This is a genomic window from Streptococcus sp. F0441 (assembly GCF_000314775.2).
Classification (GTDB): Bacteria; Bacillota; Bacilli; order Lactobacillales; family Streptococcaceae; genus Streptococcus.
On the sequence record NZ_KB373321.1, the window covers coordinates 428328 to 485998 of the forward strand.

Consider the following 57671-nt stretch of genomic DNA (forward strand, 5'->3'; position numbering starts at 1 on the left):
TGGTATGGAGTCGGTTACGCAGGAAGCATGAAAGAAGGCTTTACGATCACCAACCAAGAAAAGACTCCAACAAAACCTTCTACACCAAATAATCCAGAATCGAATAAACCAGAGGTACCAAATACAAGTAATAACAAGACATTACCTAATACAGGAGATGGAAGCAACGTATCCCAATATGTATGGATAATGTTAACCTCAGGAGTATTACTGATGCTAATAGGATATAGACGTAAAAATCAAGGATAGTAGAAATAAGGAATAACTTCACTACTGTAAAGGATAGTGCTTAGAAGTCATGGGCAACTGTAGTGGGGAACATATAACTAAGTACGAGAGAGAATCAGATTGGTTCTCTCTTTTTGATATTCAAAGCAATGAGAATTCTAGTTTTAAAGTTGTCAAAGTTCTTCAAGTTTTGTGTCAGGTTATGGATGAAACTTAACGTTAAGGCTCTTATTATCGGCAGGCTTCTTCAGGCAATTTGAATATTAAGATTTACCTACTTTAGAAATGATAGAGCTTGCTAATTTCAGAAAATTTCCCCACTTTTTCATAAAGTGTGGTAGAATAGAAGAACTAAAATGACAAGGGGATTTATATGGAACAAACATTCTTTATCATTAAGCCAGATGGTGTGAAGAGAGGTCTAGTTGGCGAGGTTTTGAAAAGAATTGAGCGACGTGGTTTCAAACTCGAAAAATTAGAGTTACGTTCAACAGTTTCAGAAGATTTGATTGACCAACACTATCGCGACTTAGTTGGAAAAAGTTTTTATCCTCCTATCCGCCAATTTATGACCTCAGGTCCAATAATTGTGGGAATCATTTCAGGTCCCAAGGTAATTGAAAGCTGGCGTGACATGATGGGAGCTACTCGTCCAGAAGAGGCTCTTTCGGGGACAATCCGGGGAGATTTTGCTAAGGCGGCAGGAGAAAATCAAGCCATTCAAAACGTCGTACATGGATCAGATTCAGAAGAGTCAGCTAAACGAGAAATCGCCCTATGGTTTAAGGATTAGATTAGAAGAGAACAGTTCTGTGAATGACGGAACTGTTTTTTGTACCGTTCAGCGTCCTAATGTGACATTTCGGAAGTCATTTATCATTTTCTAATCCTGTCAGAGTATAATTTCTTATACGGAGGAAGAAAAGGAAATGATGAAATCAATTCGTGTTTTATTATTATTAGCTGTCGCTCAAATTTTATTTGGAAGTTGTTTATTGTGGGAGGAATCATTTTTATCCTTAAGAGAAGGAAATGTCTATTTTTTAATTCTCATAGTGGGAGTTTCTGGCTTTTGTGCTGGGATTAATTATTTCCATACCTTGGGTCAGAAAAGTCATAGTATTTTGCATTCTGCAGAGAAAGTAAAGCTTATCCATAATCTTCTTTTAATCATCAATCTTTTAGCCAGCTGTTTCATTTTATCAGAAAGTATCCAAGTTGGTACTGAGCTTCAGCAGGATCTAGTTGACCTCTTTTTGCCTTCATTCTTTTTCTTGCTGGGAGTAGATCTATGGATTTTCTTACCTTTTGATAAATATATTCGGGATATGGACAACCATCTCAACAAGAAGAGAACGGTTGTGATTTCCGTTTTAGGCACGATTATTTTCTTGAGAAATCCCGTAACGATCTCCTCCATTCTCCTTTATATCGGTCTCGGTTTTTTATGTGCGCGTTTCCTCTTTCCAAAATCCGTGCAAAGGGAAATTTCATTTTACGGACATGTGATTCGCGATGTTTTATTTGTTATTTGTATTTTTGCCTTTTTCTGAGAAAGGCAAGGAGAACTATAAATTTAGCATAGTAAGTCTATAAAGAAAATTCACACAAAAGAAAACTTTTTGGTATAATAGTAACATGTACACAAAAAATGAAGAAGAGCTTCGAGCTCTCGGAGAAAGATTAGGTCATTTGCTTCAAAAAGACGATGTTCTGATCTTGACGGGAGAGTTGGGTGCGGGTAAAACAACCTTTACAAAAGGCCTTGCCAAGGGTTTGGATATCCGTCAGATGATTAAAAGTCCAACTTATACTATCGTGAGAGAGTATGAAGGGCGTCTGCCACTTTACCACTTGGATGTCTACCGTATCGAAGGAGACGCTGATTCTATTGACTTGGATGAGTTTCTCTTTGGTGGCGGTGTGACTGTTATTGAGTGGGGGCATCTTTTGGGTGAGGATTTACCAGATTCCTATTTGGAATTGGAAATTTTGAAAGAAGCAGAGGGTCGTTGTCTTCATTTTACGGCTCATGGCCCTCGGGCTGAACAACTCATCAAGGAGCTTCATGATGGAGTATGAGTTGTGCATTCGTGAGGCAGAGACTTCAGATGCTACAGCTTTGATTGCATTTTTAGATTGTGTCGGTCAAGAGACAGACCTCACTAGCCTAGATGAAAATGGTATCATGATGACAGCGTCTGAAATGGCTCTTTTTATCGAAAAACAAGCTGCATCGGAGAATCAAATTACTCTTCTCGCCTTACTGAATGATGAGATTGCAGGTATCTTAAATATCACAGCGGATCAACATTTAAGAGTTCGGCATATTGGAGATGTTTTTCTAGCAGTTCGCAAGAAATTTTGGAACCAAGGCTTGGCGACAATACTCCTAGAAGAAGGTATCGAGTGGGCTAAAGCCAGTGGTGTCTTGCGCCGTTTGCAACTTAGTGTACAAAAACGAAATGAGGCTGCTATCCACCTCTATTCAAAAATGGGATTTATCATAGAAGGCTTGCAAGAAAGAGGAGCCTATTTAGCAGAAGGGATATTTTTAGATGTTTGTCTGATGGGCAAATTGATAGATGAATAACAAGATGATTAAAAAATTAATTGGAATGGTTCTAGGTTTCCTAGCAGTAACAGTTTTAGGTGTAGCGGTTTATGGCTATACCATCTACCAACAGGGAACAGAAACCCTAAGTAAAAAGACTTACAAAAAAATCGGGGAAGAAACCAACGTTATCGAAGCGACGGAGCCACTGACTATCCTCTTGATGGGGGTAGATACGGGAAATTCGGAACGTACAGATCCGTGGGCAGGGAATAGTGATTCTATGATACTCCTGACGGTTAATCCCAAAACAAAGAAAACCACTATGATGAGTTTGGAACGGGATATTTTGACTAAGATCGAGAATGAAAATGGCCAAGTTCAGGAAGCCAAACTCAATGCGGCCTATGCTAATGGTGGTGCGGAACTTGCAATTTCTACTATTCAAAAGATGATGAATATCCACATTGACCGCTATGTAATGGTCAACATGCAAGGCCTTCAACAATTGGTGGATGCAGTTGGTGGGATCACCGTCAACAATACACTTGGTTTTCCAATTTCTATCACTGACCAAGAAGAGTTTAATAAGATTTCCATTGGTGTTGGGGAACAAAACTTGAATGGTGAGGAAGCCTTGGTGTATTCGCGGATGCGTTACCAAGACCCTGAAGGAGACTACGGCCGTCAAAAGCGTCAACGTGAAGTCATTCAAAAAATCGTTGAGAAGGTTTTGAGCCTAAACAGTGTGAGTCATTATCAAGGTATCCTCAAAGCTTTGAGTGATAACATGCAGACCAATGTGGACTTATCAGCTAAGAGCATTCCACAATTGCTCGGCTATCAAGATTCTTTCAAAAATATTGAGACGCATCAATTGCGTGGGGAAGATGCTGAGCTACAAGGGATTTCTTATCAGATTGTCACTTCAGAACATATGCTCGAAATGCAAAATCTCTTGCGTAGTTCACTGGGTAAAGAGCCAGTGACAGAATTGGAAACCAATGCGGTACTGTACGAAACAGCCTTTGGTCGGACAGCGCCTTCAACCAGTACTAGTGTTTCAAACGAAGAGGTAGAATAAAACAAAGAATCAAATCGTGGGAAATTTCCTGCGATTTTTTCAAAAAAATTCGAATAGATAAATAGGAGGAAAAATGAAAGCAGAAATTATTGCTGTCGGAACAGAAATTTTAACAGGGCAGATCGTCAATACCAATGCTCAGTTTTTATCAGAGAAGTTAGCCGAAATCGGGGTAGATGTTTATTTTCAAACAGCTGTCGGAGACAATGAAGCTCGTCTTTTGTCCCTGCTTGAGATTGCGAGTCAACGTAGCAATCTTGTGATTTTGACAGGGGGGTTGGGACCAACCGAGGATGATTTGACCAAACAAACTCTGGCAAAATTTTTAGGAAAAGCTCTAGTGTTTGACCCTCAAGCACAAGAGAAATTGGATATTTTCTTTGCTCATAGACCTGACTATGCTCGGACACCGAATAATGAGCGCCAAGCCCAAATTGTAGAAGGGGCGACCCCACTGCCAAATGAGACAGGTTTAGCAGTAGGAGGAGTGTCGGAAGTGAATGGCGTGACCTACGTAGTCCTTCCAGGACCGCCAAGTGAGTTGAAACCCATGGTCTTAAATCAACTTTTACCCAAGCTGATGACTGGCACCAAACTGTATTCCCGAGTGCTTCGTTTCTTTGGGATTGGGGAGAGTCAGTTGGTGACCATTTTGGCGGATTTGATTGACCATCAAACGGATCCGACTTTGGCGCCTTATGCCAAGACGGGAGAAGTGACCTTGCGCTTGTCCACAAAAGCAGTCAGTCAAGAAAAGGCTGATCGAGTGCTGGATATCCTAGAAAATCAAATCTTGGATCGTCAGACTTTCGATGGACATTCACTGGGAGACATCTGTTATGGATATGGGGAAGAAACCAGTCTCGCAAGTGTCGTTGTAGAAGAGCTAAAGAAGAGACAGAAAAGCATTACTGCGGCAGAAAGCTTGACGGCAGGTCTCTTTCAAGCGACATTAGCAGACTTTTCAGGTGTGTCAGCTATCTTTAATGGAGGATTTGTCACCTACAGCCTAGAGGAAAAGTCCAAGATGTTGGATATTTCCGAGCGAGAACTGAAAAAACATGGTGTCGTTTCAGAGTTTACAGCTCGAAAAATGGCAGAGCAGGCACGTCTCAAGACTCAGTCTGACTATGGAGTTAGTTTGACGGGTGTGGCAGGACCAGATAGCCTAGAGGGGCATCCAGCTGGCACAGTTTTTATCGGCTTGGCGCATGCAAAAGGGACCGAGGTGATCAAGGCTAATATTGCCGGACGGAGCCGTGCAGATGTTCGTCACATCGCGGTTATGCATGCCTTTAACCTAGTTCGCAAGACTTTATTAAGTGACTAAATTTTGGTATAATGAAAGACAGGTCTAAGGACCAGTAGAATATAGGAGAACAAAATGGCGAAAAAACCAACAAAAAAATTAGATGAAATTGGGAAAAAATTTGGAGCTGATCGTGAAAAAGCATTGAACGATGCCCTTAAATTGATTGAGAAAGACTTTGGTAAAGGCTCAATCATGCGTTTGGGCGAGCGTGCGGAGCAAAAAGTGCAAGTCATGAGTTCAGGGTCCTTGGCTCTGGACATTGCTCTTGGTTCAGGTGGTTATCCTAAGGGACGCATCATCGAAATTTATGGACCAGAGTCTTCTGGTAAGACAACGGTTGCCCTTCACGCTGTCGCGCAAGCACAGAAAGAAGGTGGTATTGCAGCCTTTATCGATGCGGAACATGCTCTTGACCCAGCCTATGCTGCAGCCCTTGGTGTGAACATTGATGAGTTACTCTTGTCACAGCCAGACTCAGGTGAGCAAGGCCTTGAAATTGCAGGGAAATTGATTGACTCAGGTGCAGTCGACCTCGTCGTTATCGACTCGGTTGCAGCCCTTGTACCTCGTGCGGAAATTGATGGGGATATTGGAGATAGTCACGTTGGTTTGCAAGCTCGTATGATGAGCCAGGCCATGCGTAAACTTGGTGCTTCTATCAATAAAACTAAAACAATTGCCATCTTTATCAACCAGTTGCGTGAAAAAGTTGGGGTCATGTTTGGAAATCCTGAAACAACACCTGGTGGACGTGCTCTGAAATTCTACGCTTCAGTCCGTTTGGATGTTCGTGGAAGCACACAAATCAAAGGAACTGGTGACCAAAAAGATACCAATGTCGGTAAGGAAACCAAAATCAAGGTCGTGAAAAACAAGGTAGCTCCACCATTTAAGGAAGCTTTTGTTGAAATCATGTACGGAGAAGGGATTTCTAAGACCGGTGAGCTCTTGAAGATTGCAAGTGATCTCGATATTATCCAAAAAGCAGGAGCATGGTACTCTTACAAGGGTGAAAAAATCGGGCAAGGATCAGAGAATGCTAAGAAATACTTGGCAGATCACCCAGAGATTTTTGATGAGATTGACCATCAGGTTCGTGTTCAATACGGTTTGATTGAAGATGAAGAGGGAACCGCTCCTACTTCTGTCGCTGAAGATCTGGCACCTAACCAAGAAGTGACGCTTGACCTAGGCGATGGACTTGAAATCGAAATTGAAGAATAAAGATAAAACTAGGTAAAGTTTTCAAAATCATAAAAACGCATAATATCAGGTCTTCATAACCTTGATATTATGCGTTTTATCGTGAGAAAGTTCATTAGACTTCTCTTCCTTGAAACAACTAATGATCACTAAAGCGTCTGTATTTGATGTGAAAGTCAAAATAATGTTCATCTTGTAATTTTTGGAAGATGTCGCGATAGGCTTCCTCGTCGAAATGGTCACCGCGGTAGAGAATTTCAAAACTCAAGCCATCATACTCTAGAAAAGCGTTAGCTGTTTTAAAGCCATTTTGTTGATAGAAGCTCATACGAGCTTTTCTTTGTTCCAAGTTATCGCATTCTTCATCCAATCGCTCCACTTCAAGCAACATGGTCCGCTGGTAAAAATCAGTTAGTTTGTCTATAATTTCCTTCCCATACCCGTGACTTCTTAAGTGAGGCATGATGGCAAAAAAGCTAATATAGAAGGCCTTTTGGTTGGAGATGGCAAAAGCAAAGCCAACAAATTCTTCTTCGTTATAAAAAGCAAAAAAGTGGGCGTCATCTCGGTCCTGATAGCGCAAAAACTCAGAAAGAGGGACTCGTTCCTCCTCGGGGAAAGCTTCGTTATTTAGCTTTTCAACTTTATCAAGATCTGGAAACACATCGGTTATTAATTGACTGGTCAAACTCATAAATGACCTCCTTTTCTTGATTATAGCAAATTGTCTCTCTGTAAGCAATTGATTTCAGGATTCGTTAAAGAATCTTGTCGGTCCTCTGGAAAGCTGATATAATATCTTTATGAATAAAAAACGAACAGTGGACCTGATTCATGGCTCCATTCTTCCCTCACTTTTGAGCTTCGCCCTTCCAATTCTGTTGTCCAATATCTTCCAACAACTATATAATACAGCTGACGTCTTGATTGTAGGGCGGTTCCTTGGACAAGAATCCCTAGCAGCAGTAGGAGCAACGACGGCCATCTTTGATTTGATTATCGGCTTTGCCCTCGGAGTTGGAAATGGGATGGGAGTTGTCATCGCTCGTCTTTACGGTGCTCGTAATTTTGCTAAGATTAAAGAAGCTGTTGCAGCAACTTGGATTCTGGGTGCCATCCTGAGTGCTCTTGTCATGCTGATAGGCTTCTTCGGTCTTTATCCACTCTTGCAATATTTAGAAACACCTGTAGAAATCCTTTCTCAATCCTATGAGTACATCTCCATGATTGTTACCTGTGTAGGGGTTAGTTTTGCTTACAATCTTTTTGCAGGCTTACTGCGCTCGATTGGCGATAGCCTTGCGGCTCTTGCTTTTCTTATCTTCTCAGCTATCGTTAATGTGATCTTGGATTTGTATTTTATTACGCAACTGCATCTGGGTGTTCAGTCTGCTGGTCTTGCAACCATTATATCACAGGGTTTGTCAGCAATCTTCTGTTATTTTTATATTCGTAAGAGTGTTCCAGAGCTTCTTCCGGGTCTCAAACATTTCAAATGGAATAAGGCTCTCTATGTGGATCTCTTGGAGCAGGGACTAGCCATGGGTCTGATGGGGTCAATCGTTTCTATCGGAAGTGTCATTTTGCAATCCTCTGTCAATAGTTTTGGTGCAGTCATTATCAGTGCTCAAACGGCAGCACGGCGAATCATGGCCTTTGCCTTATTACCAATGACAGCCATTTCAGCATCGATGACGACTTTTATCTCTCAAAACTTTGGAGCGAAACGTCCCGAACGTATTGTCCAAGGCCTTCGTTTAGGGAGCTATTTGAGTATGTCTTGGGCAACCCTTGCCTGTATTTTCCTATTTTTTGCCAGTCCTAGCCTAGTTTCTTTCCTAGCAAGTTCGACAGACAGCTATTTGGTAGAAAACGGGACCTTGTACTTACGTATCAGTTCTGTATTTTATCCATTTTTAAGTCTTTTATTGATTTATAGAAATAGCTTGCAGGGACTAGGCCAAAAACTTTTGCCCCTTATATCTAGCTTTATCGAGTTGTTTGGGAAAATTATTTTCGTAGCTTGGATTATTCCTTGGACAGGCTATACAGGTGTTATTCTCTGTGAACCGCTACTCTGGGTTGTGATGACTCTCCAACTTTACTTCTCCCTTTCCCGACACCCTTGGATAAAAGAAGGCAAGAAAATCGTGGCAGTCGGAGGGCAATCCTAGCTTGCTTTGCAAAAGAAAATCCATTTCCTCTAGTGAAAATCAGCTAGACTTGTGTTATAATAAGAAAGATTAAAATGTGAAAAAAGGAGATTCCTAATGGGACGTAAATGGGCCAATATCGTAGCCAAGAAAACGGCTAAAGATGGAGCTAACTCTAAAGTATATGCAAAATTTGGTGTAGAAATCTATGTAGCAGCTAAAAAAGGGGAACCAGATCCAGAATCAAACACTGCTTTGAAATTCGTTATCGATCGTGCTAAACAAGCGCAGGTGCCAAAACACGTTATTGATAAGGCTATCGATAAGGCAAAAGGGAACACAGACGAAACCTTTACAGAAGGACGTTACGAAGGATTTGGACCAAATGGTTCTATGCTGATTGTGGATACCTTGACTTCAAACGTCAACCGTACAGCTGCGAACGTTCGTGCTGCTTTTGGTAAAAATGGCGGTAACATGGGAGCTTCAGGTTCTGTTTCTTACCTCTTTGACAACAAGGGTGTTATCGTATTTGCTGGTGATGATGCGGATGCTATCTTTGAGCTTTTGCTTGAAGCAGACATTGATGTGGATGATGTAGAAGCAGAAGAAGGAACAATCACTGTTTACACAGCTCCAACTGACCTTCACAAGGCTATCGTTGTCCTTCGTGAGTCAGGTGTCGAAGAATTCCAAGTTACTGAACTGGAAATGATTCCTCAGTCAGAAGTTGAGTTGTCAGGTGAAGATTTGGAAACCTTTGAAAAACTTTACAGCGTTCTTGAGGATGATGAGGACGTCCAAAAGATCTACACAAATGTCGATGGATTCTAATAAAAAAGCGAACAGACTTGCTAGCTGTTCGCTTTTTATATTTGAGATTAGATTCTGGTTCCAGAATCTCTTTGCTGCTGTCTTTCTCCTAGGCCTACAGCTATTTTATGAACTAGTAAGAGTTGACCATTATCCTGTTTTACAAAGGTTAGAGTAACGGTCTTGATTCTATCATCAATGCCAATATAGGTAATTTTCTTTGTGTCGTAGCCCTCAATAGTGGAATCAAACTCGGAGTCTGGCAGTCCATGCTTTTTGATAATATCCTTGTAATTGGTACCACCTTTTCCTTTGTTATCAAGGTCACCTTCAATTAAAGCGTCGAACTGTTCTTGTGTCCAAGTAAAGGTATCGTCTTCTTCCTCATCTTCGGGGAGTGAATCAATGGTATCATCTGTCAAGTCGCGTTCCATTGAGGAGCTAGCTTCTCTATAGGAACGGTTAAACTCTCTGATAAAATCTTTGTAGACATTAGCGTACAGTATCTGGGTCGTAAAGAAAAGTACAACAGAAGCAACTGCGAGAGATGTCCCGATAATGGCCATTGTTTTCCGTTTTTTGAGATTGGCAATAAGTCCGATAATACCTAAGATCAACGCGACAATAGCGATGAAAAACGATAGATAGTTAATAAACGGGATCCAGGACCCTAAAAGTGCGATGGCTCCAAAAATGGTTGCTAAAATCCCTAAAACTTTTTGTTCTTCTGGTTTCATTTGAACGTTTTCTCCCTTCATCAAGTGAATGGATTCCTATCCACGGTAGCTAGTGCTTATTATAGAGAAAATATTCTCCAATGTCAATTCAGACTAAAATAGTTCTCTAGGAAACTTTTTTCTTGACATCTCTTCTGAAAGTGATAAAATAGTTCTCATGGAAACTTAATTAGTTCTCCTGAGAACTATATTCAATCGTGAGAAAGGAGCAATCATGGACAAGCCGATGTTGATTTTTAAACGCTTTGGGCACCAGGTTCACCTGATGGTACAGAAAGAAGCTAAGAGATGTGGCATTGAATTTATGGGTGGACCGCAAGGGCAGGTTCTGCGTTTTTTAGATCATTGTGAACAAAAAGAGGAACTGGTCTTGATTAAGGATATCGAGCAGGAACTCAATATTACCAAATCTGTTGCGAGTAATTTAGTCAAGCGTATGGTGCAAAATGGTTTGGTCGAGTTAGAGGCGAGCCCGAGCGATAAGCGGGCAAAATTTGTTCGCTTGACGGATAAATCGCGTTCGCAGATGCAAAAAGTTAAGGCTTTTTTTGATCGGATTGATCAGAGCCTGCTAGAGGGTGTTTCAAAGTCAGACTTGGCAATCTTTGAAAAGGTACTCGGGCAATTGCAAGAAAATGTTGAGAAGATAGGAGGAGAGAATGAAGAAACTCGCTAAACGTATTACAGGAAAAGAGTGGGGAATGATCGTCCTTACGATTCTTTTCACTTGTTTCTCGGTCTATCTCGAGTTAGAGGTACCGACCTACATTTCACAAATTACAGAGTTACTCGGAACGTCTGGAACGCAGTTGGGTGAACTCTGGTTACCAGCTGCGAAGATGATTGGCTTGTCTTTATTGGCTTTCTTTTCATCTGTTATGGTTGGTTTCTTTGCCGCTCGCGTTGCAGCATCCTATACAACCCATCTACGCACTGATGTATTTCATCAGGTTTTGGATTTTTCGCAGACAGAGATCAAACGTTTTTCAATCCCAAGTCTTTTGACTCGGACGACCAATGATATCACTCAGATTCAGATGCTCTTTACTATGGGCTTACAGGTAGTGACTCGTGGGCCTATCATGGCCATCTGGGCCATTGGAAAAATCCTTGGGAAGTCGGAATACTGGCTCTGGGCAGTAGTGGTGGCAGTCATTGTCAATGTCTTGATGACCACTATTCTCATGACTCTGGCCTTTCCAAAACAATCTGTCATCCAAAAATTGACAGATAAACTTAATAGCATCACTCGTGAAAGCTTGACTGGGATTCGAGTTGTTCGTGCATACAATGCGGAAGATTACCAAGACAAGAAATTCGAAGAAGCTAATGATGAGTTGACTCGACTTAATCTCTTTGTCAACCGTTTGATGGCCATTATGAATCCCATTATGATGGGGATTTCGAGTGGATTGAGTTTAGCCATTTACTGGATTGGTGCCTATATCATCAACGACGCAAGTTTGGCAGAACGTTTGCCACTCTTTAGTGATATGGTGGTCTTCATGTCCTATGCTATGCAGGTCGTGATGGGCTTCCTTCTCATGGGAGCACTCTTTATCGTTCTTCCTCGTACCTTGGTTTCGGCAGGACGTATCAATCAAGTATTGGATCTGCATCCTTCTATTGAGAATCCTAGTCATGCACAGACGGCGGATCCTTCAATTCAGGGGCAGGTGGAATTCCGTGATGTGACTTTCCGCTACTCTAAAAATTCTGAAGCAGTCGTGGAACAGGTCACTTTCAAAGCAGAAGCGGGTCAAACCGTAGCCTTCATTGGATCGACTGGATCAGGTAAGTCCACGCTTGTCAACCTCTTGCCTCGTTTTTACGACGTTTCAGATGGAGAAATCCTAGTGGACGAAGTTAATGTTCAAGACTATGACTTGGAAGATTTGCGCAACAAGGTTGGTTATATTCCTCAAAAAGCTGTGCTCTTTTCTGGAGATGTCAAGGAGAACTTAGACTTTGGCAAAAGCAAAGAAACTCCTCTAAGCGAAGCTGCTATGTGGCAAGCCCTTGAATTGGCCCAGTCTAAAAGCTTCATAGAGGATAAGGAAGCAGGACTTGCATCAGAAGTAGCCCAAGGTGGAACCAACTTCTCAGGAGGTCAAAGACAGCGTTTGGCCATTGCGCGTGCCTTGGCTCGTAAACCAGAGATTCTCATTTTTGATGACTCCTTCTCAGCCTTGGACTACAAGACGGATCGTATCTTACGCCAAGAGCTAGCTGAGAAAACACAATCCATGACCAAGCTCATCGTAGCGCAGCGGATTTCTACCATTATGGATGCTGACCTGATCTTAGTCTTGGATCAAGGAAAAGTCGTGGGACAAGGCACCCATAAGGAACTTCTAGCTACCAACGAAGTCTACCAAGAAATTGCCTACTCACAACTATCGAAGGAGGAATTGGAACATGGAAAATAAGAAAATGTCTTTTTGGAAATATTATAAACCTTTTCTAGCAGGTCTCCAACTTCCCCTACTAGTAGCGGTTGTAGCAGCTGTATGTTCAAGCATCATCACTGTTTATGGACCAACCAAGATTAAGGAAATTACCAACTTGATTTCAGATGGTTTGATGACAGGAATTGATTTAGAGGCTGTTTCAAGTATTGCTAGCTTTTTAGTGATTCTCTATGTACTTGGTGCTATCCTTAACTATACACAGGCCTATATCTTTTCAACAAGTATCCAACATTTTTCAAAACGCTTGCGGACAGCAATCGCTGAAAAAATCAATCGTTTGCCACTTGGCTATTTTGACCGCCATTCACAAGGAGACACCCTTTCGCGCGTGACCAATGATGTGGATACGGCGGCGCAATCTCTCAACCAAAGTTTAGGGACTGTTCTTTCAGCCAGCTTCTTGTTGATTGCTGTTTTGGTGACCATGTTTAGTATGAACTGGATTTTAGCTCTGGTAACGGTTGTTTCTACGTTTGTTGGTTTTGCGGCAGTTTCCGTAATTATGGCCAAGTCACAGGGTTATTTTAAAGCCCAACAAAATAATCTAGCAGCCGTCAATGGTTACGTAGAAGAAATGTACTCTGGCCATAATGTAGTGACCAGCTACAACGCAGTAGACACCTCTAAAGCGAAATTTGCAGGTTTGAATCAGAACTTGCACGACAGCATCTGGAAATCTCAGTTTATCTCTGGTATCATGATGCCAGCCATGTTCTTTGTTGGGAATTTTAGCTATGTTTTGGTCATCATCGTTGGGGCCGCGCTTGCTCTAAAAGGGCATATCACTATCGGGGTTATTGTAGCCTTTATGGTCTATGTTCGTACCTTCTCACAACCCTTATCACAAATTGCTCAAGGGATTACCAGCTTGCAACAAGCCAGTGCAGCCATGGGACGTGTCTTTGAATTTCTAGGTGAAGCTGAGATGCAGGATGAATCCCATAAGGAAAGACAATTGACTGGCATGAGGGGAGAAGTGGTCTTTGATCGCGTATCCTTTGGCTATACACCAGAACGCACCATCATCCATGACTTTTCTGCGACAGCTCATGCAGGCCAGAAGGTCGCTATCGTTGGGCCTACTGGAGCTGGTAAGACAACCATTGTCAATCTTTTGATGAAGTTCTATGAGATTGATAAGGGAAGTATCCGTATCGATGGTGTCGATACCAAGGATATGAAGCGCTCAGAAGTACACGATGCCTTTTCAATGGTCTTGCAAGATACTTGGCTCTTTGAAGGAACGATTCGAGAAAATCTCATCTACAATCAAACGGGCATCAGTGATGAACGAATGATGGAAGCAAGCAAGGCTGTGGGAATCCACCACTTTATCATGACCTTGCCAGACGGCTACGATACGGTTTTGGATGACACTGTGACCTTGTCTGTTGGGCAAAAACAACTCTTGACCATTGCTCGTGCACTTCTTAAGGATGCACCACTCTTGATTTTGGATGAAGCGACATCCTCAGTCGACACACGTACAGAGGAGTTGATTCAAAAAGCAATGGACCGTTTGATGGAAGGACGCACATCCTTTGTCATTGCCCACCGCTTGTCTACTATCCGAAATGCCGACTTGATTCTTGTCATGAAAGATGGCAATATCATCGAGCAAGGCAATCACGAGGAGTTGATGGCGCAAGGTGGCTTCTACGCTGACTTGTACAATAGTCAATTTACAGAAGACGAAGCAGAAGAATAAATCAAAAGAAGGCTTGACGGCCTTCTTTTTCTGCACTATACTAGAAGACAAACGTCTCACCTGTAGACGAAAACAAGGTAATGAATGAGAAGTATAAATGAAAAATTATCAAGAATGGTATCAAAATATCAGCTCCAGACTCACCAGCCATCCCACTCTTTTATTTCTGTTACGCAGTTTCAATCGTTTGATGACAGCCGCCATGCCCTTGGTCTATCTGATCTTGCTAGTCACCACTTACCTGCAACTAGGATTGGGTCAGCAAGTTGGGGTTTATGTGCTTATTCCTGCATCAGGTTTTGTGATTTTGTCTCTTTTTCGTAAGAAAATCAACCACCCGCGGCCTTATGAAACTTGGGATATCTGTCCCCTGCTTGAAAAAGATAGCTCGGGACAGTCGATGCCCAGTCGCCATGTTTTTTCAGCAACTATCATCTCCATGGCCTGTCTGCATATTAGTCTACCTGTTGGCTTAGCATGCTTGCTCTTCTCAGCTTTGCTGGGCTTGGTGAGGGTTTTAGGGGGCGTTCATTATCCCAAGGATGTCATCGCTGGCTATGCTTGTGGTATGGTGTGGGGATTCCTTTTCTTCCTATTCTGACATGTAAGTTAAGCTAGTTCTACAACCACTTACTGCTTCAAATTGACCACTTGCTTTTTTGCCCTTGTATTCCTAACTTAGCTTTGATATAGTAGAGTCAGAAAGGAGATGTGATGAAGTTACGAATTGAGATTGATGGCAATTTAGAGGAGACTGAAATTGTCATCAAGACTCCTGCTTTGACAGATGAAATTGCAGATTTGCAACGGCTCTTGCAAGAGTCAAAGGCTCCGAGGTTGACTTTTTACAAGGGGACAGGTGAATATTATCTAGACCTATCAGAAATTCTCTTCTTTGAAACAGAAGGGAGCAAGATCTACGCTCATACCCAGAAGGAAGCCTATGAAGTACGTCTCAAACTTTATGAGTTGGAGTCCATCTTGCCTCGCTATTTTAGTCGAGTGTCCAAGTCAACTATTGCAAACATCCGTCAGATTTACTCAGTGGACAAGTCCTTTTCAGGAACGGGCACCATTTCCTTTTATCAGACGCACAAGGAGGTTCATGTCTCACGACATTACCAATCCCTCCTAAAAGAAAATCTAAGAAACATGAGGTAAAAAACATGAAAAAGAAAGCATTTGGTATTGTTTTATTGGTTCTAGCAGCTTGGATCTTGCTGCAAGGGAATTTTGGAATTCCTTCTTTGGATGGTAAAATATGGCCTTTGATTGGTATCGCCTTTTTTGCTTACCAATCAGTTGAAGCTTTGCTTCGTCGTCATCTAACATCAGCAGTTTTTACCGCTCTAGTAGCCTTAATGATTGCGAATCATTTTTATAACATTTTTCCTATTCCAAACCAGTCTTTGTTTTGGGCTAGCATCTTAGCAGTGCTAGGTGTTGGTTATCTGACGCATTCAAGTAAGTTCTGGAATGAAAAAAAATGGTGGTACAATGGGAAAAAAACAGTCGTCACGGATAAGGAAGTCGCTTTTGGGAGCGGGACCTTCTATAAGCAAGATCAAGATCTCGTAGATGACCAAGTGGAAGTCGCTTTTGGGGATGCTAAAATCTACTATGATAATGCAGAGATGCTAGGTGATTTTGCAACTTTAAATATTGAAGTGGCCTTCGGGAATGCAACCGTCTATGTTCCACAACACTGGCGTGTCGATTTGAAAGTAGAAACCTCCTTTGGTGCAGCTAAGGCAGATGCTCCTGTAGCCCCAACAAACAAAACCTTGATTATCCGTGGGGAAGTCGCTTTTGGTAAACTTGGAGTTGTTTACGTTAAATAAAAAAAGTCTCCTCTAAGTGTCTAGAGTTTTGGGAAAGTGAACAATTAAATATCATATAACCTGAGAGGGCGAGAAAATCGCTCTCTTTTTTCGTTGTAAAAATTAAAGAAAGGAGAAAAATGTCAGATAATCCAGAATTGATGGGATATATTTAGGGAAATAAATTATATACCTTGATTCGATAATTTATTTCATTGTCCCTTTAAAACAGATTTTCTCATTATCCATTATGATATAGCTGTGAATTAACACTAGCTTGTGACAAGAAAGGATTACTTATGAAACAACACCAAACAAAGGTCTCAAGGTTGACTAGAGACGTAATGATTTTAGATTTGATGAATACAATGGGATGGACTAAAAGCCGTGCTATTGCAGCTATTGAAGAGTTAGAACAAACTCATCTTGTCTATTTTCCTGAAGCTGGTGGCTTGAGATTACAAGTTGTAGGAGGCTACTAATGGCGGATATCACGATTGATCAACTAGCCACTCTAACTTTTTATCAAATTCCAGAAATCTTTTTCACCCGTATTCAACACAATGAGAACGGCTATGTCAAATTGACTAGTTCTTACACGGGTCTTTCATCTGATGCTAAGTTAGCTTATGGCGCTCTTTATAATCGTTGTAAATTAAGTATCAGTTCATTCCAGAAGGGAAATAGAGATTACGTTGATGAAAATGGAGCGGTCTTTCTAATTTTTACAGTTTCTGACCTGATGCTGCTATTGGACAAGGGAAAGATGAAAGTTACTAAGATCAAGAAAGAACTGCAAGAACATGGTCTCTTACGAGAAGTTAGGCAAGGACTCAATAAGCCAAATAGACTTTATCTTCAGCTAGTGGATGCTAATTTAGAAATGGTGGAGCACTATTCATCTAATGGTGAGTTACTGAAGAGGGTTAATGCTTTTGGTAAAGTTCTCTATGAAAAAGTACCCCAAAGCCTTGATAATAGCGAAAGTATCAAAAACGGACGTCCGCAAAATGGACTTCAAAACGTCCACGAATCGGACGGAATAAATACAGAGAGGAGTCAGACAGAATCCTCATACGATACTAATCGATACGAGAACGAGTCATCTTTATCTGATTTATCAATTGCTGAAGCATTTAAAATGGGGCAACATGGTTTTCTTTCTCCTCAACTAGTTCAGAAACTCAGCTTGTTTGGGAAAGATGCAAAAATTCTTGAAAATAAAATCTATCAAGCAAAACGCCAAGTTGAAAAGAATTATAACAACCTCTTAGCTAATCAGGAAATTTACGGAGAGGTTTGGCTGCAAGATCTTGAACGTGAGCTTGATAAATTGATTTTCAAAATCAAAACCGGAGAGGCTGAAGGAAAACCAATCCAGAATGTCCCAGCCTACTTCTACAAAATGATGATTCGCTTCTGGAAAATGGCTCTACTTATCGAAAAAGAACAGGGTTTTATGGAGCTATCAGGACAAAGTGAGCACGCTAGAAAATTTCCTGATGAGTGTCCTAGTCTGATTGCATACTATTATCCAGATAAACTATCGGAGACGAAACTGAATAGCTATTTATCAGAATTGTCTAAGGGAGTTGAAACATGTTAAAAGATGAATTTAGACCAATTGATGGTAAAGTGCTAACGATAGGTCGCAGCCCGAAGGAGAAACTCTACACGATTCCTAAAGCTGTTTTTGATTTACCGAAAAAAGAAAGAGCTGAGAAACTCAGCCAAATTTTCTCATCATGGCAACAGAAAGAGGATTGATTTTATGGGATTTTTTAATAACCAAGAGAGAATTAACAGAGGGCAAGCTATGAAAGCTACACCTTCCCAACCAGTTCAAGAGATTGAAATGATTGTAGAGTATTTTGATAAGACGGTAGAAAGTATTTTCATCACTTTCAACTTAGAGGAACTAGAAAAATTGGTATCAAGTTCATTTGGAACAGGAGCGAGTATGAATTTTACATCAGCGACTCCACCGTTTTCTATCAATCCTAGATGGGTGAAGAAGATAACTTATCGGACAAAATAAGGAACAATATCAGGAGGATAGTAATGTTTAAACTAGTTGCAATGGCTGTATTATTGATCTTAGCTTATGGAATAGGGCTTGTCATGCTGGAGCTGAAGAATGCTCCTTTGATGGATGATGAAATACTATCAAGTCCAAATAATGAAGGAGACAAGTAGATGTGAGGAAACAAACACAAAATCGTATCAGAGACTTACGAAAAAAAGCTAGGTTGTCACAACAAGCCTTGGCTGATCAGATAGGGGTGTTTCGCAACACCATATCGAACTGGGAGACAGGATATAGTCAGATAAGTTTGGAGAATGCCAAAAATGTGGCAGAATATTTCGGGGTAACCATTGACTACCTGTTAGGATCAGAATCGGACAAAACGTAGTCCAGTTAAATCCATTTTGACCGAGAAGTCATTAAACTACAGACCTTTGAAAACTGAATACAAGGCTTGCCCTGATACAGCGTGGCTATGGATAAAAAAGAAATGGGGGCGAGCAGCAAACTAGAAAAGGATATCTAGTCCAGCCACTGAACGAAAAAGCATGATAAAGATCATAAGCTGAAGGAGTAAGGGTTCCTAGACTATAAACCCAGCGCATGAAATACCGATGTAAAAATACGTTTTTACACAGCACGGCGTTATTTCGCCTTTCAACTTCAAGGAGAAATCTATGATAGATGAAACAACTGTCCGCTTAAGGGACTTAAAAAACTTAGGAAAACAAGGAGGTGCGACAGCTCGCTTAGAGGACGGAACAGACCTTATCCTGAAGCCAGACTATGCAGTCAAACAGGCTAGAGGATACGTAGACGGTGTTCTAAAGGATGTTGAATTTCATTTGCCTTATAAAAAGGTTTATGATCAAATTCGCACTATCAAAAAAGGAAGCCACATAGTGGCTAGGAAAGTCAGAAGTCCATCGGGAGTGGAACTTCGCTTGACAGGAAAAGGCTACCAGCCTAAGAATACTAAAAATTAGAAAAGGAAAAATCAAAATGAACAAGAAACAAGTATTAGCTACACTAGCACTTTCAACTATCGCACTTGCACAAGCTGGTTATGTATCAGCAGACGAGCCTGCACCAATTGATTCTTCTGCCCCAGCAACAGAAGTCGTTACGCCAACAACGCCTAGCGCTTCAACGGAAACAGAGGCTCCAGCAGTTCAGCCAACGGAGCCTTCAGTTACTCCAGTAGATCCAACAGCGCCAAGTGCTCCGCAGGACAAGGATAACGCTGAAAGTCTTGACGGTGTTCCAGCAGACAAACCAGCAACACCAGGTCAGTCAGCACCTTCAGATAAGGCGCAAGACAAGGATAATGCAGGTAGCCTCGATGGTGTTCCAACACCATCAGACAAACCACAAGACAAAGACAACGCAGGAAGTCTTGACGGAGTGCCAGCTGATAAACCAGCGCCTTCAGACAAGGCGCAAGATAAGGATAACGCAGGTAGTTTAGATGGTGTTCCAGATGAACAGCCAAAAACTACTGATCAAGCAAATCAGCAAGGAAAGTCACAAATTGGAACCACTTCAAGCTCAACAGGACAAGTCGTTCATGATGTGACAAAAGCACCTGTTCAAACCAGTACAGGTGATTCCATTGTCAGCACTCAAAACGGGAATCTTGTCCTTGAAGATGGCTCTGTAGTTGCTCCTGAAGCGCTTGGAGGTGTTACGAATGAAGACAAGACCATCAGTGTTTCAACTGCAGATGGTAAAATGGTGACTTTGCCAAACACAGGAACAGAACAAAGTTTCCTAGCTGCAATCGGTGGAATGTTATTGACCGCAGTTGGCTACTTCTACAAGAAAAAATTATTTTAAGGTGAAATGGAAAGGGAAAACATTAAATGGCAGAAAAAACACAAGGACACGGATATTTCCGTAAGAAAAAATGGGCTAAAGGCTTAGTATCAGGAATTGCAGTTGCAGGTATTGTAGCCTTCTCTGCAGGTTCTGTATTGGCGGATGAAGCAGTACAGCCTGAAAGCAAAAACGACAACAACGTATACGCTAAACAAGCTGGTAAAACAACAGGAAGCCAGTCTGTAGCGATTGATAATGGAGCAGTCACAAAGGCTGCTGACAAAGCTAAAACAGCTGGAGTAGTTGTATCTGAAACACCAAGCGTTGATAAGGGGACAGATACCACTGCTCCAAGACTTGAACAGTCTAAGTCTGAGATTAAACAAGATCAGGATAAACAAGTTCAGGAACTTGAAGCCACAACTACAAAACAAGTTCAAAACAACGAAGCTTTCAAGGAAGCGCAGGAAGCTATTCACGCTAATAATCAATTTGTAGCTGATAACAAAGCCAAACATGAAGGGGCAACGACTGTCACAGTGACGAATGACGGTTCGACTGCCACAGATGGAACTGCCGACAAAAACAAGAAAGCTACTCAAACAGCTAAACAAGTCTTGTCAGATAACCAACAAGCAGTAACAAAATACCTGGGTGAAAAAGCTAAGTATGATGCTACTGTTGAACAAGCTACTGCTCTAAACAAAGCGGTAGAAAGCGCATCTGTACAGCTGAAGAAAGAAAAGGTTGACGTTAAAGTCGTTACACGTACGGTCTCTTCAGTCGCAGAAGTAGAAGCATTGAAGAAACAAAATGACCAGGCTATTGCGACTGCAAAAGGCAAAGTGGAGCTTAACAAAGCCCTGATGGCTGCCTACACAGAGAAGAAGAATGCTAGTGATCAAGTCAATCAAGATGCTGATCGTAAGTCAGCAGATTTGAAAAAATCTGGTGTACTTTTAACTTCTAAAACACAGGAAGTTTCTTCAGTAGATGAAGCCAACAAAATTGCCAAACAAAACCAAACGGCCTTTGATAAAGCTAAGCAGAACCAGGCTGAATGGCAGAAGAAGTATAATGAGCTTCGTGCTAAAACAAGTACGGAAGGCTACACTAAAGAAGTAGTCTTGCAAGCCCTCAGCATTGCGACAGCAAATCCTGAAGCAACAGTGGATTCCTCTGCTCCAGGAGCGCAGGTAACCACTAAAGATTACATCGCTTCCTCAAATGGAACGTCAGGCTATACTCGTGTTCTTGACTCGACTAAAGTCTTGAAATACAAGGATGTTGGCACTGGATGGAAAACAGAAGTTGACTACACTAATCTGAAAGGTTTGACTGTTTCAACTGCAGATGGTAAAAAGCATGATATTTCTCGTATCCATCGAAAATTCGAGCTTCTTAATCAAGGGAAGACAGGATTGAATGATGTCTATGTCTTGAATGATCCAACAGAAGGATTCGTAGTAGCTCGTAACGATGGAGCTGGTGGAGCAGCAGACTACATGAATTTCTTGGTTACGGATACCTACTACTACAATGTGGATGGGAAAGAAGTAGCCTTCCAAGCAAGTGAAAAGACACCTGCAACGTTGACGTATTCCTCACTAAACCATAATCTTATTGGTTGGGAAGGTGCGAAAGCCATTAACGGAACTCATGTTGAAATTAACGGCTCAACTGTAACCTATAACAAGGATTATGGATATGTTTACGCTGAAGAGTACAACCGCCAAGAAGATGTGGGGCATGTTTGGGATACATCTGACTCACCTTACCAATACAAGGGGGCCGCACTTGGTGTTTTCAAGGAAGGGACAGCCTTCACAACCGAATTTATTCAATGGGATGGACCAGATAATCCAAGTGGCCAAACCTATTGGTTCGCTTTGAATACAAAGGTTGTAACGCCAGTCGTTGAAGTTCCAGCTACTGCAACTATCACAAAAACAACCGTGAAACCTGTCAAAACGGAACCTGTATCAACTGAATTGGTCAAAGCGAAGAATCCAGTTAAGCCAACCTTGGCGCTTAAAACCCTTTCTGAAACCAAAAATCAGAAATTGTCTGCAAGCTATCACGGCTACAAGTTGCAGTATAAGCCAGTTGTCAGCAAATCTGTAGCAGATACAGACAAGACTAACACAGATGGCCAAACAGTAGCTAAAAACGCTACTCAGACCTATACATTGACCCATGACAATATCTATGCGAACCTTAAAAAAGGGGACAAGATTACCATCATTGATCCACTCGAAGCTGGAGCAGTTCCTGATGTAGCTGTTACAAAGGCAGCTGCAGAGAAAGCAGGATGGGGCGTTGCTTACGATGCAGGAAAGAATACTTACACCTTTACTGCAACCTACGAAGGGAAACGCTTAGAAGCTCCTGTGATTACCTGGAAGCCTATCTATGACAAGGGCTTCTATGATAACACTTATAAAGTGTTAGTGAATAACTACGAGGTTTACTCTAATCCAGTCACAAACTACACACCACCAGCCCCAAAACCAGTTAAAGCTGTTTTGGACCGCTCTGGTAAGGATATCAATGGTGCGACAACATTTGACCGCAACGTGACCTTCCGCTTGATGACAGATTACAGCCCTTACGCTAAAACCATTGCTTCAGAGAAAGCACTTGGCAAGAAGTTTGCTATCCTGGATGATGTTCAAGACAATGCCTTCACAGTTGACCACAGCAAGATCAAGATGACTGCTGCAGGACAAGATGTCAAAAAACTCTTTGAGATGCATCATGTGCTTTCAGACAAAGGACGTACAGATGCTATCAATAAGATTCTAAAGGAATTGAACTTGAATCCTAGAGGTGAGTTCTATCTCTGGGTAGCAAAAGATTCCAAGAGTTTCTATCAAAACTACGTGAAACCAAATAAGAATGTTACTGTTGATCTCCCAGCTAAACTCCTGGTTAAAGCAGGGGAAATCGTAAAGAACGATTTTAAACAGATTGATTTTGGTAATAGTTATCAGTCAAATCTTGTAACAGTTGAGGTTCCTAACGTGAAACCCGAAAAGCATGCGCTTGATAGAACAGGTAAAAAAGTTCTTGATGGCAAAGAAGTTCAATTAGGCGACTATATCCAGTATTTTCTTAACGGTGTTACTGTTCCAGAAAAACATGATACGTTGTACCAATATGACGGTTTGGATAAACTCGATACGAAGCATGATCGCTATACTGGTAATTGGAAAGGTATCATCAAGGGTACAGAATATACAGCAGAAAAAGAGCTTGTGTTGCCTTATGACGTGACATTGAAAAATGGTAAGGTTATCAAAGCAGGGGATAAGATTGCCAAAGGTAGCACTTATGCCTTTACATTTGAGTTTAACCAAGGTACCAATTCAGAGTTCATCAAGAAACTTGTGACTGTTAAGTGGGATGCCAAAGGTGGTCAATGGTCTTACGTTATCAATCAAGACTTCCTTAACTCCCTAGGAGTAAAAGGAACATTTGATGCTGACTTCTACATCGAGGTTGAGCGTATTGAAACTGGTGATAAGATTGAGAATACCTTCATCAATATTGTCAATAAACAAGAAATGACCGCTAAGGTTATTACTCGTACACCAGAACCACCTAAACCAAAACACCCAGAAAAACATGCGCTTGATAAAACAGGTCAGAAAGTTCTTGACGGTAAAGAAGTTCAAATGGGTGAATTGATTCAGTACCTTCTTGACGGTGCAACTGTTCCAGAAAGACACCATACGTTGTACCAATATGACGGTTTGGATAAGCTCGATATGAAGCATGACCGTTATACAGGTAATTGGAAAGGTGTCATCAAGGGTACAGAATACACAGCAGAAAAAGACCTAACGTTGCCTTACGATGTTATCCTTAAGGATGGTAAGCTTATCAAAGCAGGGGATAAGATTGCCAAAGGTAGCACTTATGCCTTTACCTTTGAGTTCAACCAAGGCACAAATTCTGAGTTTATCAAGAAACTTGTGACTATTAAGTGGAACGAGAAAACAGGGGTATGGTCTTATGTTATCAATCAAGATTTCTTGAACTCTCTAGGAGTTAAAGGTACCTTTGATGCTGACTTCTACATCGAGGTTGAGCGTATCGCAGCTGGAGAAGTTGAGAATACCTTCATCAATATTGTCAATGGACAAGAAATGATTGCGAAGGTAACAACCAACACTCCAGAACCTCCAAAACCAGAGCCTAAAGAACCACACAAGCCACAACCACAAGCATCGCTTCCAAACACTGGAACAGCAGCAAGCATGCTTCCAACTTGGGGAATGTTTTTGGGATTGTTGAGTCTTGCAGGAGCAGGGCTTCGTAAACATAAAAAATAGAACATCTAGAAATTCCCCCTCATCTATGGTATAATGAAGCCATAAAAAAGAGGGGGAAGAGAGATGAGAAAGGACACGAAAATGGATGCACATGTGACTAGAAGTGGATATAGATACTATACCCCAACTCAAACAAAATCAGAAGTCACCAGACCTGAAGAGAAGAAGTGGAAAAAAGGCCTACGTTGGCTGGGAAAAGCCATCTGGTCAGGAATAAAAAACCTACCGAGTGTGATTGCGAGAGCTGCCGTTTTGATGGTTGCGACTCCACTCATGTTTCTCCTCTTTATCTTTAATCTGATTAAGAGCTTGATTGCAACAGCAATTGGTTGGTTTGTGTTTAAGGTCATAGTTGCGTTTCTTGTTGTGTGTTATTGGGCCTTTCTAACAAAGGAAGGAACCGCTCCAGCAAGTGTTGACCTTTGGTTTAAAAATTGGATAATGCCAGAAGGTGTTCCAATCTATCACTGGTGGGAAACAACCATTATCGTTGTCTTAGCTGTGATTACAGCTCTCTCTCTAACCTTTCGTCCAGAGGATGAAAAATAGTATTAAATAAACAAAGTAGGTACTAGGAATCTTTCTTAGTACCTTTTTTATAAAAAGAAAGTGAGAAAAAAGAATGGATGCAGTTGTAGATTTTATTAACAAAATTGGAAATATCGGTGGGATCATCGGTATTGGATGGGCCGCTTGGGGAGCCTGGGACTTAGCGGTCGGGATCAAACGTGAATTGGATGATAAGAAAGATAAAGGAATTCAAAGTTTGATCTTGGGAGCTCTTCTCGGTGCCGTCCTAAAAGCACTCTTTACAGCTTTAGCAACAGGTCTTCAGTCACTTGGGTAGAATGAAGAAAAGGAGGTGGTTTTATGAACCAATCCACACTTGATCAACTAACCATGAGTCTGAAAGATTATAATTCGACTGCTTATGAGTTGATGGAAACTATTTCTGGTTCGATGGAGAAGGTCGCCATTTTGCTTCTTTTCCTTTTTATGGGGATCAACCTCATGAATTGGCATCAACAACTTAAAAGCAATGGTGGGGAGCTGTCTTTTCAGCTTTGGATTGAAGAAATTCTCAAGTATGCTATTGCTCTTTTTTTAATCCTCTATGCGGACGCAATTTTTGATGCTTTGTCCTGGTTGTTCAATGTTATTATTAAGTTAGTAGCTAAGAATGCTACAGATCCCTTCAGTTCTGAAGCACCAGATCTAAAGGGAGTTAATGCAATCGCAAAAGCTATGCTTCAATTTATTTATTGGGTTGTCGATTTTGTTGGTCAAATTTCGACTAAATTGTTGATCTTGTTACGCTCCTTTACGCTTTACACGTATAAGGGAATCGCTAAAATTATTGTCGCTTGTTACATGGTGGACAGCTTACGCCCAATTTGCTTCGGCTTCTTTAAGCTCTATATTGCGACTGTCCTACAGGGATTGATTTTAGTGGTTGTGATCATGCTTTATCCAGCAATTGTAACCAACGATCTTTTGACAGTTGATAAGACTGGAGCTTGGACAACTGCCTTAGTTGCCATCGCTAAAGGAATTATTTACATTGTCATGCTCTTCGGCAGCCAACGTATGGCCAAAAATATCATGCAGGTGAACTAGGAGAAAAAATGTTTAAAAAGCACTCACAGAAGCAACAGCAAGTGCTAGGAAATATTTTGAGAGTTATTTTAAAAACAGTAGTCTGGGGGCTACTGTTTTTACTTAGGACTCTCTTTTTTTATTACTTGTGCCGTAGGGCTCTCCAGCCACATTGGCTGGCTATCGTAAGTGGTATTATTTTAGCGTGTGGAAGTGAATTTATTTTCTTTAGAAAAGATAATTGGAAGAAAGGAACAGAATGACACGTTTAGGAAGTGAATTTTTAAAGGCTTTAGATAGCTACGAAAGGCCAGTTATAGGATATATGACACTGAGGCAGTTAGTGCTACTATTTGGTATCGCATTGACAGTAGTTGTCACTACTATCCTCTATTGGCTGAAGGCACCCGATACCATTCTTTACGGCGTTGATATTTTGTTATTAGCGCCTTTTGTTATTTTCGGGTGTTATTTTGATGAAAAAATTAAAGATAATGTTCGTTTCATGTTAACCAAGCAGGAACGCTCTTATCAGACAGATTATGACAGAAAGGAATACACAAGAAATGAATTTATTCGGCCGAAAGAAAACCCCGAAACTCTCTAAGGAAGAACGGGAACGGGCTAAACGTTTGAGACGTACCATGACGGCCTCTACACAGAACAGCCTTAATTATCAATGGCTTACACCTGATGGACTTATGAAAATTACAAATGATCAATTTTCAAAGACCTATCGCCTAGGTGATACAAGCTATATTACTGCAACAGATGATGAGCGAATTGATATCATTGAGACAAATGCTGATATTTTTAACTCGCTGGATATTGATAATGATATGCAGCTATTGATCCTGAATCGTAGGGTAGAAAGTAATAGCTTATCTTCTATCCGATATGATTTGGTTGGAGATGGATATGACGATTATCGTAAAGAATACAATGCGATAATCAATGATCGTTTCTCTCAGGAACAAAATACCTTTAAGGTAGAAAAATATCTGACGATTACAACCCAAACGGATCAGGACCATCAAGCTAGAAGAATCCTCGATGATACAGCCAGCGTTATTGAAAGCCAATATAGTGGCTTAGGAATTTCTTTTAAGGAATTAGAGGGATTAGATCGCCTTCTTATCTTCCGAAAACTCTTGAGACGAGAAGATTTTATTGATTTTAACTATGAAGATATCGCTATTTCTGGACTATCAACCAGGGACTTTGTAGCCCCAAACTATCTGAAGTTTGAAAAAGATCATATGAAAATTGATGATTGTTTCGCAAGGGTGCTGTATGTTAGACAATATCCTACCTTCTTGAATGACAAACTGATTAAGAACATCCTGGATACAGGAATTGAACTGGCTATCAGTTTGCATGCTAAGCCCTATGATACTGCAGATGCCCTGAAGAAAATCAAGACAGTCAAGTCAAGTGTCCGCAGGGAAATGATCAAAAGTCAGAAGACTGCCGCAAAAGAAGGTTATGGAAGTGACTTGGCCGTTGGTGGGAAGGCTGTAGAGACCTCTCGTGAAACAGAGAAATGGACGGAGGAACTCCAGGATAATGACCAAAAAATGTTTTCAGGTGTGATGACGATTTTCTTCATGGCTGACAGTCTGGAAGAATTGAATATCTATACTGAGCAGGTTCAACGATCTGTCCGTAAGAATACGGTAGAACTGGATAAGTGTTATTTGTACCAGGAAGAATCCTTGAATACGATTCTACCGATTGGGATTCCATTTATCAATGTGAAACGCCGTTTTATGAGAGATATGACTACCAGTAACCTGGCCACACAAGTCCCATTTACCAACGTAGATCTTCGATCTAACAGTCCACGTGCAATTTATTATGGCCAGAATCAGCTATCTAAGAACGCTATCACAGTTGACCGTAAGAAAGACTTGAATACAGGTTCAGGTTGTATCTTTGGGACTTCAGGATCAGGAAAGTCAGTTCTTGCTAAAGGAGGAGAGATTATTCCTACAACTTTAAGTTACCCTGAAGATAATATTATTATCGTCGATCCTGAAGATGAATACACTGTTATTGGTCGAGAATTAGATGCTGAAATTATTACAATCGCTCCTGGATCACAACATCACTTCAACTTATTGGATCTACCTGATAAGGATAAACTGCAGGCAGAAGATAGTGATCCGATTGGCCAAAAATCAAACCTCTTATCAACCTTGTTTGAGAACATATTCTCTGAAGTATCAGACGATGAATTTGCGATGATTGACCGTGTGACGAGAAAGACCTATGAGGAATTTGAAAAACCAACCTTTAAGGATTGGCAAGCCGTTTTGGAACGTCAACCTGAAGCTGTTGCTAAGGATCTGGCGCTGAAGGCAGAACCTTATACTATTGGATCAAATGATATCTTTGCACACCCTACAAACGTCAATATGAATAGTCGCTTTATTATCTTCAATCTCAAGCAGTTGAGTGGTAAATTGAAGCCATTTGCCCTCTTGGTGATTCAGGACTTCATCTGGAACCAGGTAGTCAATAACCAAGGTAGAACCATTACATGGTTGTACTTTGATGAGTTGCAGCTCTACTTCAAGAATAAACTTCAGGCAACATTCTTTACCGAACTCTACTCACGTATTCGGAAATATGGAGCCATCCCAACAGGAATTACACAGAATCCAGAGACTGTTTTATCTACGGAAGAAGGTAGAAAGCTAGTCGCAAACTGTGAGTTTCTAGCCCTCCTGAAGCTGAAGCGGACAGACCTAGAAGCCCTGGAGCAGGTTATTCCTCTTACGCCTTCACTGGAGCGATTTGTCTTGCGCCCAAAAGCGAAAGGTACTGGTTTGATCGTGGCTGGGGATACGATTGTCCCATTTGAAAATCCTATCCCTAAAGATACCAAACTGTATCAATTGGTTGCGACAGATAGTTAAAAAATAGAAAGAGAGGTGATTTCTTTTGTTTGAAAGTGATCCCCATCAATTAAAACAGGAGCGCAAGCGGAGAATCAAAGAAGGATCCTCCCTCAATGCAGAAAAACATCCTAAAGAAGCACGTTTAGACTCAAAAGTTGCATTTAAAGAAGCTAAGAAGAATTATCGCTTAGCGAACAAAGATTATAAACTACACAAAGGACCTCAAGCAACAGCTAGAGGTCTTTTCTTTAAGCAACAACGTGATCGAGCAAAGTTGGAAAAACAAATTGCAACAACGCTCTATAAACGAGCTAAAAAAGCTGATGACAGCTATATTCCCAATCGTATAAAGAGACGAACAAAACAAAGCACTCGAATGAAAGCGAGACACGACGTTGAGAAGACAGTCAGAGATAATGAGATTCTTGGAGACTGGGTTCAGGCGAGGCAAAACATTCGTCAATTTAAGTACCAGGTAAACGCCTCTAAAAGAGCGTTAAATGCTGTAGGAAATCTGTCTAAGTACTCAATCAAGCATAGTTACAGTAGGGCAAATAAGACCTATAATTTTATCAGAGGGCGAGGGTATACTCGAACACCTAGAGAGTTCTCCTGGGAAGGAAAACTCAGCAAAAAGATGAAACAGGCTAGAAATCGTCTAGCTCGTTCAAAATTTGGGAAGGTATCAAGAGGTACAGGGAAGGTTTTGAAGGTTGCGACAAAGCCTCTACGTTCCATCTTATCCAATCCATTAGCAGTTAAGTCCTATTTCTTGATGTTCCTCATCTTTGCTGTTCTAGGGATATTTATGGCCATATTTGGAGGCGGTGGTCCTGTCCAACAAAATGAATTTGACCTGAATAAGTCCTGGCTTCAGATCAGTAAACGAGATCGAGAGAAGTCCAATGATAAGGTAGACTATTGGACAAACATCGATGACATGATCTTTTTCATGAACTTTCGCTACGGCAGTGAGTGGAAACCAGAAAGTAACTGGAATGAGGGAACTGGTGGAGAATGGGCTGGGACATTAGGTTTCAATCACTATTCGGATGCTTTGAATGATCTTTGGAATCATTTGAATGATGATCCTCATAATTTGAAAAAGATGGCTGATTTATATGGCTCCTCGTCAGACCTCAAGTGGGCTAAGTTGAGTGATAGCGAGTTAGAAGAGTATAAAGAGCTAGAGGAGTTGACTAAAGAGGTTGGTCGATACCCCTCTTATCAAGAATTAGCTAACCCCTTTTACCAGGAAGATGACCCTTCTTATCAAGCTCCTCTAGTTATCCTGAAGCGGTTTGGTTATACCTCTAAGAGTGAAATCTATGAGAAAACACAACTAAAAGCTTCAACAGGGCAAGCTATAAGAGCTCCTCTTGAGGGTAAAGTCAGTGTGACAGATGATACGACTGTATCAATCAAAACAGATAAAGCCATCTTTACTTATGAAGATGTAGGAAATATCCGTGTTTCTGATGGTGATCAGGTCAAAGCTGGAGACGAGGTTGGGAAGGTAACGGCAAATGGTTACCAGGTCATTCAGTATCAAAAATTGGAGGAAAAAGAGACAAAGGATAAGAAAGAAAAGTGGACATCAGTCAATCCAGGCTTTTACTTTCAATCTGTCATCTACAATCAGACAACCTCAGTCATTACTACACTTGACGGTGATTTGGGGCAAAAATCACGAGCAATAAAAGACTACTTGAAGCAAAAGGTACCAGGGCTAACAGATAATGGTTTGGCAGCCATGCTTGGGAACTTTGCTACAGAAAGTAATATCAATCCTAAACGTGCTGAGGGAGATTACCTTAGCCCGCCAGTAGGGGCTGATTCTTCTTCCTGGGACGATGAGTCCTGGTTAGCAATAGGAGGGCCTTCTATCTATGGTGGTAGGTATCCAAATATTCTTCATCGAGGTTTAGGATTAGGTCAGTGGACAGATACAGCGGATGGTTCCACTAGGCATACTTTATTATTAAATTATGCAAAATCAAAAGACAAAAAGTGGTACGATTTAGAGCTGCAGCTGGATTTTATGCTGGAGGGGGATACTCCTTACTACATCACTGAACTAACATCGATTCTAACCGGCACAGAAGATGTAGAGACACTTACAGAGCGGTTCTTGGTTAACTGGGAAGGGAATTCTGGAGACAAGGTCCTTGAGCGCCAAAATAATGCTAAGCAGATCCACGCTTTTCTTACTCAACAAGTTCGAGGAGGTGGAGCGTTAGCATCCTCTTGGGATTTCCCTGCAGAGTATCAGTCAAAAGTGGAACGCCCTCCTACACAGGCCTCCATGACGACACAACAAGGAAGCGGCTACCCAGTTGGTCAGTGTACTTGGTATGCGTATAATCGTTTAGTCGAACTAGGAACGATTACGGACTTATCAGGAGCTTATGGTTATCTTGGTAATGGTCAGGATTGGGTGGCAAGCCTGGTCGCAAAAGGATGGCGATATAGTACGTCGCCAACGAAAGGAGCCGTTGTATCAGTTCTAGGTGGATTTGGTGGGACACCAGGTGAATACGGCCATGTTGCGATTGTGGAAGCTGTAAACTCCGATGGATCATTCCTTGTTTCGGAATGTAATATCCAAGGAGTACAGGATAAGGTTCATTTTTCTGTCCTCTATCCAGCTTACTACTATACATTTGCGACACCAAATTAAAAAAGAAAGAAGGTAAATCATGAAAATGATAGATATGGAGAAATTGAAACTCCTTAAAATAGGAGGAATCCTTATAGGAGTTGTGCTAGTTCTAGGATTCGTATTCTGGATTGGAGCAGCAACTTCAGCGCAAAATAAAGCTAAGCAGGAAGCTGAAACTACGCAACAAGAAACCAAAGCAGAGGGAAGCGAACTAACGCAAGAATATGTGAAGGAATTTTTGACAGCTTACTTCAATAAGCAAGATCTTGGAGAAAATAGAAATCGCTATTTGCCCTATATGACAGAAGCTGCTTACAATCAGGAAGTGAACTCTGAAGAAGAACCAACGGTACAAACCTATAAGGGCTATGTAGTGGATACACAGATGAAGTCTGCTATCATCTACATCGATCAAGAAAATAATGTTGCCTTAGCTCAAGTGAGATACACTCAGACACAGTTACAGAAGAAGTATGATTATACTAACGCCCAAACAAACGTAGGATCTTCAAGAACCATACGGATTCGCTTCAGCAAGCAAGATGGGAAATACCTGGTAAATCATATTGACCCCATTTTGATTGTGGACAGCTTGAACGCCAGCGAAAAGGCGAGTATTCCATCGTTAAACAAACCAATCACTAACCAAACACAAAGTACAGAAGGGAAAAAGGAGCAATGACAAAATTAGAAACTTTGGAAAAACAAAAACAGAAAGCGGAAGACCGCTTAGCTGCCTATATGACCAAGGCCAAGAAGGAAGAAGAGAAACTGCAGCAGCTAGAAACTCAAATCATTCTGGCCAAACATGAGGAACGGTCAAACTACTTGGCCGAACATAATTTAACCTGGGCTGATATTGAAACAGCTCTTGCTGAAGGAAAATTGAAAGGAGCTGAAAAAGATGTACCGTTTAACCAATCTGACACAAAACACGACCACAACGTATAAAAATCGGGACCTTGTGTATCAAGCCCTGGAGCGAGAAAATGCTAAGGTTAAACACCAGGAGGCAGAGGCCGTTTTATTGGTAGAGGAGCTTGATAAGAAGAATGTAGTGTTCTATCAAGAAGATATTTATTTGCCGTTTGAGGGAATTGCAGACAGTCTCTTCCTGAAGCCTGGTACGGTGAATCACCAGGAGATGGCGCCGAAAGAAGCAAAAACCTCTCTCTTTAAGCGCCAGGCTAAAACAAAACATGGGGCACAGATTCCTGAAGAAAAAGCAGAAGTCCCTTCCTTGAAACATGAAACACCCAAACCCAAAACCTCCTCCAAACCTTCTTTTTTGGTGTATCTGGGAAGAGTTTTGGTGGTGCTTGGTCTAGTAGGAAGTCTGACAGTTGCTGGCTTATCAATTACGCTAGTTTACCATCAAGAAAAGCAACTATCGGTCGTATCCAAGGAACTTTCTGATTTAAAAACTATTCAGTCAAAAACAGGGAAACTAGATGCTTTTTCACGTTACTTTTTACCAGTCTATTACTCTGATAAAGGGAAGATGGATGATTTTGTAGCTCCTCAGTTAGTGCTAGACAGACAACCAGGTCAACTGCAGTCAGTGATTTTGGAGTCTAGCTTGATGGTCGATGAAGCAACCTATCAACTGACCTATGTGGTGGCCGTGAAAGACGGGGAAAACAGAAGTCAGAAACGCTTGGTAGTTACTGTAAAGGAAGAACCTGAAGCACGTTATGGTTTCCAGGTTATTGCGAAGCCAGAACTATCCAATTATCCAAAATAAAGGAGGGCTTATATGGATCAAGAAAAAGTTAGTCATTCCCTGGCGTTAAAAGGAAAAGTAACCCTAGAGATGACAATACAAGCCCTATATGCCCTCGCAAAAGCCCACTATGACAAGAATCAACATAAGGTAGCGAATCGAACTTTTGAAGGGGAGACGCTATTCAATGACTTTATGGCCACCAAGTCTGAAAAAGACGTTGAGAAGTTACTAAACAGTGAAGTCCACTTGGCCAAGTTAAAGCATTACTTGGAAGAGTATAAGGTGGGTTTTACTTATCATCAAAAAGATGGGACAACCTATCTCTTCTTTGAAACAAAAAATCGTCCCCTGGTAGAAAAGGCTCTCAAAGATATGTTGGCAGACATCACGAAAAACCCAGAAAAATTGGAAGAGTTTGCGAAAAAGGTGCTGAAGAAACCACATGAAATGACTCCTGAAGATAAAATCAATTACTATAAGACAAATAAGGTCTATAAAGGAATGATGCCAGTTGTTACGAAGGAGTTTGGGAAGGAGAAGACACGATGATTAGAAAACCTATATGGCCCTACCTGGTGGTTGGGCTATTTTCATTTGTTATTTTCCAGTCTTTTTACCATTACTACCAACTTTCGACTGCAGCAGTACCTTTCATGGGAATGTTGCGACTTCGTTGGTTGCTAGAACACTGGGAACGCTTCTCTTTTGGTATTTTCTTTGATTCAGGAGCCTTATATGCAGGGTTGATCGGATTCGGCCTCCCAATGCTTGTCTATGCTTCTATGGATAAGAATTTATATCGCCAGGGAGAAGAGCAAGGTAGTGCTCGTTTTGCGACTTTGAAGGAAATGAGACGTTTTGAAGACGTTGATTTTGAGAAGAATATGATTTTTTCAAAACAGGTTAAAATGGGCCTATTTAACTTTCGCTTAGCCTACAATGTCCAGCTCAATAAAAATGTGATTGTCATTGGACTTCCAGGAGACGGTAAAACCTTTACTTTTGTATTGCCAAATTTAATGCAGATGAACTCAAACTTTGTTGTGACGGATCCTAAAGGAAACCTGGTACATGAAGTTGGGAAGATGCTTGAGAAAGCTGGCTATGCTGTTAAAATCTTTGATTTGATTCGGCTCAAGAATTCAGATCGGTTTAATCCTTTTCATTACATGAAGTCTGAGCTAGATATTGATCGTATCTCTGAAGCAATTACTGAGGGAACGAAGAAGAGTGAGCATACTGGAGAAGACTTCTGGGTTCAAGCAGAGTTGATGCTGCAACGTGCATTGATTGGTTATCTCTATTTTGACTCTAAGGATCCTGAAACAGGAGTCCAGCTATATATGCCCAATTTGGGTCACGTTGCGGATCTACTAAGAAGTATGTCTCGAGAGGACCCAGATGTACCAAGTCCTGTCGAGCAGATGTTTGAAGAACTGAACGAACATCAACCTAACAACTATGCTTATAAACAGTGGAAATTATTCCAAAACTTCACAGGTGAGACAAGAAACAGTGTGGTAGCGATTTTGTCTTCTCGCTATTCTATCTTTGATCATGAAGATGTACGAAACTTGATCAGTGAAGATACCATGGAAATGGATACATGGAATACGAAAAAGACAGCTGTTTTTATTGCTATTCCTGAAACCAATAACGCCTTTAATTTTCTTTCATCAATCTTGTTTGCGATTGGTTTTGAGGTTCTTACACATAAGGCTGATGATATCCTGCAAGGTAAAGTACCTGGCTACAGTAGAAAAAATCTTCGCCACATTCAGTTTATTTTTGATGAGTTTGCGCAAATTGGGCGTATACCAAACTTCGCCCAGGTTCTTTCTTCTATTCGTAGCCGTGAGATGTCTATTAAGATTATCATTCAAGCTGTCAATCAGTTAGAATCACTATATAAAAGCGATTGGAAGACAATCTTTAATAACTGTGCTACTCACCTATTTTTAGGGACAAATGACAAGGATACGATGGAATACTATTCCACAAGGTCAGGTAAGCAGACTATACGCACTCGATCCACTTCAAAATCTCATAGTTATCGGAATGGATCCTCAAGTGAAAATAAACAAATTCAGGGCCGCCCTCTTCTAACTCCAGATGAAGTCGCAAGAATTGGGGTAGAAGAAGGATTGGTCTTTATTTCTAAACAAAATGTCTTCAGAGATAAAAAAGCAAGTGTCTATGATCATCCTAGAAAAGATGAGATTGCAAGTTCTCCTGAAGACAAAGAAAACTGGTACGAATACACTCGAAAAGGAACGGATATCGATGGCTTGCTTCTATATGCCAACGATTTGACTCCGCAGCTAAAAGAGTTATTCGTGGCCTAACATACAGAAAGGACAGTAGGATGGAAACACCAAAAAGACAATTAGGATACCTGGAGAGTATCTCACAAGTTTTAGCATTAAAGCCAGAAAATTTAACTACAGAACATTATGCTATTTGGCAGCTATTCAAACAGACAGATGAGGAGACTTTCTATCAATTAGCTCCTCATCTTTTTGTGACAACGAGTCAGGAAGATCCAATAGTTGTTAGTGAACTAGATGCAACTCCTGAAGGATATCTTTTATTTAAGGAATTAGTAGAGGAGGAAAGAGTATGCCTTTAACAAAAGCACAGGCAAAATCGCTGGATATTTTAGAAGTAGCTCGTAGTCTTGGAATGGAAATGAAGCGAAAGTCACATCGAGAGTATTATTGGGCTGAGCATGACTCGTTTAAGATTGATACTGTGAAGAATACCTGGCATTGGTATTCTCAAAACCTCTTTGGTGATACTATCAATCTCGTGCAACAAATGCAAAATGTCAGCTATAAAGATGCTATGGTATTCTTGGAGACAGGTTCCTTTCCTGAAGCAAAACCAGTAGAGGAAGAGCGAAAACCTTTCAACTATACACTAGCGCATTACGAGCAACCATTTGTAGAGGCAAGAGCCTATCTCAAGGAGATTAGAGGTCTCTCTGATGATACAATCGACTTCTTCCTTGAGAAGGGAGTATTATCCCAAGCTAAACGTAAGGATAAAGATGGTGTTATAGAAGATGTCTTAGTTTTTAAATACTTGGACAGAAATCAGCAACTGGTAGGTGCGAGCCTTCAGGGACTTGTTCCTGATCAAGAACGTCATCCTGGTAAGGGATACTTGAAACAAATCATGTATCAATCTGAGGCTATCAGTGGCTTAAACGTTTCTATAGGGTCTCCTAAGCGTTTAATTGTAACGGAGGCACCAATTGACCTGATGAGCTATTATGAGCTTCATAAGGGCGAATTAAACGATGTTCGACTGGTTGCAATGGAAGGATTAAAAGAGGGAGTATTATCCCACTATGTTCTTGAAATTTTACAGGAGCGAGGGGATATTCCTATGGATGAAAGGGATTATACCAAATCTAGTGAGCTAGCACGTACCTCAAGATTCTTATCTGTTGCAGCAGAAACTTCTACACTTTTCCAAGATCACAAATACGATGATCTCATTACACTGGCAGTTGATCGTGATAAAGCAGGTACAGACTTTATCTCCAAACTACGTGAGAAGAAAATCCCAGTTGTCGATGCAAGACCACCACAACGTGAAGGACAGGAGAAAACAGACTGGAATGAGATCCTGAAGCAGGAAAAACAACTGGAGAAAGACGCACCAGACAACAGTCGTCTTGCCCAGGCACGTCGAAAATTGGAAAGACTAAGGGGTGAACAAGACGAGGCTATTTCAAGAGCTTATTCTCACCAAGCGCTAACAAATGGGCAACCCATGAATGATAAGCGAGGCGGTGCTAGCTTTATGCGTAAGCAAGAACAAATAGAAGGTCAAGTCTTCTCAAAGATGGATGAGATTAGGAAACAGGAAGAGCGAGTAGAGCGCCTGGAGCACCAACAACATTTGAAAGAAATGGGGTTGAATCGTCAGGGAAGTGGTCTGGAGATGAGTGTTCAAAATATACCTAGAATCCGTGAAGAGTTAGAAAAAGCTAAGCGTGGGGAGTCGTTCTTTACCAAAGCTACTCTCAAACGCTATCAAGAAGAGTTGACTAGACTTGAGGCTATATCTGAACAAATGGGTAAAACGAGCATTCAGCCAGCAACTCAAGCCTTAATTGATGAGGGCTTAGTGAATCAGTGGCAAAAACAACCAAATACGTATTTTGTAAAAGGGTTACGAAGAGTTGCCCTGGAGTTGACTGAGGAAGGAGAGTTTCAATTATCTTCACAAACCAAGTATCATCCGAAAACAGATGAGGAAAGACTGAAGGTGGACGAATTACTTGCCAAACAATCACAAATTTCATCTGTGGAAGAAAAACATCCACTAGATAATCAAGAATCTATTGCCAATACAGAGGAGAATGCTGTGAGATTGATGAGCTATGAAGAGGTAAAACGGGAAAATGAAGCATTAACAAAGAGTTTAAATAATCGGATTCAATCTGGAGAATTATCAATTGAATTTGCTCCAGATTTCTATCTATATGATGTCTTTGCGAAGTTAGGAAATAGCCATCCTACAAAATATCTTAGCGATAAAAAAATGGAAGTGTTGTCTCCCATTCATTCACTTTTAAGCTCTATTGATGATCGAACGGTTGATTTATACAAGAAAAAAGGGACTCCTGAGCAGGATTCCTTGTATCAAGCATTGAAACCTCATCAGAGAACTTTGGGAGTAGATATTTCAACTCAGTTCATAGGTGAACTTGCAATAGCAGCCTACAATACCAACAAGCAGATAGAAAGCCTTTCAAGTGACAGTTTTGGCGTCTATTTTGGTGAAAGAACCCTTGATAATCTATCACAATCAATTGAGCGAATGTTGGAGTATCCATTGATTGAATCGGGAACAAGAGACTTTGCCTACGGTTTTGTGACAACACCAAATACATTGTTTCACTATTTGGATGAGCAAGAGGGAGAAGTGGTTTTAAGTCGAGAATTATTGGATAACTTGATGTCACGTCTTGAGACTCATCCTATTAAGATAAAGGAAATCTCAGAAGAAAAAGCTCCTGAGAAATCTCAAGAGCTAGATATGATTTTTGAGCAACAAAAAAACGAGAGGACCAGTGGTAGTCTGGGGTCTTTACAGCCCGAAGCTGAAGGCAGTCCCACACCCGTACCAAAAGCTGGCACCTTTGAACGCTCTGTTACCAGTCGTCCTACGACATCCTCTCATTTACTTTATTTTACCATAAATGAAGAGTTTCAGTCAAGTAACGATGGCTACTATCACTCTATTTCCTTAGATGAATTAACTAAATTGAACCGTCCAATCCGTCGACTAGCTTTGCAAAATGCAGCACAGTATTATTTGGATGAGTTGGCCAACTCAAAGATTTATTATGTCACCCCTGATAAGACTGTACAAGTTCATTTTGAAGAAAAGCACTTCATGCACCTAACAGGAATTAAACCAATTGCATTAGGGCAGACACCCGAGAAAACTTTACATGATTTTGCAGAAGGAAATGGGCATTTTGATAATATTTTATTGGCTAATAATGATGCAGCTTTTGACAAACTAAAGGTCTTATCAGATCTTTCAGTAGCAACAGAAAGTACATCTTTCTATTTTGATGATTTAACTGATCTTAGGCGATATGATGGACGTTTTGATAGTCTTATAAAGTCTGATGATAAAGATATTATCTTGTTATTCAAAGAGTTAGAGGAAGAAAACTATATTCCAATATCAGTTTTTAAGTCTCGGACAAAACTTACCAAGGAACTGGAGACGGTAGATAAAACACCTATTCTTGGCGTATTCCGTGAACGTGATGGCCAGATTGAACAGCTATCAATTAATGAGGAATATGTTAAAGATGGTGGCGAGGAAATGTTATCTATCTTAAAAAATAAGCAGTATGAAGAGGTTCCTAAAGAAATTGAACAAACAACGCTAGAGAACACACTGAATAGCCCCCTACTTGATTCAGCTACGTTTACTCAAGTTCTAGATACTGTTTATAATTTAGGTGTGCCAGGTGATATCTCAAAAACTCCAGAAGAATTTCATCAAGCCTGGAATCAGTATCTTGACTATGCAAAACAGCACAATGATAATTTTGATCAGATTGTTGCTGCAGCTGGAGAAGATCATCTCCTAGATACAAATTCAGATTTTTATAAAGAGTGGGAACAAGACCATATCTATAAGGAAAACTACCATGTACGAGTTCAATGGGCTGAGGAGCGACCAGATGGGCCTAAATTGCCATTTAAAGAAACCGAGCTGATATCTTATCAAGATTTTGCTAGAGAGCTATACAAGGCCAATCAGAGCTTCTATCAGTTACATCAGGAAGGGCTAAAACAAGTGACTGATGGTCACCCAGAAGGCTACATCTCTCCAACAAAGGTCCAGTTTAGTATCTACGCTCCCGATGGTGAACTAATCCAGGATAGCATTCGTTACAATATCGGTGAGGAGATTAACCCAATCGCTCATAAAGAAAGACTTGGAACACGAGAAATGCGAGAGCATCCAGAGTTGATGAAGATAGATGGGGCAATATTCGCTCAGTATCATCTGGAGAGATTGGCGAGTGAGTTAGATATTTCTCAGTTTAGTTACGCTTTGGAAGATACACCTTACGCAGATCAACTTTTGTCTCAAGTGCCTTTCGGAGTATTAGAAAATAGTCCGATTGGTTTTTCAGGTAGTAGTCATGATAGTCGTCTAGGATTTATTTCTTTTGATGGAATGGATAGTGTTGAGGTTGAAAATCTATCTGTTTGGTTTGAGAAGTTGGGTGTCAAGGACTCACCTATGGAACAAGTAGCTCTCGTAGAAAAATGGCAAAAAGAGATTAAAGATTTATCAGAAAAAGTTGAACAAACCATCGAAAACATTCGAGACGAGTTTGAAAAAACACAAGAGGAAGAAATCAAACTAGAAGAACAAGGGCACAACAAGCAGGAGTTGAAACGTGATGCAGATGCTGACGGAGTTTCTGATGATGAGGAGTTGCTGCAGGGAACAAATCCGTATGATTTTAGATCGAAACCAGGTTCTAAACCAGATGTCGAGGAGGGGCTACAAGCGGAAGAAGTTGTTTTAGCAGTTGGTAGTCTTGCAGTCGCAGATTTAACTCAAAATACAGATATAGGACTATACATTCGATTTAATTGGAGTGAAAACAAGGCTATTCGAGATAGTTTTGAAGAAGATGAACTAGTACCATACGAAGAATTTATAGAAATTCTATATTTTGAAAATGAGCGTTTAAGACCTGAAGGAAATGGATATTATAAAACCAGTTTTGATATTGAAAATGAAAAAGGAGAAAGTTATACATTCGGTATAAGATACGATATAGGATCTGAACTATACCCACTTTCTGAGATGATGGATGAAAGATTTTCAGAAGAATATATAGAATATGCTAGTAAATTAGATAAAAAAGCTATAGAAAAGGTTCAATCTGAATTAGATGAAACTAAAAATAATCGGAAAGAAATAATAGATGCCGACGAGGAGCTAAAAGCGGAAGAAGTTGTTTTAGCAACTAGCAGTCTTGCAGTCGCAGATTTTATTCAAAATAAAGATATGGCAGGATTAAGCCGTCATCTTAAAGAAGGAATTAAGGAGTTCCTGGACTCAGATAAGTACAAAGACTATCTAACGAAAATGAGTCAACTAAATAATTATTCTAATCGCAACTTACGCTTAATTCTTGCACAAAATCCTGAAGCAAGGCAAGTAGCTTCTTTCAAACAGTGGAAAGAAAACTTTGGCCGTCATGTAAAAAAGGGCGAGAAGGCTTTACGTATTTTTAAACCTATGACGAAGATCAAAAAGGATGAGAATAACCAACCAATATTGGATAAAAACGGGAAACCAGAAACAGTTACATTCTTTGGTTTAGTACCAGTTTTTGATGTTAGTCAGACAGAAGGAAAGGAGATGCCAAAAGCTGCAGAAGTTAAAGAACAACTGACTGATTTGGACTATGCAAATCTTTACCGTGCCCTGATGGCTATTGCAAAAGAAAATGATGTATCAGTTCGATTTGAAGAGATGGAAAATAATAAGCACGGATATTATTCTGTCCCAGAAAATCAAATTGTTTTGCGTAGTAATGAGATGAACAAGGCCCAAATTATTAAAACTTTCTTACATGAAATGGCTCATGCAGAGTTGCATCATGCAGATAATCCTCAGAAGGAAAATCTAACTAGAAGCACAGCTGAACTTCAGGCTGAAAGTGTCGCTTATGTTGTTTCTTCATACTACGGTATTGATACGTCAGAGTACTCTTTTAATTATCTATCTGGATGGTCTGCTGATAAGGAGACACTTGCTGATTTAGAAGCACAGTTGGATATTGTCCAACAAGAAGCTAAAAGTTTAATGGTTCGGATGGATCAAGCATTGGAACAATTAAGATTGAGTCAAGAGAAACAAACGAAACGTAGTTTTGAGCAAAAACTGGAGAAGTTTAAAGATCAGAATAAGCAAGCTGTCGAAGAACATAAGCAGGAGTTGAAAGCAGATGCACAATCAAAAAAAGAGAAGGGTTTCTCGAAATGACCGAACGGGACACCCAAAATAAACCAAAGGTCAAATTAAAAACAAATCATCATCAAGGAGGACAACAATCATGACCAATGAACAAGAAGAACAACTGATCATCATCCTCTCAGACTTTATTCCAATCATGGATGGAGACAGAGTTCAAGGAGTATTGCCAAATGCTAAAGACTTGACTCGCCAAAAAGTTTTGGAGCAACTAGAGGAAGAACAGTCTCAACTACCTGAAGGAGATCCTGCTCTTTTGGAGTGGGAAGAAGAAAATATTGAGCTACTCAAGATGATTACAGATGAAGAATTTCAAGCTGTACTCACAGAAAAAATCTTACTGACTGAAATACAAATTGGGCAGTCTATTTTCCAACCTCTAACTACTCAACAACTTTCTGTCCTAGCTGAAAAGTTACAAGGTCAGGAAGAAAAAAATGTAGAAAATAGTGATAAGCAATCATCTATTTTCAAAAACATCTTCAGTTGGTTACGATAAAATGTTAGAAGCTGTACTCCAAAAGATATAGAAAAGGGGCTTGGGGATTTCCCCAAAACTGAGAAAATCAAGAAGGAAAACTATAAGGTTCTCCTTCTCTGATTTTTTTAAATTTCGCAAATGGATATCCATTTGCTACGCTTGCCACAAGGAAGTCAGGGGCTGATGCCTGGTCAGAAAATGCCAGAGACTTTGAGAGAAAGAGGATAAAAAATAATGCAGAAACGAGAAAATAGAAAACGCTATATACAAAAATTGATACGACTAACACCAGAGGAAGATCGTCAAATTAAAACGGCGATGGCCCAAATGGGAGTTCCATCTTTTCAATACTATGCGAAGAATCAACTGGTACAAGGGAAGGTGGTTCAAATTGATTTTTCCGAATTGAAAGACCTTCGAGTTGCTATCAATCGAGTGGGTACGAACATCAACCAAATTGCTAAACATGCCAATGAAAATCAAGGGGTTACGCCAGAGGAAGTGGCACAAGTTATTGACTATCTATCTGAGTTGAAAGAGATGGTGGCTGTCAAACTTTCTAGTGCGGAGAAGAAAAGTTTACAGGAACGAAAAGTGAAAACAATAAGGACGTATGACGAATGGTAGTAATCAAAACACCCAAACAAATTAAAACTCCTTCCAATTTAAAAATAGCTGTACGCTATATTCTGAATGAAGCGAAAACTCTTGTATCAGAAACTGCAGAAAGTGATCTTGATTTTCCTCTTGTCTATCATAATGGTGAGCTTCAAATGAAGCTAGTATCTGGAAATGGGATCTCTGATTTTAGTGTAGCAGATGAAGAAATGGTCATGACAAAATTAGCTGCAGCCTTTAAAAAAGGAGATGATGACTTGAAAGAATTATCTTCAGGAAAACAAGTATTGGCTCATCACATTATCCAGTCTTTTTCTCCAGATGATAACTTGACTCCTGAGCAGGTTCATGAAATTGGCCGTCAAACGATGTTAGAATTGACAGGTGGAAATTATGAGTTTGTGATTGCAACCCACACGGATAAAGATCATCTTCATAACCATATCATACTTAATACCACCAATACCTCAACGCTCAAGAAATTTCGCTGGGAAAAGAAAACCTTGAAAAATTTGAGAGCCATTTCGGACAAACATGCGGCACGATATGGAGCTAAAATTATTGAGCCTACTATGAAAAATTCTTATACAAAGTATTCTGCTTGGCGGAGACAAAATAATTATCGGTTTGAAATCAAGGAACGTCTTGATTTTCTTCTGAAGCACTCTTTGTCGTTAGAAGATTTCAAACAAAAGGCAGCTGCGCTTAATCTTCAGATTGATTTCTCTGGAAAATTTGTGAAGTATAAATTGCTCGATCAGCCCCAACAAAGAAATGTCCGAGATGATACATTATCGAAGAAAGGACTCTATTCTCTTGAAAAAATAAAAGAGAGAATTTCTAAGAATCAGTTAGTTTTTGATGTGGAGGAGTTGAAAGAACAATATCAAGAATCAAAAGAAAAAACGGCAAATGATTTTGAATTGAAATTGGAAGTGGAATCCTGGCAGGTCGAGCAAGAAAGCAAGCAAGGCATTTACGTGCAGATGGATATGGGAGCTTTAAATAGTGGTACAATTTTAATACCTTCTCATAAAGTTGATAAAAATGAGGATGGAAATTATACCATCTATATCAAAGAGAAAGACTATTTTTATTTTCTCAATCCTGATCAATCTCAAAAAAATAGGTACATGATGGGCTTGACTGTCGCAAGGCAATTGGCCAAACAAAACGGCGAAACACTCGTTACTAAAAACGCTCAAATTTCCTCTATGCGTGAACTGATTAAGGAATATAATTTCTTAGTTGAGAACGGCGTGACAGACGGAGCACAATTTCAACATTTGGAGGAGCGCTTTAATGAAAAGATAGAGGCTACCCAGGAGGAATTAAGACAGCTAGATGAACGACTTGGACGTTATCATAAAATTGAAGGAGCACTTTTAGCCATCCAGCAATCTCCAGAAAATAGTCTTGCGGCGGTACAACTATTGGATGATTTAGGAGTTCCAAAAGATATGGGACTGGAAGATGTCAGTCAACTGATTAAACAATTCCAAATTGAAAAAGGAGCCTTACAAGAGTTCTTTGACGACACTCTAAAACATTACACAGATTATAGAGATATTAAGGAGCACGTGCGTAGTCGTGAAGAGAAAGTTGACCGACGATTTGAGGATGAAAAAGTCTTGTAGAAGTTTCTGATGTTTTCAATCTAGTCATGATTTCAGTACAGAGAGAACAGTTCTCTTTACATTTGGAAAGAGAACCTTTTCTAGGAATTGCTGGTGAAAAGGAAGGAGAAACTTCATTGCGAAAATAATTATAAATATAATTATAAACATATTGACAAATATAATTATAATGGTATAATAGAAGTATAGAAAAACAGGAGGATATCAAATGAAGATTATCACATTTGCTGCTATTAAGGGCGGTGTTGGGAAAACAACTTTAACATTTAATTATGGGGAATGGCTGGCAAAGAAAGGGCATAAGGTTCTTTTGATTGATCTTGACCATCAGTGCAATTTAACCCAGTGCTATAATATTTACGAGAGCAAGAATACGATTGCTAATGCTTTTAAAGGTGGCGATGTGGATATTAAGCAAGTCAAGGAAAATATCAATCTAATTCCAGGTTCAGTTCAGCTTGACACGGTGGAACGAGATCTGGAGAACAGCGATAAGAAAAATATGCTACTTTATCTTTGGCTAGAGGATAACTACGAAAAGAAGAAGTTGGATCAGTTTGACTATATCTTGATTGATTGTAGACCAGACTTTGCAACAGCTACTAAAAATGCTGTTGCGGTCAGTCACGCTATTATTAGTCCCTTGACTCCTTCAGAGTTTGGTTATAATGCCAAATTCAATCTATCAACTCGGTTAGAAGCATTCAGAAAGGATGTAATTGACTATCGTACAAGGGAATCATACATTACTGCTGAGCTATATTTCTTAGCAAATATGATCCGACCGAACTATGGATCATCAAGAGAGTTACTGGAAGCTCTGGGACTTGAAGCTAAAGAGAAGGGAACAGACAACCTTCTAGGCATCGTACCAGCAAAAGAGTTATTCAATCATTCCACGATTGATAAGATCTCTATTGCAGATATGAAGGAGAATTCTGAGCTTTATCAAAAACACAAAAAGTTTTTCACTGAGCTGGAGCAGACTTTTTCAAAAATTTATGATACAATATAATTATATTTATAAACACAAATACAATTATAAATATAATTAGAAGGAGATTGTCATGGCATTCACACCAAAAGAAAAAGAGATTTCGCAGATTATCGAAGCAACCCATCAACCTGAGCAGATTTCAGATGTAGCCAGCTTTGAAAGTTTTGAACGTAAGAAACAATTTCAGTTTACTTTGAAACCAAGCAATCGGAAAAAATTGGATAAAATTGCTAAAGCAGCTGGAGCAAAGTCTGCATCAGATTATCTTGATAAACTAATCGAAAGTTTATCGTTATAAATATAATTATATTTATAATTAAACAACCTTCCCAATAAGGGAAGGCTTTTATTTTTGAAAGAGTCTTGCAGAAAGTTTGTGATGTTTTCAATCTAGCCATGATTTCAGTACAATAGAGAGTATGTTTAGATTTGATGAAAAAGAATTTGTCGCAGAACTAGATCGCAAACGTGAGCAGCAATTCCTGAAGCGAGTAAGAGATTATGACGAGCAGATTGCTCCCTCCATGAGACTGAGGGGATATAAGCGGATAGATAGTACAGAGAGGACAGTTGTTTTTACATTTGGAGAGGTGACCTTCTCTAGGAATCGCTGGCGAAAGGGAAAGAAAAGTTGTTATCCCGTAGATGAGTGGCTAGGTCTAGAAAAGTATATGCGTTATTCTCCTGAGTTGATTTTTCACATGGCAAAACACGCTTCTATTTTATCCTACCGTGAAGTTTGTCGAACAGTTAAGATGGCTTATCGCCTGGAGATAACAAAGGACGCTGTTTTGAAGTCTGTAAAAATGGCAGGCAGACTCTTTTCAGATAGGGAACGCTATCGGCTTTTTAGAGGTGATGAGCAACCGAAAAAAATCCAGGCAGATAAAATCTACCTGGAGGGAGATGGTGTGCTCGTCAAGACAACATCAAGCAATGATGAACGACACAATACAGACTTAGCCCATTTCCTGATTCATACTGGAGCGAAGAAGGTTGGTAATAATCGGTATGTACTAGAGAATAAGCATGAGATTATCCATACAAGCCATGAACAAGCAAAGGAAGAATTGATAGACTATCTCTATAATCATTTTGAAATCACTGATCGAACTCTTCTTATCACTAACTCGGACAATGGTAAAGGATATTCTCGCAGAGTATTTCAAGAAATTAAGAAGGTCCTACGGATTAAACGTCATGAGCATTTCTGGGATGCCTATCATGTCAATGAAGAACTTAAACGATTCCTGAAGCCGTACCCGTCTACACTACTTGATCTTGCTTTTAAGGCCATCAAAAATCATCAGAAGAGCCTGCTTCAGACCGTACTAGATACAGTTGAATCTCTCATAGAAAGCCAGGAAGCTCTTGATAATTTTTACAATTTTCGTAAGAAATTATTAAGAAATTTCTGTGACACTAGGCCACCTAAACTTAGAGGATTGTCCTCACGTGGTATCGGGGTAATGGAGAGTCAGCACCGAAAGGTCACTTACCGCATGAAACATCGAGGGATGTATTGGTCCATCGAAGGGGCTTGTACTATGGCCAGAATGATACTCCTTGAACGAATTGATCAGCTATACAATCTATTTTTTGGATGTTGGAGACAAGAGTATGAAGAATTTAGGGATACGGGACTAGGTGCAGGATTTCGTATTAACCATAGGCCACACAAAGCTGTTATCAGAAAAAGAGGGCATAAATAATACAAAAGGCAGACAAAAGCCTCTAAAAAAAGATTTTTTAGAGGTGTTTTTGTCATGTTTTTATACAAAATAGTTGCTTTTTTGCCTAATGTGTGTTACAATAATATAGTAAAGAAAAACGAAAAAGGTGCAGAAGCAGCAACTTCTACACCACCGATTAAGACAAAAACACACTTTGCTTAATCAGTCAAACAATATTGTAGCATAAATAGTGCAATATAGTCAAGGGCTGGGGTAAAGTGAGGAACTTTTTCCAGTTTTTTTGTCTGAAAAATCTCGCTTTCTTATTGAGTTATAAGGATATTTGATTATTCCCAAAAATTTAGACACAAACAAGTCTCCTAATTTCCTTGCCAAAATAGAGAAAGTGTGATAACATAGTACGGTATGTGGTGCTAGCACATCCGCTATATTAGATCTAATAGGAGGAAAACACAATGGCTAAAGTATGTTACTTTACAGGTCGTAAGACTGTATCAGGAAACAACCGTTCACACGCGATGAACCAAACTAAACGTGCCGTAAAACCAAACCTTCAAAAAGTTACTGTTCTTATCGATGGTAAACCTAAAAAAGTTTGGGCTTCAGCTCGTGCTTTGAAATCAGGTAAAGTTGAACGCGTTTAATAAAGATGAAAAGACCGCTTAGGTCTTTTTCTTTTGCTCCATGGATAAAATCATTTGAAAAATAGAGTAAATATCTACCAATACAGCATTCTGCTTTTACACTTGGGCTGAAATATGATAAAATAGAGTATCAACTAGTTGAGGTAAAAAAAATGACTGTAAAAATTAATACAAAAGATGGTCAAATCGAACTGACAGATGAAGTGATTGCAACCGTAGTAGGTGGTGTCGCAACTGAGATTTTTGGAGTGGTCGGTATGGCTAGTAAAAATGCCCTCAAAGACAATTTCCAAGCCCTCCTTCGTAAGGAAAATTATTCTAAGGGTGTTGTCGTGAAGGCAGCCGAAGATGGTAGCATCGCAGTTGATGTTTATACCGTGTTGAGCTACGGAACAAAGATTAGTGAAGTCTCAAAAAACATTCAAGAGCGTGTTCGTTTTAGTCTAGAAAATCAACTAGGAATTACTGCTCAGACTGTGAATGTCTACATTCAAAATATCAAAGTTGTAGGAGAATAATCGTGTCAAAAATTACTACCAGTTTATTCCAAGAGATGGTGCAAGCTGCATCAACTCGTTTGAATAAGCAAGCAGAATATGTCAATTCATTAAACGTCTTTCCAGTTCCAGATGGAGATACTGGGACAAACATGGGAATGACCATTGAAAATGGTGCGAAAGAAGTAGCAGACAAGCCTGCTTCTACAGTTGGAGAAGTAGCGAGCATTCTTGCCAAAGGGCTCTTGATGGGTGCGCGTGGGAACTCAGGGGTTATCACTTCTCAGCTCTTCCGTGGCTTCTCTCAGGCTATCAAGGGAAAAGATGAATTAACAGGTCAAGACTTGGCTCTTGCCTTCCAATCTGGTGTCGAAGTAGCTTATAAAGCGGTTATGAAACCAGTTGAAGGAACCATTTTGACTGTTTCTCGTGGTGCTGCCATTGGGGCTAAGAAAAAAGCCGAGGAGACAGATGATGCTGTTGAGGTCATGCGTGCAGCCTTGGAAGGCGCGAAAGCAGCTTTGGTTAAGACACCAGAAATGCTTCCAGTCCTTAAGGAAGTTGGTGTGGTAGACTCAGGTGGTCAAGGTTTGGTCTTCATTTACGAAGGCTTCCTTTCAGCTCTTACTGGTGAATACAGTGCTTCTGAAGACTTTGTAGCGACTCCTGCCAACATGAGTGAAATGATCAATGCAGAGCACCACAAGTCTGTAGCAGGGCATGTGGCAACTGAGGATATTACCTTCGGTTACTGTACGGAGATCATGGTAGCCCTCAAACAAGGTCCAACTTATTCTAAGGACTTTGACTACGATGAATTCCGTAACTACTTGAATGACTTAGGTGACTCTCTACTTGTTGTCAATGATGATGAAATCGTCAAAGTTCACGTCCATACAGAAGATCCAGGTCTTGTCATGCAAGAAGGTCTTAAATATGGTAGCTTGATCAAGGTCAAAGTGGACAACATGCGTAATCAACACGAGGCGCAAGTTGAAAAAGAAGCAACTCAAGGAAACAAGCCTGCTGAAACAAAAGAGTATGCCCTTATCGCAGTAGTAGCTGGTCAAGGTTTAGCAGATATCTTCCGTGCCCAAGGTGTGGATTATGTCATCGAAGGTGGGCAGACGATGAACCCTTCAACAGAAGACTTTATCAAGGCTGTTGAACAGGTCAATGCTCGCAACATCATCTTCTTGCCAAACAACAAAAATATCTTTATGGCAGCTCAGTCTGCGGCTGAAGTGCTTGAACAACCTGCTGTTGTGGTAGAAGCACGTACAATTCCTCAAGGGTTGACGAGTCTTCTTGCCTTCGATCCAAGCAAGTCTATCGAAGAAAATAAAGAACGCATGACTGCAGCCCTTGGTGATGTCGTAAGCGGTAGTGTAACAACAGCCGTTCGTGATACAACTATCGATGGATTAGCAATTCATGAAAATGACAATCTTGGTATGGTAGATGGGAAAATCCTCGTATCAAACCCTGACATGCACCAAACTTTGACTAAAACATTGAAACATATGTTGGATGAAGACAGTGAAATCGTAACCTTCTATATTGGTGAAGATGGAAGTGAAGAATTGGCTAACCAAATCGCCCAAGAAATCACAGAAGAATTTGAAGATGTTGAAGTAGAGATTCACCAAGGTCAACAACCTGTATATCCATATCTTTTCAGTGTGGAATAAAAATTTAATCGATTAAAAAGAAAGTTGATTTTGCAACTTTCTTTTTTTTATGACATTTGTCATATTTCCTGGTGACAGAAGCATCTAGCTCCGCTAACTTCAAAGGACTATAATTGAAGTATGAAATGGAGGAAGAAGAAATGAAAAATAAAATGATTGTCGCAGTGAGTTTAGTAGCAGCAGGAGTTATGACCTATCTCATGTTTTCAGGATTGGACGAGGTTTTCTACCATTTTCCTTGGGAGCTCTTTGCTGGCTTTGGAATGATGTCTTGGCTTGTCAGAGAAGGTTTGAAATTGGTCAGAGATGTGAAAAAGGAGTTTGAGGAATGAAAAAAACAATCATCTATCTCTTTATCGGCCTGTCACTCTTGGTATGGTTAGTGGAAATGTTTACTGGTTGGTTTGACCAAACCTTGATTCGCCAATTTATTCGTGGTGCTTGGGGTTTTGGATTTATGATTTTCGTTGTTTTCCCTATGGGAATGAAGTGGTTGAAAGGAGAATCTCATGACTGTGATTAAAGTTGAGAAATTGAGTAAGAAAATACAAGACAAGGAGATCTTGCGAAACATCTCCTTTGAAATCAACGATGGTGAATGTGTCGCCTTGATCGGGCCTAACGGAGCAGGAAAAACAACCTTGATTGATTGCCTCTTGGGCGACAAGTTCATGAGCTCAGGACATGTAGCCATTCAAGGCTTTGCACCAACAGATCCTCGATTAAAACAGCTTATTTCTGTCTTGCCTCAAGAAAATGCAGTTGTTCAAAGCTTGAAAGTGAAAGAACTTCTATCATTTTTCAAGTCACTTTATCCCGACAGTCTTTCAGATAACGAAATTGATGACTTGCTGAGATTCTCAGACAAGCAGAAAAATCAGCTAGCGGGCAAGTTATCTGGTGGGCAAAAACGTTTGTTCTCTTTCGTGTTGACTTTAATAGGTCGTCCGGAAATTCTATTTTTAGACGAGCCAACTGCTGCCATGGATACGTCGACACGTCAGCATTTTTGGGAAATTGTCAATCGGTTAAAGAAAAATGGTGTCACCATTGTCTACTCTTCTCACTATATCGAAGAGGTAGAACATACGGCTGACCGCATTTTGGTGCTCCATAAGGGAGAATTGATTCGCGATACGACGCCTTATGCTATGCGTGGTGAAGAACAAGAAAAACATTTTACGGTACCTCTAACTTATCAGGAAATTATCAGCACTTTGGACCAGGTTCAAGAGATTGAAATCAAGCAAAATGCTCTTTCCTTCACAACCAAAGAAGCCAGCCAAGTATGGAAAGCCTTACAAGAACAGGGCTGCACGATCGAAGAAATTGAAGTTCGCAATCGAACTCTCTTAGACAGTATCTTCGAAACGACTCAAGACTAAAGGAGATTGATGATGAAAAATATGACAAGTCTCATGAAAGTGGAAATCATTCTGATGAAACGGCAAGCAGTCTACTATTTGCTATCTATCGGACTCCCAAGTGTGTTTTACCTTATCTTTTCTGGTATGATGTCAGGGTCAGATATTCCAGAAATTGTTCTTCAAGCCTATCTTTTTGCCATGACGCTCTTTAGTATCATGTCAAGCGCCTTTTTCAGTATCCCTAGCACACTCGAGTCTGACAAGACAAACAACTGGCAAAAATTGATTCAACATTCTCCTGTATCTATGGTAGAATATTATGTATCAAAACTGTTCAGTACTCTGCTGACTTTCTTGTTATCAATTATAGTTGTTTTTTCGGTTGGTCATTTTGTCCGTGGAGTGACTCTGCCTTGGCTTGATTGGTTGGTGATTGGAGTTATGTTGCTGGTCGGAAGCGTGGTCTTTATCAGCATGGGGGTCTTGGTGAGCTTACTTCCCAGTGCTCAACTGATGACGGTTATTGGAAATATTGCCTATATTGCTTTGGCGGTCCTAGGTGGACTGTGGTTCCCTTTGACTTCCTTCCCAGAATGGCTCCAATCTATTGGAAAACTGACTCCAACCTATCAACTGATGCAGGTTGTCTCTTCCTATTTGGAACACCATGAATTTAATATTCTTGCCGCCTTGGTTGTGCTAGGTTATACAGTTTTCTTTGGTGTCTTGGTAATCCAACTGAAAAAACGGATCGAGGTAAAATAAATCTATGTTGGAAAAATTAAAAAACACTCATTATATGTTTCATATTTCAATAGTGTTTATCATCTTTCCTATAGCGGGTGTCATCGTTGGAGAGTACCCGCTTTTAACCTTGTTATGGACCTTACTATTTGTTCTTGCCTTCTACGCGGTTTTAATCAGTCAGAATCGCACCGTGCAGTGGCTAGCTTGGTGGATCATGCTTGCCTACATTTTTTACAGTTCCATCTGGCTAAATGCGAGCTTCGCTTGGTTTATCTTTTATTTATCTAATCTCCTTATTTATGAGCTGGATGAGGTTTCTTTCCACTCTTGGCGTTTTGTCAGTTTTGTTGTCTTACAACCGATGATTTTAACTGGAATCTCTATGGTTGGTCAAGTTAGTCCCTGGCACCTCCTCTTTTTCTTGGTGACCTTTATCGTTTCTGATGCCTTGACCTTCGGTCTTTATCGGATTCAGGTATCTGAACAGATAAAAGAAGAAAAGATGAAACAAAATGCCAAGCTCAGTCTTTTCTTGGCTGAAAATGAACGCAGTCGTATCGGCCAGGATCTCCATGACAGTCTAGGCCATACTTTTGCTATGTTGAGTGTGAAGACGGATCTTGCCCTCCAGCTTCTTCAAATGCAGGCCTATCCTCAAGTGGAAAAAGAATTAAAAGAAATTCATCAGATCAGTAAAGAATCCATGAATGAAGTTCGTACCATCATTGAAAATCTTAAAACCAGAACCCTTGCCTCCGAATTTGCGACTGTCAAAAAAATGCTAGAAATTGCAGGAATTGAAACGGAAATCAATCACCAACTAGATACAGCTAGCCTAACTCAGGAATTAGAATCAACGGCCTCCATGATTTTGCTTGAGTTAGTGACCAATATTATCAAACATGCCCAAGCGTCGAAAGCTTACTTAAAATTAGAACGGACAGAGAAAGAGCTCATTCTAACAGTGAGAGATGATGGCTGTGGCTTTGTTTCTCTAAAGGGGGATGAGCTCCATACAGTCCGAGATCGTGTTCTTCCATTTTCAGGAGAGATAAAGGTGATCAGTCAGAAGCAACCGACTGAGGTGCAGGTTCGACTACCTTATAAGGAGAGAAACTAAGATGAAACTACTTGTTGCAGAAGATCAAAGTATGTTGCGAGATGCCATGTGCCAGTTGCTTGCCTTTCAACCAGATGTAGAGTCTGTCTTACAAGCCAAGGATGGGCAAGAAGCAATCCAACTCTTAGAAAAGGGGACCGTAGATATCGCCATTCTTGACGTAGAGATGCCTGTTAAGACAGGCCTTGAAGTCTTGGAGTGGATACGAGCAGAAAAGGCGGAAACAAAGGTGGTTGTGGTGACGACTTTCAAGCGCCCCGGCTATTTTGAACGTGCGGTCAAGGCTGGAGTGGATGCTTATGTCTTAAAAGAAAGAAGCATTGCGGACCTTATGCAAACCTTGCACACTGTTCTCGAAGGACGCAAGGAATATTCGCCTGAATTGATGGAAGTGGTGATGACGCATCCCAATCCGTTAACAGAGCAAGAAATAGCGGTTTTAAAGGGAATCGCTCAGGGCTTATCCAACAAAGAAATTGCAGACCAACTCTATCTATCAAATGGAACTGTCCGAAACTATGTCACCAATATTCTTTCCAAGCTAAATGCAGGCAATCGAACAGAGGCAGCCAACATCGCAAAAGAATCTGGTTGGCTTTGATAAGAAAGATAAAAAACAACTCAAATGATTGCTAAATTGAAGGAAATCCATACTAGAATGTAGGAGGCAAATTGCCTCCTTTTTTTGTTTAGAAAAGCAGTGAAAGCCAGTGTCAAAGAGTTAAAAGATCAGAATAAAAATGAAAAATATCTTGACAATGAAGGAAAAATTGTGTTACAATAACAGACGGTACTTTTTACTTTTGGTCTCTCAAAAGTGTACAGGGACGTGCTGACAAATGTTGCAAAAGTACACACAGATGGTAGCTGTCACCAAGTGTATCATCACCAAAAATAAAAAAACACAGGAGAATGTAGATGCCTACAATTAACCAATTGGTTCGCAAACCGCGTAAATCAAAAGTAGAAAAATCTAAATCACCAGCTTTGAACGTTGGTTACAACAGTCATAAAAAAGTTCAAACAAACGTTTCTTCACCACAAAAACGTGGTGTAGCAACTCGTGTTGGAACAATGACACCTAAAAAACCTAACTCTGCCCTTCGTAAATTTGCTCGTGTACGTTTGAGCAACCTTATCGAAGTTACTGCCTACATCCCAGGTATCGGACACAACTTGCAAGAGCACAGCGTGGTGCTTCTTCGTGGTGGACGTGTAAAAGACCTTCCAGGGGTACGTTACCATATCGTCCGTGGTGCACTTGATACTGCAGGTGTTAACGATCGTAAACAAGGCCGTTCTAAATACGGTACTAAACGTCCAAAAGCATAAGGAAAGGGGATAAAGAGAAATGAGTCGTAAAAATAGAGCTCCAAAACGTGACGTATTGCCAGATCCGCTTTACAATTCACAACTAGTTACTCGTCTTATCAACCGCGTTATGCTTGATGGTAAACGTGGTACAGCTGCTTCAATCGTTTACGGTGCTTTTGAGCAAATCAAAGAAGCTACTGGCAACGATGCACTTGAAGTATTTGAAACAGCGATGGGAAACATCATGCCTGTACTTGAAGTACGTGCACGTCGTGTTGGTGGATCTAACTACCAAGTCCCAGTTGAAGTTCGTCCAGAACGTCGTACAACACTTGGACTTCGTTGGTTGGTAACCATTGCTCGTCTTCGTGGTGAACACACAATGCAAGACCGTCTTGCAAAAGAAATCTTGGATGCTGCGAACAACACTGGTGCAGCAGTTAAGAAACGTGAAGACACTCACCGTATGGCTGAAGCTAACCGTGCCTTCGCACACTTCCGTTGGTAAGATAGGATGCGAAAGCGTTAAGAAAGTCCCAGAGAAAATAGGGAATCGAAGCAGGTTGCGATTGCAACCAATGAGATTCATCTTTTTCTCCAGACTTTTAGCTTGAGCTCAACTAGATCATGATGCTAGAAACGGTAAGGATGCACGGTGAAAATAGGAAACTGACGCAGTATTCGATGAATACCAGGAAGTTTATCTTTTTCACACAGCATCCCGTTCCGGCTCAAATCGGCTAGCTAACTTTAGCCCGAGTTCAATTCAACTTATCTACAAGTTGAAACCAACAAAAACAAGATAAACATTGAGAACGGGTAGGTCCTGCCTATCCGTTTTTATTAAAATCGTGTTATAATAGAATAGAAATCAAAAATAAATAGGAGAAACAAACCTCATGGCACGCGAATTTTCACTTGAAAAAACTCGTAATATCGGTATCATGGCTCACGTCGATGCCGGTAAAACAACAACTACTGAGCGTATTCTTTACTACACTGGTAAAATCCACAAAATCGGTGAAACTCACGAAGGTGCGTCACAAATGGACTGGATGGAGCAAGAGCAAGAACGTGGTATCACTATCACATCTGCTGCGACAACAGCTCAATGGAACAACCACCGCGTAAACATCATCGACACACCAGGGCACGTGGACTTCACAATTGAAGTACAACGTTCTCTTCGTGTATTGGACGGTGCGGTTACTGTTCTTGACTCACAATCAGGTGTTGAGCCTCAAACTGAAACAGTTTGGCGTCAAGCAACTGAGTACGGAGTTCCACGTATCGTATTTGCCAACAAAATGGACAAAATCGGTGCTGACTTCCTTTACTCAGTAAGCACACTTCACGACCGTCTTCAAGCAAACGCACATCCAATCCAATTGCCAATCGGTGCTGAAGATGATTTCCGTGGTATCATCGACTTGATCAAGATGAAAGCTGAAATCTATACAAACGACCTTGGTACAGATATCCTTGAAGAGGATATTCCAGCTGAATATCTTGAACAAGCACAAGAATACCGTGAAAAATTGATCGAAGCAGTTGCTGAAACTGATGAAGATTTGATGATGAAATACCTCGAAGGTGAAGAAATCACTAACGAAGAATTGAAAGCGGGTATCCGTAAAGCTACTATCAATGTTGAATTCTTCCCAGTATTGTGTGGTTCTGCCTTCAAAAACAAAGGGGTTCAATTGATGCTTGATGCGGTTATCGACTACCTTCCAAGCCCACTTGACATCCCAGCGATCAAAGGTGTTAACCCAGATACAGATGAAGAAGAAACTCGTCCAGCATCTGACGAAGAGCCATTCGCAGCTCTTGCCTTCAAGATCATGACAGACCCATTCGTAGGTCGTTTGACGTTCTTCCGTGTTTACTCAGGTGTTCTTCAATCAGGTTCATACGTATTGAATACTTCTAAAGGTAAACGTGAACGTATCGGACGTATCCTTCAAATGCACGCTAACAGCCGTAAAGAAATCGACACGGTTTACTCAGGTGATATCGCTGCTGCCGTTGGTTTGAAAGATACGACAACTGGTGACTCATTGACTGATGAAAAAGCTAAAATCATCCTTGAATCAATCGACGTTCCAGAACCAGTTATCCAATTGATGGTTGAGCCAAAATCTAAAGCAGACCAAGACAAGATGGGTATTGCCCTTCAAAAATTGGCTGAAGAAGATCCAACATTCCGTGTTGAAACAAACGTTGAAACTGGTGAAACAGTTATCTCTGGTATGGGTGAGCTTCACCTTGACGTCCTTGTTGACCGTATGCGTCGTGAGTTTAAAGTTGAAGCGAACGTAGGTGCTCCTCAAGTATCTTACCGTGAAACATTCCGCGCTTCCACTCAAGCACGTGGATTCTTCAAACGTCAGTCTGGTGGTAAAGGTCAATTCGGTGATGTATGGATTGAATTTACTCCAAACGAAGAAGGTAAAGGATTCGAATTCGAAAACGCAATCGTCGGTGGTGTTGTTCCTCGTGAATTTATCCCAGCGGTTGAAAAAGGACTTGTAGAAGCAATGGCTAACGGTGTCCTTGCAGGTTACCCAATTGTTGACGTTAAAGCTAAACTTTACGATGGTTCATACCACGATGTCGACTCATCTGAAACTGCCTTCAAGATTGCTGCATCTCTTGCACTTAAAGAAGCTGCTAAGACTGCACAACCAGCTATCCTTGAACCAATGATGCTTGTAACTATCACTGTTCCAGAGGAAAACCTTGGTGATGTTATGGGTCACGTAACTGCTCGTCGTGGACGTGTAGATGGTATGGAAGCGCACGGTAACAGCCAAATCGTTCGTGCTTACGTTCCACTTGCTGAAATGTTCGGTTACGCAACAGTTCTTCGTTCTGCATCTCAAGGACGTGGTACATTCATGATGGTATTTGACCACTACGAAGATGTACCTAAGTCAGTACAAGAAGAAATCATTAAGAAAAACAAAGGTGAAGAATAATCTGTCTTCGCAATAGAAGGAAGTCACTTAGTGGCTTCCTTTTTTTGTCTTTAACTATTCATTTTTGCTGAATATAGTATACAAATTTGGTCGCTAAGTGAGAGAGTTACTAATTTTATCCAGAAAGAAAATATTCTAATTTGATAAATTAAAGTAAATAAAGGTTCCTAATTCCGTAGAAAAGTTAATAA

Annotated in this window: 60 protein-coding genes; 58 read left to right on the forward strand and 2 right to left on the reverse strand. The window is 40.5% G+C overall.

Going from position 1 to position 57671, the window contains the following annotated elements; all coding sequences use genetic code 11:
- The 8 genes from HMPREF9188_RS02020 to recA form a co-directional block, all read left to right on the forward strand.
- Positions 1-249, forward strand: a 249-nt coding sequence (locus HMPREF9188_RS02020; protein WP_009729731.1) for an LPXTG cell wall anchor domain-containing protein, incomplete at its 5' end; no start/stop codon positions are given.
- 352 nt (positions 250-601) lie between these two features.
- Positions 602-1021 (forward strand): nucleoside-diphosphate kinase, encoded by a 420-nt coding sequence (gene ndk, locus HMPREF9188_RS02025; protein WP_000438307.1) that lies wholly within the window; start codon positions 602-604, stop codon positions 1019-1021.
- A 136-nt stretch (positions 1022-1157) separates the two neighbouring features.
- Entirely contained in the window at positions 1158-1781 is a 624-nt protein-coding gene (locus tag HMPREF9188_RS02030; protein WP_009729732.1) for a hypothetical protein, read from the forward strand.
- Between the two features lie 85 nt (positions 1782-1866).
- Positions 1867-2310: a tRNA (adenosine(37)-N6)-threonylcarbamoyltransferase complex ATPase subunit type 1 TsaE gene (gene tsaE, locus HMPREF9188_RS02035; protein WP_000288252.1), complete on the forward strand. Its 444-nt coding sequence runs from the start codon at positions 1867-1869 to the stop codon at positions 2308-2310.
- Positions 2300-2821, forward strand: a complete 522-nt coding sequence (locus HMPREF9188_RS02040; RefSeq protein WP_000455522.1) for a GNAT family N-acetyltransferase — start codon at positions 2300-2302, stop codon at positions 2819-2821. The genes tsaE and HMPREF9188_RS02040 overlap by 11 nt, the downstream gene beginning before the upstream one ends.
- A 4-nt stretch (positions 2822-2825) precedes the next feature.
- Positions 2826-3866 (forward strand): glycopolymer--peptidoglycan transferase LytR, encoded by a 1041-nt coding sequence (gene lytR / locus HMPREF9188_RS02045; RefSeq protein WP_000592173.1) that lies wholly within the window; start codon positions 2826-2828, stop codon positions 3864-3866.
- 73 nt (positions 3867-3939) lie between these two features.
- Positions 3940-5196 (forward strand): competence/damage-inducible protein A, encoded by a 1257-nt coding sequence (locus HMPREF9188_RS02050; RefSeq protein ID WP_009729734.1) that lies wholly within the window; start codon positions 3940-3942, stop codon positions 5194-5196.
- A gap of 54 nt (positions 5197-5250) precedes the next feature.
- The gene (gene recA / locus HMPREF9188_RS02055) at positions 5251-6402 is read left to right on the forward strand and encodes a recombinase RecA (RefSeq protein ID WP_001085521.1); all 1152 of its coding nucleotides are present in this window, start codon (positions 5251-5253) and stop codon (positions 6400-6402) included.
- 118 nt (positions 6403-6520) lie between these two features.
- On the opposite strand, the gene HMPREF9188_RS02060 is transcribed toward recA, so the two are convergent.
- On the reverse strand, positions 6521-7075 hold the full coding sequence (locus HMPREF9188_RS02060; RefSeq protein ID WP_000060287.1) for a GNAT family N-acetyltransferase: 555 nt from the start codon (positions 7073-7075) through the stop codon (positions 6521-6523).
- A gap of 109 nt (positions 7076-7184) precedes the next feature.
- Here HMPREF9188_RS02060 and HMPREF9188_RS02065 point away from each other — a divergent pair, with 109 nt between their 5' ends.
- Positions 7185-8555, forward strand: a complete 1371-nt coding sequence (locus tag HMPREF9188_RS02065) for an MATE family efflux transporter (protein WP_009729735.1) — start codon at positions 7185-7187, stop codon at positions 8553-8555.
- A 96-nt stretch (positions 8556-8651) separates the two neighbouring features.
- The gene (locus HMPREF9188_RS02070) at positions 8652-9368 is read left to right on the forward strand and encodes a YebC/PmpR family DNA-binding transcriptional regulator (protein WP_000532900.1); all 717 of its coding nucleotides are present in this window, start codon (positions 8652-8654) and stop codon (positions 9366-9368) included.
- 47 nt (positions 9369-9415) lie between these two features.
- Here the strand turns inward: HMPREF9188_RS02070 and HMPREF9188_RS02075 are convergent, their stop codons facing one another.
- A complete protein-coding gene (locus HMPREF9188_RS02075) occupies positions 9416-10105 on the reverse strand; it encodes a DUF308 domain-containing protein (RefSeq protein ID WP_033588891.1) in 690 nt (229 codons plus the stop codon).
- A gap of 193 nt (positions 10106-10298) precedes the next feature.
- Between HMPREF9188_RS02075 and HMPREF9188_RS02080 the strand changes: the two genes are divergently transcribed.
- From HMPREF9188_RS02080 to fusA, 48 genes are all read left to right on the forward strand, one after another.
- Positions 10299-10760, forward strand: coding sequence for a MarR family winged helix-turn-helix transcriptional regulator (locus tag HMPREF9188_RS02080; protein WP_000360513.1), 462 nt, complete (start codon positions 10299-10301; stop codon positions 10758-10760).
- Entirely contained in the window at positions 10744-12513 is a 1770-nt protein-coding gene (locus tag HMPREF9188_RS02085; RefSeq protein WP_009729737.1) for an ABC transporter ATP-binding protein, read from the forward strand. The genes HMPREF9188_RS02080 and HMPREF9188_RS02085 overlap by 17 nt, the downstream gene beginning before the upstream one ends.
- Positions 12503-14263 carry an ABC transporter ATP-binding protein gene (locus HMPREF9188_RS02090; protein WP_009729738.1) on the forward strand — a complete coding sequence of 587 codons (1761 nt, stop codon included), beginning with the start codon at positions 12503-12505 and terminating at the stop codon, positions 14261-14263. The genes HMPREF9188_RS02085 and HMPREF9188_RS02090 overlap by 11 nt, the downstream gene beginning before the upstream one ends.
- 97 nt (positions 14264-14360) lie before the next feature.
- Positions 14361-14864: a phosphatase PAP2 family protein gene (locus HMPREF9188_RS02095; protein ID WP_009729739.1), complete on the forward strand. Its 504-nt coding sequence runs from the start codon at positions 14361-14363 to the stop codon at positions 14862-14864.
- 113 nt (positions 14865-14977) lie between these two features.
- On the forward strand, positions 14978-15424 hold the full coding sequence (locus HMPREF9188_RS02100) for a LytTR family DNA-binding domain-containing protein (protein ID WP_000776583.1): 447 nt from the start codon (positions 14978-14980) through the stop codon (positions 15422-15424).
- Positions 15425-15429: 5 nt separating this feature from the next.
- Positions 15430-16104 carry a LiaF transmembrane domain-containing protein gene (locus HMPREF9188_RS02105; protein ID WP_009729740.1) on the forward strand — a complete coding sequence of 225 codons (675 nt, stop codon included), beginning with the start codon at positions 15430-15432 and terminating at the stop codon, positions 16102-16104.
- 278 nt (positions 16105-16382) lie between these two features.
- Entirely contained in the window at positions 16383-16565 is a 183-nt protein-coding gene (locus HMPREF9188_RS10570; RefSeq protein ID WP_009729741.1) for a hypothetical protein, read from the forward strand.
- A complete protein-coding gene (locus HMPREF9188_RS02115; protein WP_009729742.1) occupies positions 16565-17689 on the forward strand; it encodes a replication initiator protein A in 1125 nt (374 codons plus the stop codon). Before HMPREF9188_RS10570 ends, HMPREF9188_RS02115 begins: the two co-directional genes overlap by 1 nt.
- A complete protein-coding gene (locus HMPREF9188_RS10460; protein WP_009729743.1) occupies positions 17683-17850 on the forward strand; it encodes a hypothetical protein in 168 nt (55 codons plus the stop codon). The genes HMPREF9188_RS02115 and HMPREF9188_RS10460 overlap by 7 nt, the downstream gene beginning before the upstream one ends.
- Positions 17851-17854: 4 nt before the next feature.
- Positions 17855-18121 carry a hypothetical protein gene (locus HMPREF9188_RS02120; protein ID WP_009729744.1) on the forward strand — a complete coding sequence of 89 codons (267 nt, stop codon included), beginning with the start codon at positions 17855-17857 and terminating at the stop codon, positions 18119-18121.
- Between the two features lie 23 nt (positions 18122-18144).
- Positions 18145-18279, forward strand: a complete 135-nt coding sequence (locus tag HMPREF9188_RS10655; protein WP_009729745.1) for a hypothetical protein — start codon at positions 18145-18147, stop codon at positions 18277-18279.
- Between the two features lie 2 nt (positions 18280-18281).
- Positions 18282-18497, forward strand: a complete 216-nt coding sequence (locus tag HMPREF9188_RS02125; protein ID WP_009729746.1) for a helix-turn-helix transcriptional regulator — start codon at positions 18282-18284, stop codon at positions 18495-18497.
- A 289-nt stretch (positions 18498-18786) separates the two neighbouring features.
- Positions 18787-19095, forward strand: coding sequence for a hypothetical protein (locus HMPREF9188_RS02130; protein ID WP_009729747.1), 309 nt, complete (start codon positions 18787-18789; stop codon positions 19093-19095).
- Between the two features lie 16 nt (positions 19096-19111).
- Complete coding sequence (locus tag HMPREF9188_RS02135) at positions 19112-19945, forward strand: LPXTG cell wall anchor domain-containing protein (protein ID WP_009729748.1); 834 nt, start codon at positions 19112-19114, stop codon at positions 19943-19945.
- Between the two features lie 26 nt (positions 19946-19971).
- Entirely contained in the window at positions 19972-24264 is a 4293-nt protein-coding gene (locus HMPREF9188_RS02140) for an SspB-related isopeptide-forming adhesin (protein WP_009729749.1), read from the forward strand.
- A gap of 63 nt (positions 24265-24327) precedes the next feature.
- Complete coding sequence (locus HMPREF9188_RS02145) at positions 24328-24813, forward strand: hypothetical protein (RefSeq protein ID WP_009729750.1); 486 nt, start codon at positions 24328-24330, stop codon at positions 24811-24813.
- Positions 24814-24886: 73 nt separating this feature from the next.
- Positions 24887-25111 carry a hypothetical protein gene (locus HMPREF9188_RS02150; protein WP_000340303.1) on the forward strand — a complete coding sequence of 75 codons (225 nt, stop codon included), beginning with the start codon at positions 24887-24889 and terminating at the stop codon, positions 25109-25111.
- 23 nt (positions 25112-25134) lie between these two features.
- Entirely contained in the window at positions 25135-25881 is a 747-nt protein-coding gene (locus tag HMPREF9188_RS02155) for a hypothetical protein (protein ID WP_009729751.1), read from the forward strand.
- Between the two features lie 8 nt (positions 25882-25889).
- A complete protein-coding gene (locus tag HMPREF9188_RS02160; RefSeq protein ID WP_009729752.1) occupies positions 25890-26123 on the forward strand; it encodes a hypothetical protein in 234 nt (77 codons plus the stop codon).
- Entirely contained in the window at positions 26120-26467 is a 348-nt protein-coding gene (locus HMPREF9188_RS02165; protein ID WP_000197456.1) for a PrgI family mobile element protein, read from the forward strand. The genes HMPREF9188_RS02160 and HMPREF9188_RS02165 overlap by 4 nt, the downstream gene beginning before the upstream one ends.
- A complete protein-coding gene (locus tag HMPREF9188_RS02170) occupies positions 26427-28781 on the forward strand; it encodes a VirB4-like conjugal transfer ATPase, CD1110 family (protein ID WP_009729753.1) in 2355 nt (784 codons plus the stop codon). Before HMPREF9188_RS02165 ends, HMPREF9188_RS02170 begins: the two co-directional genes overlap by 41 nt.
- A gap of 25 nt (positions 28782-28806) precedes the next feature.
- A complete protein-coding gene (locus tag HMPREF9188_RS02175) occupies positions 28807-31443 on the forward strand; it encodes a phage tail tip lysozyme (RefSeq protein ID WP_009729754.1) in 2637 nt (878 codons plus the stop codon).
- Positions 31444-31462: 19 nt separating this feature from the next.
- Complete coding sequence (locus HMPREF9188_RS02180; protein WP_009729755.1) at positions 31463-32107, forward strand: hypothetical protein; 645 nt, start codon at positions 31463-31465, stop codon at positions 32105-32107.
- The gene (locus HMPREF9188_RS02185) at positions 32104-32376 is read left to right on the forward strand and encodes a hypothetical protein (protein WP_009729756.1); all 273 of its coding nucleotides are present in this window, start codon (positions 32104-32106) and stop codon (positions 32374-32376) included. Before HMPREF9188_RS02180 ends, HMPREF9188_RS02185 begins: the two co-directional genes overlap by 4 nt.
- Positions 32330-33169 (forward strand): hypothetical protein, encoded by an 840-nt coding sequence (locus HMPREF9188_RS02190; RefSeq protein ID WP_009729757.1) that lies wholly within the window; start codon positions 32330-32332, stop codon positions 33167-33169. Before HMPREF9188_RS02185 ends, HMPREF9188_RS02190 begins: the two co-directional genes overlap by 47 nt.
- Before the next feature lie 12 nt (positions 33170-33181).
- Positions 33182-33700 carry a hypothetical protein gene (locus tag HMPREF9188_RS02195; RefSeq protein WP_009729758.1) on the forward strand — a complete coding sequence of 173 codons (519 nt, stop codon included), beginning with the start codon at positions 33182-33184 and terminating at the stop codon, positions 33698-33700.
- Complete coding sequence (locus tag HMPREF9188_RS02200; protein ID WP_009729759.1) at positions 33697-35496, forward strand: VirD4-like conjugal transfer protein, CD1115 family; 1800 nt, start codon at positions 33697-33699, stop codon at positions 35494-35496. The genes HMPREF9188_RS02195 and HMPREF9188_RS02200 overlap by 4 nt, the downstream gene beginning before the upstream one ends.
- Before the next feature lie 20 nt (positions 35497-35516).
- On the forward strand, positions 35517-35780 hold the full coding sequence (locus HMPREF9188_RS02205; RefSeq protein ID WP_009729760.1) for a hypothetical protein: 264 nt from the start codon (positions 35517-35519) through the stop codon (positions 35778-35780).
- Positions 35771-41704: a PBECR4 domain-containing protein gene (locus tag HMPREF9188_RS10465; protein WP_009729761.1), complete on the forward strand. Its 5934-nt coding sequence runs from the start codon at positions 35771-35773 to the stop codon at positions 41702-41704. Before HMPREF9188_RS02205 ends, HMPREF9188_RS10465 begins: the two co-directional genes overlap by 10 nt.
- Before the next feature lie 70 nt (positions 41705-41774).
- Positions 41775-42191 (forward strand): hypothetical protein, encoded by a 417-nt coding sequence (locus tag HMPREF9188_RS02215; RefSeq protein ID WP_009729762.1) that lies wholly within the window; start codon positions 41775-41777, stop codon positions 42189-42191.
- 216 nt (positions 42192-42407) lie between these two features.
- On the forward strand, positions 42408-42800 hold the full coding sequence (mobC, locus tag HMPREF9188_RS02220) for a plasmid mobilization relaxosome protein MobC (RefSeq protein ID WP_001171916.1): 393 nt from the start codon (positions 42408-42410) through the stop codon (positions 42798-42800).
- Positions 42794-44428: a relaxase/mobilization nuclease domain-containing protein gene (locus HMPREF9188_RS02225; RefSeq protein ID WP_009729763.1), complete on the forward strand. Its 1635-nt coding sequence runs from the start codon at positions 42794-42796 to the stop codon at positions 44426-44428. Before mobC ends, HMPREF9188_RS02225 begins: the two co-directional genes overlap by 7 nt.
- Before the next feature lie 208 nt (positions 44429-44636).
- Positions 44637-45443, forward strand: coding sequence for a ParA family protein (locus HMPREF9188_RS02230; protein WP_009729764.1), 807 nt, complete (start codon positions 44637-44639; stop codon positions 45441-45443).
- Positions 45444-45495: 52 nt separating this feature from the next.
- Positions 45496-45723 carry a hypothetical protein gene (locus HMPREF9188_RS02235; protein WP_000896112.1) on the forward strand — a complete coding sequence of 76 codons (228 nt, stop codon included), beginning with the start codon at positions 45496-45498 and terminating at the stop codon, positions 45721-45723.
- A 121-nt stretch (positions 45724-45844) separates the two neighbouring features.
- Positions 45845-47137, forward strand: coding sequence for an ISLre2 family transposase (locus tag HMPREF9188_RS02240; RefSeq protein WP_009729765.1), 1293 nt, complete (start codon positions 45845-45847; stop codon positions 47135-47137).
- Positions 47138-47191: 54 nt separating this feature from the next.
- Positions 47192-47320, forward strand: coding sequence for a hypothetical protein (locus HMPREF9188_RS10110; protein WP_009729766.1), 129 nt, complete (start codon positions 47192-47194; stop codon positions 47318-47320).
- 254 nt (positions 47321-47574) lie between these two features.
- On the forward strand, positions 47575-47763 hold the full coding sequence (gene rpmB / locus HMPREF9188_RS02245; RefSeq protein WP_001140948.1) for a 50S ribosomal protein L28: 189 nt from the start codon (positions 47575-47577) through the stop codon (positions 47761-47763).
- A gap of 152 nt (positions 47764-47915) precedes the next feature.
- On the forward strand, positions 47916-48281 hold the full coding sequence (locus tag HMPREF9188_RS02250) for an Asp23/Gls24 family envelope stress response protein (protein ID WP_009729767.1): 366 nt from the start codon (positions 47916-47918) through the stop codon (positions 48279-48281).
- A gap of 2 nt (positions 48282-48283) precedes the next feature.
- Positions 48284-49951 (forward strand): DAK2 domain-containing protein, encoded by a 1668-nt coding sequence (locus tag HMPREF9188_RS02255; RefSeq protein ID WP_009729768.1) that lies wholly within the window; start codon positions 48284-48286, stop codon positions 49949-49951.
- Positions 49952-50076: 125 nt separating this feature from the next.
- Positions 50077-50283 (forward strand): hypothetical protein, encoded by a 207-nt coding sequence (locus HMPREF9188_RS02260; protein ID WP_033588892.1) that lies wholly within the window; start codon positions 50077-50079, stop codon positions 50281-50283.
- Positions 50280-50474, forward strand: a complete 195-nt coding sequence (locus HMPREF9188_RS02265; RefSeq protein WP_009729770.1) for a hypothetical protein — start codon at positions 50280-50282, stop codon at positions 50472-50474. Before HMPREF9188_RS02260 ends, HMPREF9188_RS02265 begins: the two co-directional genes overlap by 4 nt.
- The gene (locus tag HMPREF9188_RS02270; protein ID WP_009729771.1) at positions 50461-51336 is read left to right on the forward strand and encodes an ABC transporter ATP-binding protein; all 876 of its coding nucleotides are present in this window, start codon (positions 50461-50463) and stop codon (positions 51334-51336) included. The genes HMPREF9188_RS02265 and HMPREF9188_RS02270 overlap by 14 nt, the downstream gene beginning before the upstream one ends.
- Positions 51337-51348: 12 nt before the next feature.
- Positions 51349-52083, forward strand: a complete 735-nt coding sequence (locus tag HMPREF9188_RS02275; protein WP_009729772.1) for an ABC transporter permease — start codon at positions 51349-51351, stop codon at positions 52081-52083.
- Positions 52084-52087: 4 nt separating this feature from the next.
- On the forward strand, positions 52088-53185 hold the full coding sequence (locus HMPREF9188_RS02280) for a sensor histidine kinase (protein WP_009729773.1): 1098 nt from the start codon (positions 52088-52090) through the stop codon (positions 53183-53185).
- 1 nt (position 53186) lies between these two features.
- Positions 53187-53786: a response regulator transcription factor gene (locus tag HMPREF9188_RS02285; protein ID WP_009729774.1), complete on the forward strand. Its 600-nt coding sequence runs from the start codon at positions 53187-53189 to the stop codon at positions 53784-53786.
- 317 nt (positions 53787-54103) lie between these two features.
- A complete protein-coding gene (gene rpsL, locus HMPREF9188_RS02290) occupies positions 54104-54517 on the forward strand; it encodes a 30S ribosomal protein S12 (protein WP_001142332.1) in 414 nt (137 codons plus the stop codon).
- 19 nt (positions 54518-54536) lie between these two features.
- Entirely contained in the window at positions 54537-55007 is a 471-nt protein-coding gene (gene rpsG, locus HMPREF9188_RS02295; protein ID WP_009729775.1) for a 30S ribosomal protein S7, read from the forward strand.
- Between the two features lie 391 nt (positions 55008-55398).
- On the forward strand, positions 55399-57480 hold the full coding sequence (gene fusA / locus HMPREF9188_RS02300; protein ID WP_000090342.1) for an elongation factor G: 2082 nt from the start codon (positions 55399-55401) through the stop codon (positions 57478-57480).
- Positions 57481-57671 lie beyond the last annotated feature (191 nt).

Excerpts from the sequence above, each read along its gene's own strand:
- ndk (WP_000438307.1), top strand. The coding sequence starts at position 602 with ATGGAACAAACATTCTTTATCATTAAGCCAGATGGTGTGAAGAGAGGT.
- HMPREF9188_RS02030 (WP_009729732.1), top strand. The coding sequence starts at position 1,158 with ATGATGAAATCAATTCGTGTTTTATTATTATTAGCTGTCGCTCAAATT.
- tsaE (WP_000288252.1), top strand. The coding sequence starts at position 1,867 with ATGTACACAAAAAATGAAGAAGAGCTTCGAGCTCTCGGAGAAAGATTA.
- HMPREF9188_RS02040 (WP_000455522.1), top strand. The coding sequence starts at position 2,300 with ATGGAGTATGAGTTGTGCATTCGTGAGGCAGAGACTTCAGATGCTACA.
- lytR (WP_000592173.1), top strand. The coding sequence starts at position 2,826 with ATGATTAAAAAATTAATTGGAATGGTTCTAGGTTTCCTAGCAGTAACA.
- HMPREF9188_RS02050 (WP_009729734.1), top strand. The coding sequence starts at position 3,940 with ATGAAAGCAGAAATTATTGCTGTCGGAACAGAAATTTTAACAGGGCAG.
- recA (WP_001085521.1), top strand. The coding sequence starts at position 5,251 with ATGGCGAAAAAACCAACAAAAAAATTAGATGAAATTGGGAAAAAATTT.
- HMPREF9188_RS02060 (WP_000060287.1), bottom strand. The coding sequence starts at position 7,075 with ATGAGTTTGACCAGTCAATTAATAACCGATGTGTTTCCAGATCTTGAT.
- HMPREF9188_RS02065 (WP_009729735.1), top strand. The coding sequence starts at position 7,185 with ATGAATAAAAAACGAACAGTGGACCTGATTCATGGCTCCATTCTTCCC.
- HMPREF9188_RS02070 (WP_000532900.1), top strand. The coding sequence starts at position 8,652 with ATGGGACGTAAATGGGCCAATATCGTAGCCAAGAAAACGGCTAAAGAT.
- HMPREF9188_RS02075 (WP_033588891.1), bottom strand. The coding sequence starts at position 10,105 with ATGAAGGGAGAAAACGTTCAAATGAAACCAGAAGAACAAAAAGTTTTA.
- HMPREF9188_RS02080 (WP_000360513.1), top strand. The coding sequence starts at position 10,299 with ATGGACAAGCCGATGTTGATTTTTAAACGCTTTGGGCACCAGGTTCAC.
- HMPREF9188_RS02085 (WP_009729737.1), top strand. The coding sequence starts at position 10,744 with ATGAAGAAACTCGCTAAACGTATTACAGGAAAAGAGTGGGGAATGATC.
- HMPREF9188_RS02090 (WP_009729738.1), top strand. The coding sequence starts at position 12,503 with ATGGAAAATAAGAAAATGTCTTTTTGGAAATATTATAAACCTTTTCTA.
- HMPREF9188_RS02095 (WP_009729739.1), top strand. The coding sequence starts at position 14,361 with ATGAAAAATTATCAAGAATGGTATCAAAATATCAGCTCCAGACTCACC.
- HMPREF9188_RS02100 (WP_000776583.1), top strand. The coding sequence starts at position 14,978 with ATGAAGTTACGAATTGAGATTGATGGCAATTTAGAGGAGACTGAAATT.
- HMPREF9188_RS02105 (WP_009729740.1), top strand. The coding sequence starts at position 15,430 with ATGAAAAAGAAAGCATTTGGTATTGTTTTATTGGTTCTAGCAGCTTGG.
- HMPREF9188_RS10570 (WP_009729741.1), top strand. The coding sequence starts at position 16,383 with ATGAAACAACACCAAACAAAGGTCTCAAGGTTGACTAGAGACGTAATG.
- HMPREF9188_RS02115 (WP_009729742.1), top strand. The coding sequence starts at position 16,565 with ATGGCGGATATCACGATTGATCAACTAGCCACTCTAACTTTTTATCAA.
- HMPREF9188_RS10460 (WP_009729743.1), top strand. The coding sequence starts at position 17,683 with ATGTTAAAAGATGAATTTAGACCAATTGATGGTAAAGTGCTAACGATA.
- HMPREF9188_RS02120 (WP_009729744.1), top strand. The coding sequence starts at position 17,855 with ATGGGATTTTTTAATAACCAAGAGAGAATTAACAGAGGGCAAGCTATG.
- HMPREF9188_RS10655 (WP_009729745.1), top strand. The coding sequence starts at position 18,145 with ATGTTTAAACTAGTTGCAATGGCTGTATTATTGATCTTAGCTTATGGA.
- HMPREF9188_RS02130 (WP_009729747.1), top strand. The coding sequence starts at position 18,787 with ATGATAGATGAAACAACTGTCCGCTTAAGGGACTTAAAAAACTTAGGA.
- HMPREF9188_RS02135 (WP_009729748.1), top strand. The coding sequence starts at position 19,112 with ATGAACAAGAAACAAGTATTAGCTACACTAGCACTTTCAACTATCGCA.
- HMPREF9188_RS02140 (WP_009729749.1), top strand. The coding sequence starts at position 19,972 with ATGGCAGAAAAAACACAAGGACACGGATATTTCCGTAAGAAAAAATGG.
- HMPREF9188_RS02145 (WP_009729750.1), top strand. The coding sequence starts at position 24,328 with ATGAGAAAGGACACGAAAATGGATGCACATGTGACTAGAAGTGGATAT.
- HMPREF9188_RS02150 (WP_000340303.1), top strand. The coding sequence starts at position 24,887 with ATGGATGCAGTTGTAGATTTTATTAACAAAATTGGAAATATCGGTGGG.
- HMPREF9188_RS02155 (WP_009729751.1), top strand. The coding sequence starts at position 25,135 with ATGAACCAATCCACACTTGATCAACTAACCATGAGTCTGAAAGATTAT.
- HMPREF9188_RS02160 (WP_009729752.1), top strand. The coding sequence starts at position 25,890 with ATGTTTAAAAAGCACTCACAGAAGCAACAGCAAGTGCTAGGAAATATT.
- HMPREF9188_RS02165 (WP_000197456.1), top strand. The coding sequence starts at position 26,120 with ATGACACGTTTAGGAAGTGAATTTTTAAAGGCTTTAGATAGCTACGAA.
- HMPREF9188_RS02170 (WP_009729753.1), top strand. The coding sequence starts at position 26,427 with ATGAATTTATTCGGCCGAAAGAAAACCCCGAAACTCTCTAAGGAAGAA.
- HMPREF9188_RS02180 (WP_009729755.1), top strand. The coding sequence starts at position 31,463 with ATGAAAATGATAGATATGGAGAAATTGAAACTCCTTAAAATAGGAGGA.
- HMPREF9188_RS02185 (WP_009729756.1), top strand. The coding sequence starts at position 32,104 with ATGACAAAATTAGAAACTTTGGAAAAACAAAAACAGAAAGCGGAAGAC.
- HMPREF9188_RS02190 (WP_009729757.1), top strand. The coding sequence starts at position 32,330 with ATGTACCGTTTAACCAATCTGACACAAAACACGACCACAACGTATAAA.
- HMPREF9188_RS02195 (WP_009729758.1), top strand. The coding sequence starts at position 33,182 with ATGGATCAAGAAAAAGTTAGTCATTCCCTGGCGTTAAAAGGAAAAGTA.
- HMPREF9188_RS02200 (WP_009729759.1), top strand. The coding sequence starts at position 33,697 with ATGATTAGAAAACCTATATGGCCCTACCTGGTGGTTGGGCTATTTTCA.
- HMPREF9188_RS02205 (WP_009729760.1), top strand. The coding sequence starts at position 35,517 with ATGGAAACACCAAAAAGACAATTAGGATACCTGGAGAGTATCTCACAA.
- HMPREF9188_RS10465 (WP_009729761.1), top strand. The coding sequence starts at position 35,771 with ATGCCTTTAACAAAAGCACAGGCAAAATCGCTGGATATTTTAGAAGTA.
- HMPREF9188_RS02215 (WP_009729762.1), top strand. The coding sequence starts at position 41,775 with ATGACCAATGAACAAGAAGAACAACTGATCATCATCCTCTCAGACTTT.
- mobC (WP_001171916.1), top strand. The coding sequence starts at position 42,408 with ATGCAGAAACGAGAAAATAGAAAACGCTATATACAAAAATTGATACGA.
- HMPREF9188_RS02225 (WP_009729763.1), top strand. The coding sequence starts at position 42,794 with ATGGTAGTAATCAAAACACCCAAACAAATTAAAACTCCTTCCAATTTA.
- HMPREF9188_RS02230 (WP_009729764.1), top strand. The coding sequence starts at position 44,637 with ATGAAGATTATCACATTTGCTGCTATTAAGGGCGGTGTTGGGAAAACA.
- HMPREF9188_RS02235 (WP_000896112.1), top strand. The coding sequence starts at position 45,496 with ATGGCATTCACACCAAAAGAAAAAGAGATTTCGCAGATTATCGAAGCA.
- HMPREF9188_RS02240 (WP_009729765.1), top strand. The coding sequence starts at position 45,845 with ATGTTTAGATTTGATGAAAAAGAATTTGTCGCAGAACTAGATCGCAAA.
- HMPREF9188_RS10110 (WP_009729766.1), top strand. The coding sequence starts at position 47,192 with ATGTTTTTATACAAAATAGTTGCTTTTTTGCCTAATGTGTGTTACAAT.
- rpmB (WP_001140948.1), top strand. The coding sequence starts at position 47,575 with ATGGCTAAAGTATGTTACTTTACAGGTCGTAAGACTGTATCAGGAAAC.
- HMPREF9188_RS02250 (WP_009729767.1), top strand. The coding sequence starts at position 47,916 with ATGACTGTAAAAATTAATACAAAAGATGGTCAAATCGAACTGACAGAT.
- HMPREF9188_RS02260 (WP_033588892.1), top strand. The coding sequence starts at position 50,077 with ATGGAGGAAGAAGAAATGAAAAATAAAATGATTGTCGCAGTGAGTTTA.
- HMPREF9188_RS02265 (WP_009729770.1), top strand. The coding sequence starts at position 50,280 with ATGAAAAAAACAATCATCTATCTCTTTATCGGCCTGTCACTCTTGGTA.
- HMPREF9188_RS02270 (WP_009729771.1), top strand. The coding sequence starts at position 50,461 with ATGACTGTGATTAAAGTTGAGAAATTGAGTAAGAAAATACAAGACAAG.
- HMPREF9188_RS02275 (WP_009729772.1), top strand. The coding sequence starts at position 51,349 with ATGAAAAATATGACAAGTCTCATGAAAGTGGAAATCATTCTGATGAAA.
- HMPREF9188_RS02280 (WP_009729773.1), top strand. The coding sequence starts at position 52,088 with ATGTTGGAAAAATTAAAAAACACTCATTATATGTTTCATATTTCAATA.
- HMPREF9188_RS02285 (WP_009729774.1), top strand. The coding sequence starts at position 53,187 with ATGAAACTACTTGTTGCAGAAGATCAAAGTATGTTGCGAGATGCCATG.
- rpsL (WP_001142332.1), top strand. The coding sequence starts at position 54,104 with ATGCCTACAATTAACCAATTGGTTCGCAAACCGCGTAAATCAAAAGTA.
- rpsG (WP_009729775.1), top strand. The coding sequence starts at position 54,537 with ATGAGTCGTAAAAATAGAGCTCCAAAACGTGACGTATTGCCAGATCCG.
- fusA (WP_000090342.1), top strand. The coding sequence starts at position 55,399 with ATGGCACGCGAATTTTCACTTGAAAAAACTCGTAATATCGGTATCATG.